This window comes from Leptolyngbya sp. AN02str (genome assembly GCF_050565595.1).
GTDB lineage: Bacteria > Cyanobacteriota > Cyanobacteriia > Elainellales > Elainellaceae > Kaiparowitsia.
The window spans coordinates 1-57,671 of record NZ_JBNXVR010000026.1; the positions used below are offsets into that span (position 1 = coordinate 1).

A 57,671-nucleotide genomic window follows, 5' to 3' on the forward strand; every position below is an offset into this window, starting at 1 on the left:
CAATAACACCCGCAATCAGTCCCAAGTGGTCCAAGTTCTCGATCTGCAAGGGGGCGATCCTAACTCGTCTCCCTCAGCTTATCCCCACTCCCTTTAATTCCCAGAGCAACCTGCGGAATGTCGGTTCCAGTAGTTGCAATGCCATCTTAGGGCCTCAAGTCTCGGTTGATAGTTCAGTTGAGTTGGCATCAGAATTCGTTCCCCATGAAAATCTCGGATTGGTTTCGTATCCGCTAGCGTCTCTTCATAAAATCGCTCGTCGGGTACCACAATTCTGTAGCTATCATCAATGCCAAACCAACCATGGTCAAATGCCCAATGGTGATTTTTACAAAGGGAAATGCCATTGTCAAAGCGATCGTCCCGAAATTCAGCAAACGGCTTGATGTGCGCTCCGTCTACAATATTCTGATTATCCTGACTAATTACTTTCAATTTACAAAAAACACAGCGCTGTTCATAGAGAGAAACAACCACTCTTCTAAACGCCGCATTTCTAATAAACATTTCTTCTTCATCCTTTAAATCTTCTACCTGATAAACTGCACCCCCTTGTTCAGAGAGCTGACGCTGAATATTCTCGAATTCATCGACTTCGTAGAGCTTTTGAAGCTGAATCTCTTGATGAGGAAACCAGGTTTGCATCAAGATGTTTGCAAATTGAAGTCGTGTAATAGGGGATTGCAGCAGCTCAAAGAGTTCAGGATCGGTATAGGCGTATCTTACGGCGTTTCGCAACACTGATAAGCCTGGTTTGATGGATGCAAGGTTTCCTTCATAGCTCATGATAGGAGCCAAGTGCCAAAATTTATCACCTGTCAGATGAAAGAATGGAAGTGCAATCTTGGCTTGGTGGTGGGTTATGACTAAATTGGACCAGTATTTCAAGAACGTAGCAATGAGCTCTGGAGAAAGGTAGATCTGATTGGTTTGAATCTTTTTCTGTTCAATTAGCTCCGTAACCGCTAGTAAGAGAACTGGCTTGTGTGGAGCGTTTATCCCCTTTTTTCTATTAACGTTGAGCTTTGCGAACTTTCTAGCGTAGTAATCCAGGTCTTTTTTCATTGCTTACGACCAAGCTCTTCACAGCCATTTCCAAAATACGCAGGAAATCTTGAAACCTATCAGCTTGTTAGATTTCTTCAACCAAGCGTTCACTGAAACATCTTCCTCATGAATCTAAGGGCCAAGACGACTGGATAGTCCGAAGGCACAAAGCGACCGATGGGCTTGTTGGAACGGTTTTGGAAGCTACAGACCAGGAAAACTTGGTGCAGTTACTTCGCAAGCTTTTGCTGTCATTTGAGGAGTGATTAGCCAAATCATGGCAAAATGTGCAAGATTTGGGGATGAGAAATAGAAACATCAACGCTGTTGATCATGTTAGACAAGAGCCAATATTTAGCCGTCAGTGAAGTGATTAACTGGAAGTATCCGGCTGTGCTAAGACAGGCTCGACACATTGCACAAGGACATGCAACAGATGTGGCGATCGCCCAAGCCTGTTTTGAGTGGGTGCGCGACACGATCTATCACAGCGTTGACTACCGTATGAACCCAGTCACATGTCGGGCATCCGACGTGCTGCGCTATGCAACCGGCTATTGCTATGCCAAAAGCCATTTGCTAGCGGCTCTACTGCGGGCCAACCACATTCCAGCAGGGTTTTGCTATCAACGCTTGAGTATCGATGATCGGGGTGCGCCCTATTGTCTGCATGGAATGAATGCAGTGTACCTGTCAGATTTTGGCTGGTATCGGGTCGATGCTCGCGGCAATCATAACAGGATCAACGCTCAATTCATGCCACCTGACGAGCAGTTGGCCTACTCAATTCGGCTACCAGAAGAGGCTGATTTTCCTGCAATCTTGGCAGAGCCGCTCTCGTGTGTGGTGCGAGCCCTGCAAACTCAAACAACATGGACTGCGATGCAGAACCATCTGCCTGATTTGTCACCCCACCAAGCCAAACAGCTTGGGCTCATGGCGGGTTGCTAGCGCATACTCTTGTGAAACAGACTGAACCAATCTAGATTGCAAGAGCCTGGCTTGTTTGATATAGAGTAACCCAAGTTTCAACATAAATTTTCTGGGTGAGGCTGCATGGGCAAATTACGAACCGCTGCTGCACCGGGTTGAATTCATCACAGCCTCTAGAATTCTAAGAATTCAACCAGTGTGTAGGAATCAAGATGATGACTTTTGCAAGCATGCTCGCCCTATTCAGTGCCATGGTGGTCTTGGCTGCACTTCCGAGTGTGAGTGTGCTTGTGGTATCTATGCGATCGGCAATGCTGGGGTTTCTGCATGGCGCCGTTACTACATTGGGCATTGTTGTGGGGGATGTGCTGTTTATTTTGGTGGCACTTTGGGGCTTATCGTTCCTGACGGAAGTTTTGGGAAGTTCAGCCTCGCTTATCTCCTACCTAGGTGGTGCCTATTTAATTGGCTTAGGAATTGGATTATGGAGATCTCAGTCTAAACAGGCAGATATAGAAGTTAGAGGGAAAGCTTCTTGGATGTCGAGCTTTTTGGCTGGATTATTGATCACCTTAGCCGATCAAAAGGCCATGTTGTTCTACTTGGGCTTCTTTCCAGCATTTCTAGATATTTCATCCGTATCCTATCAAGAGACAATCGTTCTGCTGGCGATCGCCATAGTCGCTGTAGGGGGCGTCAAGCTGATTTATGCGCTCTTAGCGAACCAGTCTAAGCTACTCATGCATTCTTCAATTCGCCACAGTCTCAACGTGCTCGCAGGTGGAGTCACGATAGGTGTTGGCGTCTTTTTAATCCTTAGGGCTGCGCTTACTTAACAGGGTTAATATCCCATTGTGAAAACGTTATAGTCGTCCACAAATCTTTACCAAACTGACCCTTGATAAAGGGCTGGTCTAGAGGGTTCCGCGATGCACAATCCCTAGACTAGCCTTTTTTATGGGCGCGACGCGCAGGCAAAATGGGTCTTGATTTATCTAACACCAATCTTTAGCAAAGTGTTTAGCAATTAGCCTTCAATCTAATTTAATCAAATTTTATTCATAGAAATTGCGGCTTACAAAGTTAAGTTTCTGGTGCAAGAAGTTAATGTTTCTGGTTTTGATGTCTAACATTTTTTCTTCGGAGCCGACTATTTTCCTTGAGCTTAATCGTTCTAATTTCGACCTGTTAGCGATCGCTTATTTTCCCAAATAGCCCCTGTTTCAATAATCATTTGATCCAAATAAAATACGCTCACCTCTCTGTTGAATTACGGATATTACTGGGTACGCTAGGTATGCATTAATACTTTATGTTTGCAGAACAACAGGGTGCCGTATTCTTAGATTCTTTTGTATCTATCAGTCTTTTAGAATCCAAATGCCACAACAACCCTTCAAAACTGCTCAGCAATGGATTGGTCGATTGGTCAGTGCTGGAATGATTGTAGGCTGGTCGGCGTTGCACGGACTGCCAGCATTATCTCAATCGCTGAGCGAAAAAATAGTTGCCATGGAGCAAGGGCTCGAGCAAGAGTTTGAATCATATTTTGGCGAAGACTTGGCTGATGTGACCCAAACACCCGAAGACATTGCTCAAACCCTGTCTCGTATTGCCGCAGAAACAGGAACCAAACCTGCGGTGCTGTGGGCCATACCGCGGGGCGATCATTTGCACTTAGTGTTGCTGACTCCTGGCGGTACCCCCATTGTGCGCGACCTGTACGATGTTCCCGATGATGAGTTGCAGCGGGTGGTCAATAATTTCATGCTGGAAGCAAGCAGTGTGGCCCCGTTGCGATCGCGCCCTGCTGCCGAAAAACTGCATCAGTGGATCATTGAACCGTTTGAATCTGAATTTTTGGTAGCTGAGGAGATCGATACCATCCTCTTTTGCTTAGGAAAAGGACTGAGAACCATTCCCATCTCGGCCCTGCATGATGGTTCTCAGTTTTTAATTGAGAAATACAGCCTGACTCGCATTCCAGCCTTTAACCTGATTCAAACCGACTATGCCCGAGTGCGCCAGGGCCGAATTTTAGCCATGGGTGCATCAGAGTTTCAGGAACAGAGCCCCTTGCCAGCGGTGCCCACCGAGCTGTCCAACATTTTGTGGGAACTGAGTTTTTCGAGACCCCGAGATGAACGCTGGGTTGGGCGATCGCTGCTAAATCAAGACTTTACACGGGCAAATCTGGAACAACACATCCGTCAGGACTCACCCAACATCGTCCATTTGGCAACTCACGCTTTTTTTCAAGCGGGTAATCCCGACAATTCCTATATTCAGTTCTGGGATGATCGACTTCAACTCAACGACATACAGCAGGTTGAATGGAATACACCATCGCTCGATTTGCTGGTGCTGAGCGCCTGTCGAACGGCGATCGGCAATGATGAAGCCGAGCTAGGATTTGCCGGATTAGCGTTGCAGTCGGGGGTGAGGTCGGTATTGGCCAGCCTATGGAACGTCAGCGATACAGGCACGCTAGCGCTGATGAGCGAATTCTACCGCCAGATAGATAGCGCACCAACCAAAGCCGAAGCGCTGAGGCAAGCCCAAATTAAAATGTTGCGGGGCGAAGTTCGCTATGAAAACGAGCAATTGCAACTCTCACGAGGCCGTCTTCCGCTACCCGACGAGCTAACTACCATTGCACCACATGATTTGTCTTCACCCTACTACTGGGCAGGATTCACGCTAATTAGTAGTCCGTGGTAAGAAATTTCGATTAGGAAAGGAAATTTCCCAGAGTTGCGCAGCTGGATAGATCGTTCATGGCAAATCATCCAGCGTTATGAAGACTGTGTAGGCAATGCATCGTGATTTATCCAACATGAGCTTATGACTCAAAGAACATGGTTCCATCGGTGACTCAGTGAATTTCACCTCGTCCGTTCAGTCATTTCCTCGGTCAAAATCATCATTTTGCTGATGTGCCACCTCCGTAAGTCCTGTAATTTAAATAACATCTCAACTTAATTCCATACGCAATCTCATGAGATACATGCCAAACCATAGATTTACTGCGTTAATGAGCTAAGCCAATTAGCCGAAATTTATCGAAACCAAACTGCCTATCGTAATTCCACGGTTATTTTCAGTATTGCTAGTTACTAACCTAGAACAGTAATGATATTTCTGCTCTGACAATGCAGACACGCTTGAATAGGTCGCTTCAATGTTTTGCCTGGTTTGATGCTGATCAGTGATAAGACAGCTCAAATATAAATCGGCATGAATTCGAGATGTATGTTTATCGGGATGAAATTTGACATGACGACGATACGGAAATTTCAGCGGTTGCTATTGCCGCTGGTGATTGGATGTAGTTTGATCCCCGCGTTGGGAACGCTGCCAGCGATCGCGCAGCAAAACCGCAATGATCGCAGCGAGTTTCCGGGACGCCGGGTAGGCGGCGGCACTCGAGGCAGTTGCCCAACTAATGGTTCTGCGCTAGTGGCACTGAACCCGGCTAGCAATTTGGGAAAAACGATGAGCGATCGCCCGTCGCTGTATTTTTTGGTACCGCCTCTAGAGGCAGGGTACGAGGTGGAGTTTTACCTGCGGGATGCTCACGAGAATCCGGTTTATGACACAAAACTAACCAGTCGTGGAACGGAGGAGATTGTCGAAATTCAGCTTCCTAGCAATACGGTCTCCACAGATCAGGACTATCATTGGTTTTTTGTGGTGGTGTGCGATCCGCTGGACCGTACACAAAACATGACGCTTGAGGGATGGCTGCGTCGCGTTGAGGCAGTAGAAACGCTGCGGGCGATCGCCCCTCCTTCCAGCATTGAAGAGACGGTGGCGCTGGCTCGGGCCTACTGGCAAGCCGAAATTTGGACGGATGCGATCGCCCTCATGGTGAATTTGCGTCAGGCCAATCCAGCCAATGCTGCATTGCAACAACAGTGGACTCAGCTCCTCCAAGCGCTAGAGCTAAGCCATACAGTTGAGCAAATTCAAGCTAACCAGCTTTAAACGTACGCGCTGGCAAACTTCATCTCAGGAAACGTGCTGTGTTGCTAGCTGCCTTGCCCTATCTCAAGCCTATGCGAGCGCTCTCCACATGGCTTCATCGGTGGAGCGATCGAGTTGGTTCGCCAGCGCGTATTGTTGGCGTGGCGGGTCGAGCCGTTGTGCTGGGTGGCAGCTTGTTTGCAGGCGTGTTGTGGGGCACGCACTCTTTTGGAGCGTTCGAGACCTTTGAGCTCAAAATTTTTGATCACTGGAAAAATTTGCGGCCTGATGCCAGCGTTGATGAGCGGATGCTCATTGTTGCAATTACCGAGACCGATTTACGTCGGTATGGCTGGCCCGTATCGGACCAAACCTTGGCTCAGGCCATCGCCCAACTGCAGGTTCATCAGCCTGCCGTAATCGGGTTGGACTTGTATCGAGATATTCCACGGCCTCCCGGCACGCTGGTTCTCAACACTCAACTACAAGCTGAAAATTTGATTGCCATCACCAATATTGTTGGTGAGATTCCAGCGCCGCTTGGCGTGCCAGCGTCTCGCACGGGGTTTAATGACCTAACGCTGGATACAGATGCCGTACTGCGTCGCAATCTCCTATTTGTGGCTGGGCAGACGGACTATTATTCCTTTGCCTTAAAAGTGAGCTTGGCATACTTGGCGAATCAAGGCATATCGTTTCGATACGATAGTGATTCGCTGTTTTTGGGTGATCATAAAATTCCGATTCTTGCCCCAGAAGATGGGGGTTACCAGATAGCCGATGCTCGTGGCTACCAAACGCTGTTGAACTATCGCAACCGCCAAGCCCCAGCCCCCACGATAACGCTGAGCCAATTGCTAAACGGCGGCATCAGTCCCGACCAAGTGCGCGATCGCATTGTGCTGATTGGCACAGTCGCCGCCAGCTTAAAAGACCATGTCTCAACTCCCTATAGCGTTTATCAAGCAAACCAGTTTCAAATGCCAGGGGTGGTGATTCATGCCCAAATGACAAGCCAACTGCTAGATGTCGCTTCAGGACAGTCGGGGTTGTTTCGGTTTTGGCCCCAGTGGAGCGAGGCGCTGTGGCTATGGGGGTGGGTAATCGCTGGCGGGGCGATCGCCTGGCGGTTGCATCATCCCATCGCGTTTGGGCTTGCTAGCCTTCTCGGAATTGGCATCATTGGGATCATTGGCTGGCTCCTGTTTTACAGCTTTGTGTGGATTCCGGTAGCACTGCCCATGGTTGGCTTTGTGGGAGCCATTGGGGTTGGCATAACACTTCGACTATTTTTTACGACCTATCGCGATCCACTCAGCGGACTGCTTAATCGAGCTGCATTTGTGCTGCGGGTGCAGCGATCGCTCTCCTTAACAGCCCTGTCATCGCATCAGCGCACCTATGGCGTGTTGGTTCTGGGCATTGATCGGTTTCACCTCATTCAGCACAGCTTGAGCAATAGTTTGAGCGATCGGCTGCTGCTGCAGATTGCCGCCCGCATTCAGTCCCGTCTGCCTCGAATTGCCCTGCTCGCCAGAATTACCGCCAACGAGTTTGCCATTGGTCTGGTGAGTTCGCATCCGCACGTCATTACAGCGCTGGCCGATCAGCTCCAGGCCGATTTGGCAAAACCATTTGCTGTGGGGCCGCACTCGTCAGTAGTGGTGCCCACGCGCATCGGCATTGCCCTCACCCGAGGCGAGCATATCTACACCTCCGAAACCCTACTGCGGGATGCCCGAATTGCCATGTATCGAGCAAAAACGCTGGGTCAAACTCGGTACAACGTGTTTTCGGCAGGCATGCGTCAGGATGAAATTTACCAGTTTACGTTAGAGGCGGATTTGCGTCGGGCGATCGCAGCTCAAGAATTTGTCCTGCATTATCAACCCATTATTTCCCTACAAACGGGTGAAGTCAGCGGATTCGAGGCATTAATTCGCTGGCCCCATGCCCAACAGGGATTTATCTCGCCGCAGCATTTCATTCCCTTAGCCGAAGAAACAGGGCTAATTTTGCCCTTGGGAGAATGGGTGTGCCAGGCGGCCTGCCAACAGGCCGTCGCATGGCGGCAGAGATATCCCACGCGATCGCTCACGCTCGGCATTAACCTATCAGCCCGCCAGTTTGAGCAGCCCAATTTCACTCAGCAGCTTGCAGCTATCATTCAGCTTTCCAATGTTCATCAGTTTACGCTGAAGTTTGAAATTACCGAAAGTATGGTGATGGGCGATGTGGAAGCCGCCATCGATACAATGCTACAACTCAAGGCCATGGGCTGTAAGCTGAGCCTGGACGACTTTGGCACGGGCTATTCTTCTCTCAGCCATTTGCAGCGTTTTCCCATTGATACGCTCAAAATTGATCGATCGTTTATCCATGCCATGAATGGCCGAGTTGAAGCTCGTGAGATTGTGCGAACAATCATTGCTTTGGGGCATAGCCTTGGCATGGATGTAGTCGCTGAAGGGGTAGAAACGCCAGAACAGGCGACGATTCTGCGATCGCTCAATTGTGAATGGGGCCAGGGCTACTTTTGGTCAAAGCCGCTGGCCGCTAGCGAAGCAACCCAACTCCTAAAATAGCGATCGCCATCGGTTTGCGAGTTTGTGCTATCGTTTGCTGACCCTTGCAGGGTGGACAGTCAGAGTGGACAGTCAATGAAGCATCCTACACAAGATGTATTTTGATGGTGAAGCAGACACGATATAAGGGACCAAGCAGGTTCGTGCCTCAGCAAAGCGGGAACCTTAATAGTTGGAATCAGTCCTATTCACCCGAATGGGTTACACCAGTGGAGGAAGCCGTTGGTTGTTCTGGCTGGTTACTGTAAACAAGGCTCAGAAGGTGCTGAGTATGCGACGACTAGCAGAAGCTGCATTACTAACCTTGATGTTGGCCTGTATTCCTGCGATCGCTCAAATGCAACCGTTGGTTGACCCGGTGCAGCAGGTGGTAAATGCAGGCTTGATGACGCCTGCAAAAGATGGGCAATTTCGGGAAGAAGCCCCGTTGTCGCGAGCAGAGCTGGCTCGAATCTTGGTGAAAACCTTTGAGTTAGAGCAACGATTTTCGGGTTCAGAGAGTCATTTTCAACCCGTTCAGCTGGCTGATGTGCCAGTGATGCATTGGGCCTATGCCGATATTCAGGCGGTACTGCAAACCGGGCTGATGACCAAGTTTCCGGGCGATCGCTTCCTGCCAGATCAGCCCGTTACTCGGGCCGAGGGCTTTGCCGTCATTGCCCAAGCCTCTCAGCTACCCAAGCCGCAAGGTAAGCAAATTGCCCAAGTGCTGTCTCGCTATGCCGATGCTAACCAAGTGCCAGCTTGGGCCAAAGATCCCCTGGCGGTTGCGCTATCCAACGGGTTGGTGAATTGGTTGGATGTGAACCAATCCAAGTACATCGCTCCACAACAGCCACTCACGCGAGGAGATGCCGCGCGATCGCTCAGCGTATACCTCAACCAGCGGCAAGCGCGTCGTCGTTTGTGGGATCGCTCAACAAATTCATCCCAGCTTCAGCCAAGGGCCAGCGTAATTGTTCCTTCCTTTAACCAAACCTTCTCCTAAGCTGGTTATCTTGAAGCTGAGCTCATTCATTCCATAGGCGATGGTACATCGCCGACAGGTGAGTCTATGAACAACATTTCTTCGCTCCATCAACCGCACAATACTTCTTCCGATCTCCTAAAACCCATTCGCAAGTGGCTCAATCACATCAACGTGTGCGATCGCACCAAAGCCCACACCATTGCAAAATTCATTCCCGCCCAATGTCCATTTGAACGAGATATCGTTTTGTTTGGGCGCACGGTGGCTCACATTCCCCCACTTTGCAAGCTCAACCCCTTCTATGACGAGTTTGTTAGTCTGCGCTTTCGCTCCTTGTGCTACCTCGCAGATGAATGTGGAGAAGATATCAGCTCTTACATCTAATAATCCAACGTTAGTTTCAGTCCAGTTTTTTTCTCAGGGTTTCGTGGCGTGAAATTCTCACAAAAACCTGTGTACGCAACACGCACTCAACCGCGAATGCTTCGGCTTATTCTTCACAACTAACGTTAATCCAACCCTCGCCGAGCGAGAGGCTTGTAGTCAGAAGCCTCTCGCTACAAGCTTCTCGCTCGGTTGCATTTCGCCGAAGTTTATCAACAGAGGGATTCATCGACCAGCCCCGTTGGTTGTTTAACCAGCATCAGTTAGTTGCCAGAATCCACCGAGGCGATCGCCAGTCGAGTCTTCAGCACCGAATCTGGATTCAGGCTAATAGAATCGATCCCCTGCTCCACCAACAACTCAGCAAATTCAGGATAGTCGCTAGGAGCCTGACCGCAAATACCAATCTTGCGGTGGTACTGCTTGGCTGTTGCAATCACCCGTCGCAGTTTGCGTTTTACGGCCTCATTCCGTTCGTCGAATAGATGGGACACCAAAGCAGAATCCCGATCCAACCCCAGCGTGAGTTGGGTTAAATCATTAGACCCAATCGAAAAACCATCAAACACCTCACTAAACTCGTCTGCCAGCTCTACATTACTGGGCAGTTCGCACATAACATAAACCTGAAGACCATTTTCGCCCTGCTTCAGGCCGTTCTTGGCCATTTCGGCAAGCACCTTGCGACCCTCCTCTGGCGTGCGACAAAACGGAATCATTGGGATCACATTGGTCAGGCCCATCTCATCACGCACTCGCTTAAACGCCTGACACTCCAACCCAAACGCCGCCTGGTAGCGAGGATCATAATAGCGAGAAGCACCACGCCAACCCATCATTGGGTTTTCTTCATGCGGTTCAAATTCTTGCCCACCAATTAAATTGGCGTACTCATTACTTTTCAGATCTGACATGCGCACCACCACAGGTTTGGGGTAAAACGCCGCCGCCAGCATGCCAATTCCCGAGGCCAACTTATCCACAAAGTAGGCTGAGCGATCGTCGTATTGCAAGGTGAGCTGGCTAATTTCCCACTTGGCTGCTTTATCCTTCAGCGTGTCAAAGTTCAGCAGCGCTAGTGGATGGACCTTGATGTGATTGGCAATAATAAACTCAGTGCGAGCCAGCCCCACGCCATCGTTAGGAATCATCGATAGGCGAAATGCTTCTTTAGGATTGCCTACGTTCATCATGATTTTGGTGCGCGTTTGGGGCAACGATCCAAGCTGCAACTCCTCAATCTCGAAGGGCAACAGTCCGTCGTATACATGGCCTTCTTCCCCCTCCGCGCAGGATACCGTCACTTCCTGTCCATCATGCAGCAGCTCCGTGGCATTGTCACAACCCACAATCGCCGGAATTCCTAGCTCTCGGGCAATAATGGCTGCATGGCACGTGCGGCCACCTTGATTAGTAATCACCGCACTGGCCTTTTTCATAATGGGTTCCCAATCGGGGTCAGTGCGGGTTGTTACCAGCACTTCTCCTTCCTGAAACTCATCTAGCTTGCGAATGTCAACAATAGTACGCACCTTGCCCTGGCCAATCATTTCGCCAACGGCCCGTCCGGCCACAACTGGACTAGGATGGGGTACCTGATCATCCGATACGAGATGATAAGTGCGCAGAATATTTTCGGTACGTTGAGAATGCACTGTTTCGGGCCGAGCCTGCACAATGAAGAGTTGTCCAGTTTCCCCATCTTTGGCCCACTCAATATCCATCGGGCTTTCGGTGCCGCGTACCAAGGCATAGTGGTCTTCAATAATGCAGGCCCATTCGGCTAGCTTGAGGACTTCGTCATCGCTAAGGGCAAACTTGGCCTGGTCAGCTTTGGGAACGGCTTCATTTTTCACAGAGCGGGTGCCGCCAAGGTCGTACACCATTTTGATTTCTTTGCTGCCCAAGCGTTTTTCCAAAATGGGTTTGAAGCCCTGCTTGAGTGTGGGTTTGAAGACGATGTATTCGTCGGGGTTGACGACACCTTGCACAACATTTTCCCCAAGACCATAGGCAGCAGTAACCAAGGCGGCATTTTTAAACCCGGTTTCGGTGTCAATGGAAAACATCACGCCAGAGGTTGCCATGTCGGAGCGCACCATTTTTTGCACCCCTACAGATAGAGCAATTTCGAAGTGGTCGAATCCTTTGGTAGTGCGGTAGGAAATGGCGCGATCGGTAAAGATGGAGGCGAAGCACATGTGGCAAGCGTTCAGCACATGGTTAATACCGTGGACGTTGAGGTAGGTTTCCTGCTGTCCGGCAAAGCTGGCATCGGGTAGGTCTTCGGCGGTGGCGCTAGAGCGTACGGCTACATCCACGCCACTGTGACGACTGAGGCAGGCTTCGCGATCGCTACCACTCAGGGTGTCACACATTTCGATGGAAGAACCATAGCGATCGCACAGTTGGATATACGCACGAACAATCGCATCTTCGAGTTCTGATGGGAATGGGGTATCTAAAAGGAGGGTGCGAGCTTGTCTACCACGTTCACGCAAATTGTTGACATCGGTTACGTCCAAGTCAGCGAAGAGCGATCGCAACCGGGCTTCCAATCCTGCTCGCTGGATAAAATAGCGAAACGCATAAGCAGTAGTGGCAAAGCCGGTAGGTACGTTCACGCCCTTGGGCGCTAGCTGCCGAATCATTTCTCCTAGGGATGCATTTTTGCCACCAACGAGGCCCACATCACTGATTCCGACCTGCTCAAACCAAAGGACAAATGCGTTTTCTTTGGAAGATGCATCGGAAGAAAAATTAATATTTTGAGCGGTAACCATGCGCTTGCGTCCTGTAACTAAGTGGATGGCTGAAGGGATGAAATCATGCCTCAATGCAACGTTAAAGGTGGAACGTCGAGAAACACTTGAACATCAAAAGCGGCGAGAGGCTCGATCTCACAATTTGCAGATTTGCAAAATGGAAAAATGGTGCAGTGATTATCGGATTGGTTTGAGGTTCATTGAAGGGAATTTAAGATGAAGTTCAACTTTTCCAATCTCAAAGAAAAACTCATGAAGAATTATGTTAACTTCAGACACTTTCGAACGATATTTCATCCAAATAGGGGATGAAAAAATAGGGCGATCGCGTGTTATCTCACGAACGAATTGAATAGAATAGAATTATGATTTCAGAAAGCGAGTGAACTGTAGATAGAACAACGAGTTGAGGCAAGATACCTCAATACTCAATCGCCTCTCTATTGGCTAGGGTAACAAACTTAAACTTGGAATGAATCAAAAATTAGAAGGAAGTTTCAGCTTATTCAAAAAATAATAAAAAACGCAAAGAATAGTCGTTATCAATCTAAGGCTTTAAAAGCGTTGCAATGCCTTTCGTTTCAGGCATGTAAGCCCATCAACATCAAACCGAAAAATCTTAAGTTTTGTACAAAATCAATTGTTACAGCAGTCGGACTTACGCTGTTCAGTGATGTGCATAAGACAAGCTACAACACACCATTGAACGGGTTAAGATTGATATAGAATATAGGCTGTGCGAGTCGTGAACACCCGATCACGAATGGGGAAAGCTAGGTCGTAATGGCAGGCTGATGCGAAAAGTAGTGCCTTTTCCTAACTGACTAGCTACTTTTATATCACCATGAAGAAGCTCAACAAATTCCTTAACAATGCTGAGCCCTAGGCCCGTACCAGGAATATTGCTAACATTTTTTCCGCGATGAAAGGGCTCAAACAGGTAGGGCAGATCTTCGGGAGGAATGCCAATACCGCGATCGCCAATGTGAAACACAACCATTTGCTTGTAGCGCCGCAATTTAAATTCGATGGGCGTTGCGTGAGGTGAATAGCGGATGGAATTGGAGAGCATATTCGTCAGAATCGATCGCAGTAGCCTCTCATCCATGTCTGCAATCAGCGTTTTGTTGCGAGTCACGAATTGAATGGTGTGATTGGGATGACTTAGCGATAATTCAGTCGTTAATTCACAACAAAACTGAACGAGGTCGATCGCATCCACTTGAATATCAATTCGGTTAGCCTCAACTCGTCCAATCACAAGAATGTCATCAATCATTTGAGTCATGCGCTCAACATTGGCTTGAATACCCTGTAAGAAGTTTTCTTTCTGTTCTGAACTGAGTTGGGTATCGTATCGTCCGAGGGATGAAATTGACAGTAAAATGTTATTCAACGGATTGCGAAATTCGTGACACACCATGGATACCATGCGCGATCGCACGTCGCTTAATTCCTTGAGTTGCTCATTGACTTGGCGCAACTTTGCAGTTCGTTCACGCACCTTTTGTTCCAACTCTTCGTTCGCACGGTGCAACACAGCTTCGGCCCATTTGCGTTTGGTAATATCGCGAAAGGCAACCACCGCTCCGATCAGCTTTCCCTGCTCATCATGCATGGGAGTGCTAATGTATTCCACTGGAAAGCTCGTGCCATCTTTTCGCCAAAACACTTCGTCTGAAACGCGATGAATAATACCATCGTGAAAGGCAGCATAGATGGGACATTCTGCAGTGGGATAGGGGCTACAATCAGCTTTGGAATGATGCAAAAGCGCGTGCATGGATTTGCCAATAATTTCATCCATTTCCCAGCCAATCATCTGCGCCCCTGCGGGATTAATGAACGTGGCATGTCCATGCAAATCAACTCCATAAACCCCTTCACCAACCGCATTTAAAATGAGCTGGTGCTGCCGTCGAAGCGATTCTAATTCGGCATGGGTGGTGGAGGATTGCTCTTGCTGGGCACGTCGAGCATAGGTGGCAAAGAGTTGGCCAACATCCAGCACGGCAAACTGGTTGGGTAAACTCACCACAATTGGCTCAGATGCGGTTGCACGGGGACGATCCAACAGTTGGGTAATCACCGTTTGAAGCGGTGTGCTGCTGTCAACAGCGTGATAGGCCAGGGCAGTTTGCCACCATGAACCCACAGCGAAGAGCGGTTGGGACTGCGCCATAGCCCACTGGGTTGAGTGCGATCGCCACTGCAACAGCTGCTGCCGAGACACCATACCCACCGCGGTCGGTCGGTTGGATGAGGTATCTGTAGCGGAAACCTGGGAGACGGGACTGACAATCAGGACACCCGGCAGATGGCTCTCACTGTCAAACAGGTGGGCCAAGTCTTGATAGGTGCTGTGGAGGGACAGTGTGCGATCGCTCAGGCTCAGTTCGCTCAGGATAACCTGTAGCGCTTGGCCGGATGCAGATTCACAAAAATCTGTTGGGCTGGCTGCACCAAGAGTCGCGTGCGATGGTTCAACCGCAACGGCAGATTCCAAGTTGGAGGAGCCAGAAGACAGCCAAAAATCGTGCTTCATGGTCTTTTGCATACGGAGTGCGATCGCCCTTGAAGATGGAAAAACCGTCAGGATGGTTCGCAAGATCTACGTAAGAGTAGAGTTTTTTTTCAGCCTGTGCAGAATCGCGTTAAATCAACAGAGCCAACTTGCAAACCCAAAAGCGTGACGAGGAAACGATAGGCTGCCGTGCAATCGATCCACTCACAGAATACAGGACTGTAGTGCATTACACATCGATACCCGCTAAAACCCATTAATAAAGAGAGTGTAATGTACCCTGTGCAAGCCGATGCCAACAATTCTTGTCATCGAAGATGAACAGCAAACGCGAGACATTTTTTTGCGATGTCTTGCGTTTGAGGGGTTTGATGCCTTGGGAGCGGCCAGTGGCTCAGAGGGAATTGCAATGGCGATCGCGCAGCCTCCCGACTTAGTCGTGTGCGATATTATGATGCCCGATCTAGATGGCTACCAAGTGTTATCGACCCTGCGCCAAGAGACCATGACAGCGGCCATTCCCTTCATCTTTTTAACGGCCAAGGTGACGATGATGGATTTGCGCCGAGGCATGGAACTAGGAGCCGACGACTACCTGACCAAGCCCTGTACAGTAGAGCAGTTTTTAACCGCGATTTCGACTCGGTTGCAGCGGCAGACTATGCTGAAGCACTGGTATACCGAGCAAAATGCCCGCGACATTGCGTCTACCGATTCTATCTTTCCTGATATTCCAAAGTTGGCTCCGGTGTTTCAGTTCATTGAGTGCTACTATCAGCAATCCATCACGCTGTCGGATGTGGCGCAGGCAGCGGGCTATTCTCCGGCGTATCTCACCAATGTGGCGCAGGATTTGACCGGGCGATCGATCAAGCAGTGGATTACTGAACGCCGCATGACTCAGGCACGAATGCTGCTTCAGCAGACGGATCAACCCATTGGCGAAGTGGCAGCGGCTTCAGGCTATGCCGATGTCAGCTATTTCATTCGCCTCTTTCGGCAACATCATGGCATGTCGCCTCAGGTGTGGCGCACGTCGCTGTCAACATCCCTGCATGCCAAGGCTGGCTAGTGTTTGCATCTACCATCCCAAACAACCCATGGCGAGCGCCCGGTGCGATCGCCATTTTTTTCGCCTGCTATGTCTCCTACCCGTTTCAGCCAAACCTTCAGCCGAATATGGAGAGTCACTGACCAAATCTAAAGAAAATCCTACTTTCCCTAAAAAACCTCCAATGGTTTTGCGCGATCGCCCTGGTAACTTACACACAAAGCATTTAGCCGTGCATTCATCCAGCTAACTCTTCGTCCTGATACGGAGTCCTTGTCATGTCATCCAGAGCGTCTCATCTGACCCGGAGTGGGCTATGTCCCTGTGGCGGCAACCATTTGCCGCAAGACCATTACGAATTTTGGGAAAGTATGCCGCAAACCCCAACAGACCTGATCGCCGATCTGGTCAAAATGGGGCTGTATAAACCTCAGGCATTGGAAATGGCTCAAGCCATGACCGAAGTAGAAATGCGAGAAGCTTTGCTGCTGCGCAACATTGGACAGGGCAACCCCGCTCGCGAGCAACTCTTGCGAGACCTGATGCGGGAAGCAGGTGGTCTGGATCAGGCCATGGCGGCAGCGTTTGGCGTTCACGCCACCGAGTTTTTCAGCAATACCATTCGCAATGGGGACTTTAGCCGTCGCGATTTTCTCAAGCGCATTGCGGTCGCCGGAACGTTGATTGCCATGGGAAGCTGCGCCCAAGCACCCGAAGCACCCACTACGGATGCCGCCGCTGGTGGTGCCGCCCCCACAAATCTCGAAAAAACGGATGTGCGGATTGGCTTTATTCCCATCACCTGCGCCACGCCCATTGTCATGTCAGAGCCACTGGGCTTTTACGAAAAGTATGGCCTGAATGCCTCCGTCGTCAAGATGCCAAACTGGGCGGCTGTCAGGGATTCGGCGATCGCCGGAGAACTGGATGCGTACCATATGCTGTCGCCGATGCCCATTGCCATCACGTTGGGACTGGGTTCCGCTGCTTTCCCCATCAAGCTGGCCAGCATCGAAAATATCAACGGTCAGGCCATTACCGTAGCGTTGAAGCACAAGGATACGGTGAAAGGACCCGCAGACTTCAAAGGCTTCAAAATTGGGGTGCCATTCCCCTACTCCATGCACAACTTCCTGATCCGCTACTACCTGGCGACGGGCGGCATCAATCCCGACACCGATGTACAAATCTTCCCCGTGCCGCCACCGGATAGTGTTGCCAAAATGACCGCTGGCGAAATTGACGCCATGCTCATGCCCGATCCGTTCAACCAGCGGGCCGTATTTGAAGGAGTGGGTTTCATCCACATGCTTACGAAGGATTTGTGGGAAGGACATCCCTGCTGTGCTTTTGCGGCCAGCCAAGAATGGATTGATACCAATCCCAATACCTTCAACGCAGTGAACAAGGCCATTATCGATGCAGCCGCCTATGCCAATGATTCGGCCAATCGCATCACGGTATCGGAAGCGCTGATCGAGCGGCAATACCTAAACCAGCCGCTACCTGTGGTACAGGCAGTATTAACCGGCGAATTTGAAGATGGCCTGGGCAATACGCAAAATGTGCCCGATCGCATTGGCTTTGATCCCTATCCCTGGAAGAGTTTTGCCAAGTGGATTTCCAGCCAGTTGGTGCGTTGGGATTTGATGCCTGCGGATAAGGCAAATTACGAACAAATTGCGCAAGATATCTTCTTAACCGATTTGGCGGCGGAACTGCAAACCGAGTTGGGTCAAACGCCACCGAAAGAAACGGAACGAGTCGAAACCCTGAAATTCGACACGTTTGATCCCAGCAATCCCGATGAGTACGTAAAACAACAAGTCGAAAAATTCAGCCTGTAGGAGGGTGGAACCATGGCCAATCCAGCCATACAGTCTGCAAAACCGATCGCAAAACCATTCACGCTCACACTCAATCAAAAAGCAACGCTGCTATTTTTGTTGATTTTGGGTGTGGTACTGCTGGTGTGGGAAGCGGGCGCTCGGCTCAATCTGTTTTCCCAGCTTATGCCACCCGCCAGCGAAACGCTCAAGGATTTTTGGTGGTGGGTATCCAATCCGTTTTTTGATTACGGTCCAAATGATAAGGGCATCGGCTGGATGCTGCTCACCAGCTTGCGTCGAGTTCTGTTGGGATTTGCCATTGGATCGGCGATCGCCATTCCCCTGGGCATTCTCATTGGCTTATCGGAAGTGACTTCACGAGCCGTCGATCCATTCATCCAAATCCTCAAACCCGTATCACCCCTAGCGTGGCTACCGTTGGGTTTGGGCTTACTCAAAAATTCGGAAAACACTGCATTGTTCGTGATTGCGATTACGAGTATTTGGCCAACATTGATTAATACCAAGTTTGGTGTAAGTCATGTGGATCAGTCGTACCTCGATGTATCCCGCACATTAGGCGCATCTCGTTGGCGCACGTTGACCAAAGTGATTCTCCCAGCTGCTGCTCCTTACATTGTTTCGGGCTTACGCATTAGCATTGGCATTGCCTGGCTGGTGATTGTTGCTGCTGAAATTCTAGTCGGCGGTTCCGGTGTGGGCTACTTCGTGTGGAACGAGTGGAACAACTTAAAGATCACCAGCATTATCACCGCCATTTTGGTGATTGGTCTGGTTGGCTTAGTGCTCGATCGCCTGTTTGGCTTACTACAAAACTGGGTTGCGTTTGGACGACGACTATGATCACATCCATTCATCCCCAAAATCTGTCATCCATGACTTCTAGTGCGCATCTTTCCATCCGCAATGTCTCCAAAGTCTATCCCGGCAAGCGTGACTGGTTCAGTCGCGTTACCAAAAAGGCATCGGCAGACTACGTTGCACTCGACGACATCAACCTGGAAATTGAACCGAACACGTTTGTTTCCATCATTGGACCGTCGGGTTGCGGCAAATCCACTCTGCTCAATATTTTGGCAGGCTTGTCGGCACCGACCTCGGGCGAAATTTTGATGGATGGCGTGCCCATTACGGGACCCGGTCCCGATCGCGGCGTGGTGTTTCAAAACTATGCGCTCATGCCGTGGATGACGGTGCTAGAAAACCTGTGTTTTGCCATTGAAACGGTGAATCCCAAACTCTCTGCTAGTCGGCAGCGGGCGATCGCCCAAGAGTACATCGATTTAGTGGGATTGACTGGCGCAGAACGCAAGCACCCCCATGAGCTATCGGGCGGGATGAAGCAGCGAGTGGGCATTGCCCGAGCGTTTGCGATTAATCCCCAAATTCTGCTGATGGATGAGCCATTTGGTGCTCTGGATGCGCTGACTCGCGGCTTTTTACAAGACGAGGTGGAGCGCATTTGGGAACAGCAGCGCAAAACTGTCATCCTCATTACCCACAGCATTGAAGAAGCGCTCCTGCTTTCCGACAAGATTGTGATGATGACCCGTGGCCCAGAGGCCAAGATCGCCCAAATTTTGGACGTGCCGTTTGCCCGCCCCCGCCATCGCGAAACGCTGGATGAACAGCCTGCGTATCATGCGCTGAAGGCGGAGATGGAGCTACACCTATCGCGTGAAACCCGTGCGGTGGAAGAGGCGCGAATTCGCAGGCCAGTGACGACGTGAAGCAATTCGGAAAGCAATTCGGAATTCGAAGTTCGTAATTCGTAATTCGTAGACCAGAAAACGACATAGACGAATTCGGAATTCAAAGCTCGTAATTCGAAAGACCATTCATTGACGCATTGAAGTAAGGAGATTGACGATGTCTACGACTGAACTACCCATCATTACTCAAAAGCTGTTGGCGGCGAAGGAAGCCAGTGGTGTAACGTTTGCTGAATTGGAAAAGCTGGTGGGGCGCGATGAGGTTTGGCTGGCGGCGGTGTTTTACCGTCAGGCCAGTGCTTCGATGGAAGAAGCGACGAAGATTGCTGAGGCGTTGGGTTTGGGGGCGGATGTTGCCGCTGAGCTGACGGAGTATCCGGTGAAAGGGCTGGGGCCAATTGTGCCAACCGATCCGCTGATCTACCGTTTCTACGAAATCATGCAGGTGTACGGGATGCCGATGAAGGCGGTGATTCACGAGAAGTTTGGCGATGGCATTATGAGTGCGATCGACTTCACGCTGGATATTGAGAAGGAAGAAGACCCCAAGGGCGATCGCGTCAAAGTCACGATGAATGGTAAGTTCCTGCCCTACAAGAAGTGGTAAGTGAGAAAAGCCCTATGAAACGCGCACGTGATCTCTCGACCGAATCATTGGTAACGGACTGGCTGCCGTTTGTCACCAAAGTGTTAGCCTTCATTGGCCTGTGGCAAGTACTAACGAACAGCGCCGCGTTCCTGCGTCATCTGTTCTAAATCTAGTTTGAGAACAAAAAGGGGGAAGGGGCGATCGCCCCTTCCCCCTTTTAATTATCGATATGCGTGCAGAATTACTGTGTGACAGGGCGCATGCCTAAGCGGCGCAGCCAGCCGTAGTGCGACACAATACCGCCCCAAACGGACTCATGTTCTACATATTGCACACCAAACTCTTCGCAGGTCGCTTTCACAATGGGTGCGATCGCCGGGTAGTTTGTATGGCAAATTTGGGGAAACAAATGGTGCTCAATCTGGAAGTTTAAACCTCCCAAAAACCAGCACACCAGCGGATTATTGCGAGCAAAGTTGACCGTGGTTTCCGCTTGGTGAACCGCCCAGGAATTCTCCAGTCGGCCCGACTCATTGGGCATGGGGAAGTCGGCCTCCTGCACCGCATGGGCTAGCTGAAACACAATGCTCAGCATCAATCCCAGCGCCATAGAAACCAGCAGGTAGCAGCCCAACACATTCCACACCGAGTGATAGAGCAGCGGAAGCACAAATGCCAGCGTAAAGAATGTGATTTTGCCAGCCACAAAAATCACCATATTCCAGCCCGTGGGGCGGGGACAGTGGTTTTCGGCCATGCGCTCCGTGATCACAGCTTCCACATCATCTACCAACTGCCACTTGATGGTCATAATTCCATACAAGAACCATAGGTAAATGTGCTGCCAGCGGTGAAACGAAAGCCACGGCTGATGGGGCGATAGCCGACCAAACATTCCAATTTCGAGGTCGCTATCATGGCCTGTAATATTCACATAGTTGTGATGAAACACGGCATGCTTCCAATGCCAGGTGTAGGAGCTACCCCCTAGCAAATCCATGGTCATGGCGGCCAATTTGTTCACCCAAGACCGATTGGAATAAGCTTGGTGTCCGCCATCGTGCTGAATGTTGAAGCCGATACCCGACATCACGACACCTAGCAGCAGCGACAGAGGAACAGCTTGCCACCAAGTTTGTGCCCAAAACACCAACGAAATGTAGACGGCTGCCAAACTGGCTAAAAGAATTGCAGACTTTAAATACATTTCTGGACAGTCGCGCTTTTGGCGTCCAGTTTGTTGAAAAAAATCATCGACGCGGCGTCGAAGCTCAACCTGAAATGTGTTGTTTTTATCGAATTTGAGCCGCTTGCCCGGTTCTGCTGTTGCACCAGAATCAAGTCGCTCTTGAAGCATTGGATCTTTGGACATGCATCTACTCAACAATGGACGGAAGCCATGCACGATTTTAGGCGATTTAGATTTGACACGAAAGATTACGATTGTAATCCCAGTGTTTCAATCTTGGGCGTGGCCTACATGATCTAGCATGACGGATGAGACTGCGAATTGACGAAAACCTGCGATCGCAGCTCTTAAAACCATATCTGTAACGTGTTCTAGCGGATGGTTTCAAGCACCACAATTGTGAGTTTTACTCATCCTCTAGACAGAGTTTGCCCAGTTTTGCCCCCTCACCTGTGCAATAGGCACAGTTCAATCGGGTCGATCGGGAACGTTTGCCAGGACTTTCAGGTCTTTTTCTAGGGTTTGGCGGCTCTTTTAGAGGAGAGTGGCGATCGCCTAACTTTTCGCTGAATGCAGCAGTATCATAAAGTTTAGTAACGTAATGTGGATAGACGCAGAATGAGGTTTACCAAAGGTTCAACGCCCATCGTTTTAGCGGGAATGGTGGCTTTGCTACCTGTGGGAATACTGGGCTGCACCAGTTCTACAGCCGAACGAACCAGCGCCAATGGTAATGTGGCCGAAATGGATCATGGGGCGATGGGGCATGGCTCTAGCGATGCAATGGGGCATGGTTCCATGGATTTAGGCCCCGCAGATGCCACATTTGATCTGCGCTTTTTGGATGCGATGGTGCTGCACCACGAGGGCGCGGTCATCATGGCAGAAGAAGCCTTGGCAAAATCTTCTCGCGATGAAATGAAAACATTGGCGAATGACATTATTGCTGCACAGCAAAAAGAAATCGCCCAAATGCAGCAGTGGCGGCAAGCTTGGTATCCCGATGCGGGCGCTGAACCCATCATGTATCACGCCGAGGGAAACCACGAAATGCCCATGACTCCCGAAATGAAATCCATGATGCGGATGGATATGGATTTGGGCGCAGCGGATGAGCAATTTGACTTGCGGTTTATCGATGCGATGATTCCTCACCATGAGGGCGCATTGTCCATGGCGCAAGAAGTGTTGGGAAAAAGCGATCGCCCTGAGCTACAGGCCCTAGCCCAAGAGATCTTGAATACGCAACAGGCCGAAATTGACCAAATGAATCAATGGCGTACTGCCTGGTACGGCGAGCAGTAAATGCTGTGGGGGCGCCTGCTGCTGAGCTGGCTTATACCCAGTTGACTGCTGCTGAGTTGACTGCTGCTGAGTTGACTAATCCAGAGCCAGGTTTCCGCAGCGCAGGGAATCTGGCTTTTGGCTTAAAGGAAACTGTGCGGGAAAGAGGAGTTAGGCGATCGCCCAGCCCCAAACCCTTTCAAATCACCAAGAGTTCTGCAAAACCTGGGCATTCCTGCTAGAACTGACGCAGTTGGGTTTGGGTGATGAATGTTGGTTACACGACCTCATGGCGACCTAATTCTCTATCGTCAGAGCCTTGCATGAATTCCATTTACCCTGGCGCTATGGGATGAACAGCAAGATGAGGAGCAAATTGTACAGATTTGCCAGTGAAGTCAGCCTATTTTGGAGAGTGAACCCTTCCTCTACTGCTTTGGTTGGGAAAGGATTGGCAAAGTATTGGTGTTGAGTTTTTTTTGCGTCTAAACTCTCTATGAAACGCGATCGCACGGATCAAGATCGCACGGACAAGATGATGGGTACAGCGCAGAGAATGTACCATTCGGGTTGATTCAGGTTGACTAGGGTTTACCGCTACGGTTATTGCCGCTAAAAGTATTGGATGGATAGTTCGTCGTCGTTACCTCAAACCTTTGCCGAAGCGATCGCCCATTTGCGAGTTGCTGTACTGCAACGATTTGACGCTGAAATTGAAAAAAAACATTTGCACTACCACAATCGATCGCACATTGCCTGTTTGCAACAGCGAGCGGATCGATTGTTTGATGCGGTTGCTCCCATCCTGTTTCCCAACGACGAGCAGCGCGATCGCCACAAGCAGCTACTCAATCTCAGTATTGCTGCCCACGACATGGTGCAAATTTTTTCCGAGCCAGTGCCAGCGTTCTCATCCCGACGACGTGAGGCAGGCGTCAGTGAACGGGCCACCATTGAGCGGTTGCGCCACCTAGTTTGGGTTCAAAATCAGCAAATTAGCACCCACCATCCCGGTAGTTCCGCCTTGCTCAGCCCGGTGGACGTGCAAATGCTAGAAGGGGCGATCGCCGCAACAGTATGCCACTATGATCCGGCTGATCAGGGTCTTTTTCAGCCAGCGCTGTACAGCACCACCCATGCCCCCAGTGTTGTGGCGCGGCTGTTGGCCCTAGCCGATTTGGGTGCGTTGGGCATGGATGGGATTGAGGTGTACCGTTGGGAAGACAGCCTGCTGTTTTTGGAAGAGAATTTGGATGTGGTGAAACTCCTGCAAATTTACCCCAGCGATCGCCTGGTGCAGGATAACCCCACCCGCGCCGAAAATTTGCGCCAGCGCTTGCTGCGTCGGGCACGGTTTCAGGTCACGTTTGCCCAATCACGGCTGGCACGGCTGCCCGCCGAGCTGAGTGGCCTACCTCCAGCCGCCCAGGCCGCGATCGCAACCGAGTTTCGCCATCTCACCCCAGAAACAGTCAGCACCATTGAGGCCACCACCCCTGTCGAAGATGACCTACCGCTGCTCAAGCTGATTCAGTTCTTTCGGCTTACAGACTACATTCAGTTAGCCGAGTAAAGCTCATCCAGTTTTATCAAGGTATGCAGCAATACGTTGGCTCCCTGAGTGCATTGCTCTGGCGAAGTGTACTCCTCTTCGGAATGGCTCACCCCAGCCTGACTGGGCACAAAAATCATGCCCATGTCGGTAATGCGGCCAATTTCGAGCGCATCGTGGCCTGCCCGACTGGGCATAGAACACTGGCTCAATCCCAAGTCGGTACACACGGACGCGATCGCATCTTGAACGGCATCTGCTGCCAGGGTAGGCTCTACACACAGCAGCGGTCGCGTTTCGATCTGGGTATCGGTTTGGGTGGCGATCGCCTGTAGCTCCACCTCAAGCTGCTGCACCATCGTATCCAGGCACTCTTTGGACAAATCGCGAATATCCACCGACAGCTCCACCCGACCAGGAACAATATTGACCGCATTGGGCTGAACCGTGAGGTATCCCACCGTTGCCACAGGCTGGGTGGGCATGCGCAGCGCCATTTGCTGCACCGCCAGCACCACATGCGCGGCGGCAACCATGGCATCCCGCCGCATATCCATGGGGGTGGTGCCTGCATGGTTAGCCTCGCCCACAATGGTGATGGCTTTGCGCCGAATGCCGACAACACCTTGGACTACGCCAATTTCCATTTTAGAGCGCTCCAGCACAGCCCCTTGTTCCACGTGCAGTTCTACAAATGCAGCCATATCCGCACGCGATCGCCGTGCAGTTAGGATGGTGTCCCAGTTGCCGCCAATCATATCCAGACAATCTTGAATGGATTGACCATTCACCGCTCGGTAACGCTCAGGTTGATCGGCCAGCACCGTGCCTGCCATCGCTTGGCAGCCAATCATCGTGTTTTCCTCATCAGTAAAGGCAATCACCTCAATGGGATGGTTGAGCCTCACATCATTGGCATGGAGCGATCGCGCCACCTCAATACCGGCCAGCACGCCCAACACCCCATCAAACCGTCCGCCCGAAGGCACCGTGTCAATGTGAGAGCCCGTCGCCAGTACCGGAGCCCCTTTCACCTTGCCCTCATAGGTGCCAATCAGGTTTCCTGCGGCATCGGTACGAGTCACCATGCCTGCTTCGTTCATCCATTGCTGAATCAGGTAGCGCGCCTGCAAAATTTCGGAAGTAAACGCCAGCCGACAAATGCTACCCGAGGGCTGGCGTCCAACCTTGGCCAAGCGGTCAATGTGTTCGTTAAGGCGATCGCCATTCACAGACAATTTGGGAAGAACAAACATGAGCACACCTAATTCATGTAATTGGGGGAAATAGACTAGACAGCGAACGAACGGAGAGCTTGGTTCAGCCGGGATGAGAAAAACGCAGCGCTGAAGGATGAGTGGGTAACAGGCGATCGCATCGGGTCAATCGCATTGGATCAATCGCATTGGGTCAATCGCATTGGATCAATCGCATCGAGCCAATGGATAGCTTAATTAGTGGGTTCAACCATTTCAGCGATTGGGAGCAAATTTCTTTAGGGTATTGGGTTCTTTCACTCGGTTCAGTCTCCCATAACGCAAATTGAAGCCAGAATTGCATGCAGCCTAGCCTATTCAATTGCCTCTGTGCTGCGTGCAAACGAGGCTACAGCAATTTCCTAACAGTGCAAGCTAAACCTGATTGTATACAACATACAGTATACAACTTGCCACCTGTAATGCTAGCCACGAGATTGTCACGAGTTCTCGCGATAGGATGACACCAGAAAGTTGATCAAGCCGCGTTTGCCAAGGGTAAAATCCCTGAGATTGCTTTGACAGTAGGACAACCAGCTGGAGTCTTGCCAGCTCTGGGCGATCGCCCAACATTTCGTTCCACATTCGATGTCCCCTTAAGCTTGCATGTTTATGACACCTCCTTGGTTTTGCATGTGGATAGATCGGATTAGAGCACTCGTATGGCGATCGCGGTTTTGGTGGGGTGGAGTATTGGTAGGAGTAGCGTTGGTAGTGAGCTTGGGAGCGCTTCGAGCCCATGCCGCTTCAACCGTGCTGCTGCAATACCGAGACGATCGCCAATCCCTGCCCATATCGGATCTGCAAGCCTTTGCCAACGAGGGAGCCCTCACCCCGGCACTTCAGCAATTTTTGGACGCTCATCAGGTTGCCCCAGCCAAAGTTCGGGATTCGCTCACGGCCAAGATCCCAGCTCGATTGGAGTCGGTGCTGCCAGAAGAGTTTATGCTGCTGCAAATTAACAAAACGGTGGGCGATTCCTTGCCGCTGCGCGAAGATGTAGACTCCCTCAAAACCGCATTGCAAACCGCAGTCAAACGCGACGGCACATTTTCGCTGATGGATGTGTTGGAGCACTATCCTCAACGCACGGTGCGGCTGTCGGTGAATAACTTGGAGCAAGCCTATCAGGATGTCAACCTGTTTGTGTCGCGGGTTGAGCCCATGCTGAATGTGGTGAGAAAGCTGCTGCCAGAGCTGGTGTGCAACTGCGATGCTGCCAATGCCGATCCCTCAGCCCCATCGGGAGGCGATAATTTAAGAATGGAGCCGGGAGATGAACCTGGGAATGAGTCGGCTGCACGGCGTGCTGTGTATGGCCAGTTACAGCAAGGGATTACGGCATTGTTGCTGCCTAAGGCCCAGGCTCAAACCGTTGAGCCGTTGAGGACAGGAACGGCGCAAACCACTTCTCAAGATCTAAAGCAAGAGAGGCCAGAGCGCGATCGCACCCCATCCACTCCTCAACCGATTGTTCCGCCGCTTGATCCCGAAATGTATGGCGATCGCCAGCTGGTGTTTACCTTTGGGCCATTGCGACCGTCCATTACCGTTGGCGAACTCACCACCTTTGCCGAGACAGGAGAGCTATCGCGCGGTTGGCGCAACTATTTGCGATTGGCCCGCATTAACCCCACAGAACTGCAAGAAGCGCTAACCCGACCGATTGCTGTGGATGTGGCGTTTTTAGATACAGCGTTGAATTCTTTGCTAGGCGAGTTTTTGCTGTTTGAAGTGGGGCAAATCATTCGCCCTACGGCGGGCCGTGCCGTCATTCAGGCCACCCGCTCAACGCTGGTGCTCTCCGCAGCGGATGATGGCCATTTTTCGATGCTGGAGCTGCTGCAACGCTATCCCACGCAACAAATACAGGTCAATGGAATGCGGTTGGCACGGTTGGGGCGTCGGGTAGGGCAACTGGAATCGGGTGGGGTCACGGCTGCCGCCTTGAGTTTGGAAGATTGGCTGTTGCGGCTGCAAACGTCGGCAGCCGCCAGTATTTGCGATTGCAATCAAGCTACGACCGAGGAGGCGGTTCATCTCTCGGCATCCCCCCTCCTATCCATTTCGCCCGAAGCGCGATCGCGCTTTTTGCCAGCGAATTGGCAACCGATCCCAGCCCATCGAGAAGATCGCGGCATTGTGAAAGTGGTGTGGCTTCAGGGAACGCCCTACGAAATGGGCTACCAGCATGGGCAACTGTTGCGGGACGAAATTGCCTCGTTGGGGCCAGATCCCATCCGCATTGCCCAGTTTGTGGGTCGAGGATTTGGCATGGGACGATTGGCCGCAAACCGCACCTATGCAGATGTGATGGAGGAGTGTCGCGGTTTGGTGGATGCGACCGAGGCTGATCTGGGCATTACCCTCGATGTGTGCGCCATGATGGCCTATGCCGATGTCTTCCAGGAGGTGTTGGGCTATGTAGTGCCGCATGAACTGTTTTGGGATGGGTGCAATCAGTTTGTCGCCACGAATGACGCAACGGTGGATGGTCACCTGTACCACGGCAACAGCGTTGACAACAGCAAACCGATTGATTATGTGATGAATCATCCGGTGATTTTTGTGCGGCAACCTAACGAGGGTTTGCCCCATGTGTTTGTGACCTATCCGGGTGTGGTGTGGCCCAACTCTGGCATGAACGTGGCGGGCCTGACGCTAGGACTAGATACGGCGCGTCCCAACAACACCAATGAACTTTCGCTGGTGGGCCGCAGCAATGTGCAAATCATGGCGAAAATTTTGGAGACAGCTACTAATTTTGAAGAAGCGCGATCGCTCATGGAATCGCAACCTCGCGTACGGGCCAACCTGATTATGATTAGCGATGGCAAATCGAAACAGGCGGGAGTCTTTGAGTTTACCGGGCGCAACATGGGCGTGCGATCGCTTCAGGATAATGGAGTGCTGTATGTAACCAACCACTTTGAGTTACCCGACATGTACCAGCGCCAAGAGTTGCCACCCCAGCCCTCTAGCTTGTCGCGGTTTGCGCGATTTCAACAACTGCTGGAGCCGGATCAACCCACGTCCTACTACGGAAAAATTGATCCAGCAGTCATGTCAACCATTCTGCGCGATCGCATCGATCCCTTTACCCTTCAGGCCAGCCCGCCGGATGTATTTGATGACGATGTCAGCATTGGAGGCAATGGAGCATTGCGACAGGCCATTTACGATCCGGAGCGGCTGTTGGTATGGGTCGCAGCGGGCAACGCTCCCGTGCCGCAAAACCCATTTTTGTGCTTTTCGGTTGGGGAACTGTTGGGCTTTCCCGATGCGGTGCCGTGTCCTTCGCCAGGTCTGTAGCGCGACTTGCCCCGGTTGGGGCCGCTCAATCAGCTGGCATATTCTTTAGAGCGATCGCCCCAGCCAAATGTCAGCATGGGCTTACAGAACCTCTTTGGGGAGATCTGATCACGCCCATTGCAGCACTTCGGGCACAAGTTCTTGTCATGAGCCGGAGATGGCGCATCGCTCCATTGTTTCAACCCAACCTATGACCAATCCCGATCCAGAATTTTTGCTTTTTGCCCAGCATGGATGGGCCGATGACAACAAGGCAATGGGGCGCTTGGCCGAGCAGCTCGTGCAGGATGAGGCCAAGCCCTTGGTGATTACGCCGTGCTTGGACTACATGCAAACCTGGATTCGCATGGCTCCCCTTATTGACCAGGTAGAAGCGATCGCCGCAATTTACATGGCCGACTATCCCAACGTGCCGCTGCGCATTGTAGGACACTCCATGGGTGGGCTAATTTGGCTTGAGGTGCTGAATCGGCACCCCCGCTGGCGCGATCGCGTCCATTCCTTTGTGCTGGTGGGTTCGCCCGTAGGTGGCGCCGATTTGGGTCGCCTGATTGATCCGCTCAAGCTGGGATTGGGCATCGCTTCCGATTTGGGCATTAACCGCAAACCCATTGCCGAATCGCTCGCAGCCGAGCTTCCCATGCTCATCATTGCAGGCGATTTGAACATTGGCACAGATGGCACCGTACCCGTGGAATGCACACGTTTTGCCAATGCGCGATTTGTGGCACTGGAGGGTATTTCCCATGCCGATTTACGCTTTCATCCTCGCGTGGCATCGACCATTCGCGACTTTTGGCAAGATTTTAATATTGGCGAATCGATCGAATTTGACGAGGTGGTGCGACGGCTGCACGCCGTTCCGGGCATTACCGATGGTCACTGGCGAGATTTTGAAAAGGCCCAGCCCAAAATTCAGCTCAAAAATGGCGGCACCATTCGCGTTTGGAAAAATTTGGCAGGGATTGATCATGTCTTTGTGGCATCGCCAGAGGGGCGATGTTTGTATGCGGGGTTTGTCGGCTGGCTGCATGCAGCCGATTTGGCCAATGCCCTGAATGAAATTGAGCACACATCTCTGGCAGAATCCCCTTGAGAGTAAACCTGCAACGACAACAAAACGTGAGTTATGGATAAGCTAAAGTGCCCATTTTTGCGTGCGCGTCGCGCACGCAAAAATGAGCTTTTCTGAGGTTTTCGCGGCGCGAAAACCTCAGAAAAGCCCTTAACCGAAACTGACGTTAACAAACTGGCAATAACCATTGGGGTGAACTGACTGCGATCGCGCTTGAACGTTTGCTGCATGGCCTGTCCCAATCTATCGGTGGGCAGATATTTCAGGCTCAACCGATGCGCTCCGTGATGTCTTCACAGGTTCCCCATATTCTGGCTCTACTGTAAAAGTAAGGCGCAAACGCTCGCGATTTGGGAGCAAGACCATGAGCACCATACTGCAACAGCGGGTTCAGGGGCTATTTCAACAAGAACGCGATCGCCATTCATCTCCCATTCATGAGGCAGATTTAGCAAATTTGCCTGCCCCCATTCAACGCTACTTGCGCTATGCCCAAGTGGTAAATAAGATTCCGGTACAAACCGTACGCCTCAAGCAAACCGGACAGTTCAAAATGCAGCCCGAGCAAGGCTGGCGGCGAATGACCGCAGAGCAGTATTACATCACAAATCCACCCGCCTTCTTGTGGTGCGGATCAATTTATCTGTTGCCGTGGGTGCCAATTCGTGTGGAAGATGCCTTTGTAGATGGGCACGGTAGCCTCAATGCAAAGCTGTGGTCGGTATTAACCCTGGTAAATGCCGGTGGCCCACAGTTTGATCAGGGTGAGTTGATGCGATACCTAGCGGAAATTGCCTGGTTTCCAACAGCGTGGCTTTCAGAGCAGATTACTTGGGAAGCGATGGATGAGTATTCTGCACGGGCAACCATCAAAGTTGGTGAAATTGCAGCATCGGCAGTGCTGCATATTAACGATCGCAACCAGTTGACCTGTGTGACGGCAGAGCGCGATCGCCTCGATCATGGCACAACAGTATCAACGCCCTGGACTGGCATATTCACCCAGTATCAAGAACTCAACGGGGTTATGGTGCCTACCGAAGCAGAAGTTATGTGGCACTTGAACTCAGGAAATTTTACTTATTTCCAAGGCTCAATTACAGACATTGAATACGATGCGATCGCTCCCTATTCATCCTAGTTAAAGCGTTCTAGCATCTGCAATACAAGTGTCGCCCCGTTTGCATTGACCCCGCAAATGGGGTTTTCTCACAAATGTCGAAAGAAATCATTTCATGTGTGCGGCTTAGATTCACATAAATTTCCACAATATGTTCAAGCTTCAATTCATGATGGCTTTATTCAGAGTTATTTTTAACGTACTAAAAAAATAACTATTGATGCTCAAGAAACTCCCTATCTTCTATTCGCACAAACAAGAGCGATCGCCTAACCAAAGTCATATCAATACGTTGCTTTTTATACCAGTTGCAACCGACGCATTGCATTGTGCAGGGTGCAACACATCCCTTCATCCGAGCTACGACAGATAAACCGTTCTGACAGTTGCAAGATGGCTCAATACATGAGACTTGCTGGCTGAATCCATTGTGCAACTCCCCTGCGCAAGAATCCATCCTCCAAATAAGCGATAGAGAATTGACCCATCAATACATCCAAATGATTTGGCTCGATGCCTATCTTGGGATGGATGCCATTTAGTATAATCTCCGCGAACTCCACCGTAGAAATACAGAACATTGGGGTAAACACTTAGTTCCACTTCCGTGGTTATACAGGTTAGGGCGATCTGCCAGGGGGAACCCTTTCTAATAATGAGTCCGACTTTCTCCTGGAGCTTTGTGTATGTCCCCCTCTGTGCAAGCTGGTGCGCTATCGATCGCGCAAGCCCATGATCTATCCAGTGCATCTCAAGCAATGATGCCCCAGCTTAGCGGAGCAGGCACCCTGGCCGGACCCGGCAAAGCCTCTACCCTGTTGTTTGTAGACTCGCGGGTTGAAGACTACCAAAGCCTGATTGCAGGGGTGGCGGCTGGCACCCAGGTTTATGTGCTAACGCCAGAAGAAGATGCGATCGCCCGCATCACCCAAACGCTACAGGGCCAATCGGGCATTGGCAGCGTGCATATTGTCTCCCACGGGGTGGATGGCGGTCTGCAAATTGGGCGCGACTGGCTCACGGGTAGCAACTTGGACGACTATGCACCCCAACTCCAGCAATGGGGCGGTGCACTAACGGAAGATGCCGACATTTTGCTCTACGGCTGTAACGTTGCCGCCACCGACCAGGGACAAACATTTGTTTCGGCCTTGAGCCAACTCACCGGAGCCGATGTTGCCGCCTCCAATGATCTGACAGGCAATGCTGCTCAAGGTGGCGACTGGACACTGGAATTTGCAACCGGGGCGATCGCAGCGAATCTTCCGTTTACACTCTCGGCTGCAACCGCCTACAGCTACACCCTCGCCACCTTTTCGGTGACCAACACCAACGACAGCGGGGCAGGCTCACTGCGACAGGCTATCCTTGATGCCAATGCCGCTGCTGGAGATGACATCATCACCTTCACCGGAGCGGCCTTTGCGGATGCCACTGCCGATACCATTACCCTCACTAGCGGCGAGCTAACCATTTCCAGCAACATCACCATCAACGGTACCGGAGCTGACCTACTCACCATCAGCGGCAACAACGCCTCTCGCGTCTTCGCCATCAGCAGCGGTACTGTCGTCTTCAACAACCTCACCATTGCTGACGGCGCAACGCCCTTTGGTGGAGGTTTGTTTAATGGCGGAACTACCACCATTAACAACAGCACTATCCGCAACAACACAGGTAATTCTGAAGGAGGTGGAATTTACAATGCCAGCTTTCTTACGATTACGAATAGCACCATCAGTGGCAACACAAGCCAAGTAGGCGGGGGTATTGTCAATGCTGCCAGCCTAGTCATCACAAATAGCACCATCAGTGGCAACACAGGTGCAGTAGGCGGGGGCATTCATATCTATGGCGGTCAAACTACCAACCTCACCAATGTCACGATTACCAACAACACAGCCACGGGCTCAGGTGGCGGTATCATCCACAATGGCGGTACTGCTAACCTCACCAATGTCACGATTACCAACAACACAGCCACGAACTCAGGTGGCGGTATCACCCGTGCCAGCGGTACCATCAACTTGAGGAACAGCATTGTTGCTGGCAACAACCATGCTTCTTCTCCTGATGTGGAAGGCTTCTTCAATAGCCCTAGCCACAACTTGATTGGCAAAAGTGATGGCAGCACGGGCTTTACCAATGGAGTGAATGGCAACATTGTCGGTACGATCGCCGCTCCTGTTGATCCAAGACTGGGTGCATTAGCCGACAACGGTGGCCCCACCCAAACTCATGCTCTCCTAGCCGATAGCCCTGCTGTCAACGCCGGCGACAACGCGGGCGTTGCTGCCACCGACCAGCGGGGCGAAGTGCGGATTTTGGGAGGCACCGTTGATATTGGTGCGTACGAATTTGATCCGATTCCCACAATCGCCCTTCCCACAGCAGGCAACGTCAGCTACACCGAAAATGCAGCAGCGATATCGCTCGATAGTGGCGCTACCCTTTCCAATCCCAACAATGCCGACTTTGATGGCGGCACATTAGAGATTGAGATTACGGCAGGAGGGCTAGACAGCGATCGCCTCACCATTACAACAGGGGGAAGCGTAACCCTCAATGGGCGAATTGTGCTGGTTGGCGGTGTGCAAATTGGAACCTACACCGGAGGCTATAGCGGCAATCCTCTCGTCATCGAATTCAACGCCAACGCCAACGCGACCAATGTGCAAACGTTGTTGAGGGCGATCGCCTACAGCAGCGTCGATGAACTTCTGCCCACCACTGCCACCAACCGGACCGTTTCCTTCACCCTCACGGTTGGTGGTGAGGCTAGCCCCACCGTCACCAAAACCGTGAGTGTAACTGGCGTAAACGATGCCCCCTTCATTGGTCGTCATACCGTTCTGTACAACGGAGCGCTGGGTACTGCTCCCGCTGCTCAGGGCTGGGCTGCCGTAACGCTAGGCTCCATTCAAACGGTGAGTGGTGGAGCCACAACCCTCAACTCCACAGCAAACCTGGGGCTTTATGCAGGTTACTCTCGGGTTGTCGATACCTTAGATGCCACAAATGGGTTCGTGTTGTCCTTCCAGGCTCGGGTTAACAACGAAGTCTTGCAAGCAGGCGTTGGCTCCGGTGCCGACAAAAATGGAGATGGCCTGCCCGATCGCGCTGGGTTTAGCCTTACCATCGTCAGCAACGATCCATCCAAAGCAATTGAACTCGGCTTCACCAAAACTGCCAACGGGCTGCGCATTTGGGCACAAGAAGATGGCACCAGCCAAGCTAACCCCAGCCAATTTGCCGGGGCCGATGGCGACACCAAACTGTTCTTTACCCAAGCCGAAGGCGTGGATATCGAGCCCGATCCGGGCATGGGCGATTACAGCATTGCAATCAAAGGCGACACCTACACCCTCTATTTGGATGGCAACGCCATTTTGAGTGGCAAGTTGCGAAACTACCAGGCATCTCCACAGCCCGCCGTATTGCCGTTCAACCCTTACACAACAGCAAACCTGGTTGCCTTTAGCGATAACACAACTTCCGCCAGCGGCAACTTTAGCTTGGCCTCTGTCAGCGTTACCTTTACGGGCCAAATCGCCAACCAAACCACTAACGAAGATACCGCCACCAATGCCATCTCGGTTGGGGTCTTCGATTTTGAAACCGCCGCCAGCAGCCTAACTCCCAGCGCAACCTCGGCCACCACAACCGTTGTTCCAGACGCAAACCTCTCTTTTGGCGGCAGTGGGGCCGTGCGCACCCTAACCCTCACTCCCACGGCCAACGCGTTTGGAACCAGTCAAATTGACCCATCCGTCAGCGATGGTGAGGATAGTTCCCCAACAGGCAGCAGTATCTTCAACCTCACGGTTAACCCCGTCAATGACGCTCCTACCTTTACGAAAGGCACCGACCAAACTGTCATCGTTGGCGCGGGTGCTCAAACCGTGGCCAATTGGGCAACGAACTTTGATCCTGGTCCCGATAACGAAAGCGACCAAACGCTGGTGGAATATGTCATTGTTGGCAATTCCAATCCCAGTTTGTTTACAGTGGCACCCAGTATTGATGCCAACGGCGTGCTGACCTATACCCCTGGTAACATCACCGGAACTGCCACCATTCAAGTGCGTGTGCGGGATAGCGGCGGTACCGAAAATGGCGGTGTAGATCTCTCAACGATTCAAACCTTCACCATTACGGTGAATCCGCAAACCGTCAACATTACTGCGTTTGATGCTACTGCAACCGAAGGTGGGGTCAATAATGGCACTTACCGTATCGCGCGTGGAACTGGAGCCACCACTGGAAATTTGGTCGTTACGCTAGAAATTGATGGAGTTAGCACCGCAGCGGCAGCAGACTACACCCTCAAGATTGGGAATACAGAAGTCACCGTAACCAACAACACCTTTACGGTCACAATTCCCAACGGGCAAGAGTTTGTGGATTTAACCCTAGAGGCGATCGCCGAGGCTCTTGGGTTTGCTGAAGCCACCGAAACATTGCGGCTCAACATTGACGATGGAAGTAACTACGATGTCGGCGCAAGTGCCAATGCCACCGTTAGCATTACGCAAAACGGCTTTGTCGTCATCAACACCAACGACAGCGGCCAAGGCTCTCTGCGGCAGGCGATCCTAAATGCAAATGACCTGGCCGGAACCGATACCATCACCTTTGCCGGGGCCACATTCACGAACAGTACTGCCGACACCATTACCCTCACCAGCGGTCAGCTCACCATCTCCAGTGATCTCACCATTGAGGGAACGGGGGCTAGCCTCCTCACCATCAGCGGCAACAATGCCTCCCGCATCTTCAACATCAGCAGCGGCACCATTGTCTTAAACGACATTACGATTGCGAATGGCAATAACACAGTAGATGGAGGAGGAGGGGTTTATAACGCTGGCACCCTCACCATCAACAACAGCATTCTTCGAGACAACACTGCAAGCAATCCGGCAAACTCGATTGGAGGCGCTGTATTCAACGTAGGGAACTTAACCGTATCGAACACCACAATACAAAACAACAGTGCTGTATTCGGTGCTGGTATTTTGAATACTGGAACTGTAACAATTAGCGACAGCACAATCATCTCCAATACAGGGGGCGGTGGAGCTGGAATGCGCAACCAAGGTGGAACCGTAACAATTACTGACACCACCATTGCCAATAATCAGACCTCGGGTAACGCAGGTGGCATTCACAGCTTGGGTGGCAGCTTAACAATTTCTGGAAGCACGATTAGCAACAATCAATCCGGTAATTTTGGCGGCGGTATTTTTAACGAAGGAAATACTATTGCTACCATTGCCAACAGTACCATCAGCGGGAATACAGGCAACAATGGCGGTGGAATCCACAATTCTGGTACGGCGACGCTAAACCTAACGAATGTCACGATCGCCAACAACACCTCCAATACTAATGGTGGTGGCATTGCGGTAACGGGCGGTACGGTCAACATTAAGAACAGCATCGTGGCCAACAACAACAATGCCTCTGCTCCTGATGTATCAGGAGCATTTGTCGACCAAGGCAATAACTTGATTGGCAAGAGCAATGGCAGTACTGGATTTACCAACAGCACTAGCATTGTGGGCACGATCGCCAATCCGATTGATCCCAAACTGGGCGCATTAGCGGATAACGGCGGCCCTACCCAAACCCACGCACTGCTGAATGGTAGCTTTGCCATCAACGCAGGTAACAACACCGGAGTTGCTACCACCGATCAGCGAGGCAACACTCGCATTGTCAACGGTTTGGTGGATATCGGTGCTGTAGAGTCCAGCTTGGATCGCGTCCAAGTCATTGCCCAGGATGCCACCGCCACCGAACTTCCTGGCAACACCGCCACATTCCGCATTCAGCGAGATAACACGCAAGGCAACCTAGCCGTTAGCCTCACATTGGGCGGCACTGCTTCTGCCAGCGACTACACCTTTGGCAATAACGTCACCGTTTCGGGTAACACCATCACCGTCACCATCCCCAATGGTCAAGCGTTTGTCGATATCGTTGCCACCCCTACGCTCGATACAAACGTTGAAAATACCGAAACCCTGGTACTGACCCTAGCGAATGGCAATTACGGCATCAATGTCTCTCAGCCAAGCGCCACAGCAGACATTTTAGATGCCCCTGTCGTATCCATCACCGCACCAGATCCAACCGCCACCGAACTGCCTGGAAATCCTGGCGTCTTCCGCATTACCCGCGCTGGTAGCGATACCAGCCAAGCGCTCACCGTGAACTACACCATTGGTGGCACGGCGACCAACGGCATCGACTATACGGCCCTGACGGGGACTGCCACAATTGCTGCTAATGAGAACTTTGTCGATATTGACATCACTGCCATTCTGGATGCCAACGGCCTAGAGGGAAGCGAAACCGTTATTCTCACCCTAGATGACGGGGCCTACGCCATCAACTCTGCACAACAGAGCGCAACTGTCACCATTCAAGATGCGCCTGTCCTAACAGTGGGTGCCGTGGATGCGATCGCCACCGAACAGCCTGGAAATCCTGGCGTCTTCCGCATTACCCGCACTGGCAACACCAGCCAAGCGCTCACTGTGAACTATACCTTAGCAGGCAACGCCACCAACGGCACCGACTACACCACCCTTCCCCAAACCGCCATCATTGCCGCAGGCCAATCCTTTGTCGATGTGACCGTCAACCCCATCTTAGATTCACTGATTGAAGGAAACGAGACCGTTCGGCTCGTGCTGAGTCAGGGTGAGTATGTCATTAGCACTCAAAACGCCAGCACCGTTAGCCTGGTGGATGCCCCTATCGTATCCATCACCGCACCAGACCCCACCGCCACCGAACTGCCTGGAAATCCCGGTGTCTTCCGCATTCGCCGCGCTAGCAGCAACCTGAGCCAAGCCCTCACCGTAAGGTATACCCTAAGCGGCACAGCTACCAATGGCACAGCTACCAATGGCACAGACTATCCGGCTCTGAACGGAACTGCCATCATTGCCGCCGGCCAAGCCTTTGTGGATGTGGTGATCAGACCCAAACTCGACAGCCAGGTTGAAGGTCTAGAAACTCTAGTGATGACCCTCGTGGGTAACCAATACGCCATCAACAGCGCTCAAAAGGCCGCAACGATGAACATTATCGACGCTCCTGTGGTGTCGCTGGGTCTTCCCGATGGCATCGTCAACGAGCACATTCCAAACTCTGGCAAGTTCCGCATTCGCCGCGCGGGCAATCTCTCGCAACCCCTCAGCGTCAAGTACCTCATCGGCGGAACCGCCACCAACGGCATCGACTATACTCCCCTCTCTGGCGTCGCCACGATCGCCGCTGGTCAATCCTTTGTCGATGTGGTCATCAACCCCATCAACGATACCCTGAGTGAACTGGGCGAAACCATTCGCATTACGCTGGTGCCTGGCAGCTATGCGCTCAACCCAATTGCCAAGGCTGCCAACCTGACGATTGCAGCCAATGACCCCATCATTTCCCTCACTCCCATTCAAAATTCCGTTGCGGAGGGCAATTCGGGAACTCGGTTGGTGAGCTACCGGGTTTCACTCTCCCATGCCAGCGACCAGGCGGTGACGGTGAACTACGCCACGGTGGATGGCACCGCGACGGTGGGCAATGGCGACTACCGCCGAGTGGCACCCACCCGGCTGACCTTTACTCCTGGCATGACTCAGCAGACGGTGACGGTGGCCGTCAATGGGGATGTTCGCTATGAGGGGAATGAGACCTTCTTTGTGCAGTTAGCCAATCCGGTGAATGGCGCTATCAACCCCAGTGCATGGCGACGGGTAGCTCAGGTTGTGAATGATGATGCGATGACGGCCTACAACTTTGGGGCATCCAGCTTCCGGGTGCCGGAGGGCAATCAGCAAAACACGGTGCTGATTCCGGTGGTGCGGACGGGCAATGTGGCGTTTGCCAGTGCGGTGCAGGTGCGGTTGACGGGGGGCACGGCGATCGCCGGGGTGGACTATGTGGGCCAGTTAGTGACGGTTGGGTTTGCGGCGGGGCAAACGACGGCCTGGGTGCCGCTGACGCTGTTGGGCAATACGACGAACAACCTGGAGCGATCGCTCTCGTTGTCTATCATCGGCTTTAGCCATTTGGGAGCCTATACCGATGTGCCGGTTGCCGTGGTAACTGTTGTGGATGATGACGTGCTCTTCCAGCGCGGCACTGGCTACAGTGGAGCCAACTAAGCAAGTCACAGGTTGACTGCAGGACAGGTTGTGTACCAGGTTGCACAACCTTGTCACTTTCACAAAGCCATAGGATGGAAACCCAATAAACCCCAACCATCGACCCCGAAGGGAAGGGAGTAGGCGATCGCCTGCTGCCTTCCCTTCGGGGTTAATTGCATCCAGCCCTGTTGCAGAAATTTGGATGAACGTTGCGTAAAACCAGAGTCTGATGCATCGCCGCTGCATTTGTCGCAGTGAGACCACTAGCCCTCCGACATGAATCCTTCAACGCGCCATTTGGGCAGGAGGACTCATGAGTAGTATACCAACAGAGCGATTTCAGCGACCCCAAAATGAGTCACGATCAAGCCAGGAAGTCAACACAGGGGCTTAGCGTGCGCCAAGCTTTTGCGGATGAAGCCATTTGATTATTCACTCAACTTTAAGACCATTAACTTTCGACAGCATCCAGAACTGTATCGCATTGGTCGCGGTGAGCAGGGCGTTTTGTTAGTGGAGCCCTACAAAAGTGAAATCTTGCCCCACTGGAAGTTCAAAACTCCAGACGTTGCCCGCCAATCAGCGGATGCGATCTATGAACTGTTTCTGCAGTACAAAGAAGAAGAAGACTTTGTTGGAATGGATATGGCACGCAAGTTTTTGCAAATGGGGTACACGCGATCGCGTCGTTATGCCAACCACAAGTCAGGGCGCAAATACGCAACAGATACCAAGACTGTTTTGCCCCGCGAAGAAGATCCCGTGAAAGCCGAATCCGCCAAGATTTTTTATGAGAAATGGCAATTAGCAAAAGCAGATTCGGAATATATTCGGCTGGGCGATCGCCATCGCAAGCAGTATGAAAATTCCGAAGCTATTGCTGTCCAGACATCCAATTCTTCACGGCGGGCAGAGAAATGAAATTTTCAGACATGCGAGGTATCTTCGCTCAGGAACAAACCAGCCAAGGGCTATTGGTGATTGGTTTGGATTCCGAAGGGCGACGAATTGAGGTTCTCTTTCATGCAACAAGTGAACCCAAAGACCATTGGGAAGCTGTGACAATCAAATATTTGTGATTCGTTTAAGGCTCTAGTTTCACTAGATAGAGGTGAATTCTGGAGTTCGCCCTCTAGACGTTGTAGCCAACGTTGCGTTATTCTAACGTAAGAATCTTCAATCTACACCACAACAATGAAGTAGTATTTCAAAGCTAGGAACTTGTGCAAAAGTTAGTTAGCTGTGCTGTGAACTGCAAGCTGAGCTCTTTGCATACGTTGCATACAGAAACGTCTCAGAAAGGTTCTGTGTCCTGGCTTCTCAAGCTTTTGCCAAATGAATATCTCTGCCCTGTGCAGTAGTTTTGCAGTTTTATTGTGTAAGGAGGTCGTGGATGTTACACGATCGGCATCCCTGCTTGATAGCTGAAAACTTGAGCTATCAGGTTAGTTCTACGCGTCTTCTATTTCAAAACATTCATCTCAGTGTTTCACCAGGTGACCAAATCGCGTTAGTTGGTTCCAACGGAGTGGGTAAATCAACGTTGCTCAAAATTCTTGCTGGTGAGATTCAGCCCAAGCAAGGAACCGTTTCTCGTATGGGTTTAACGTACTATTTACCCCAAATCAGCACTATTCAAGAGTCAATTCAATCAAACTCAATTTTCACATTTCTGAATGCCATTTCAAATGAATGGTGGGAAATTGAGCAGATGCTTGAAACAACGTTTGGCATGACTCTCGATGTATCATTGCCCATGCAAAGTTTAAGCGGCGGAGAATTGTCTAAATTGATGCTGGCGATAGGGTTAGTGCGATCGCCCGATCTATTACTGCTGGATGAACCGACCAATCATTTAGACTATTTGGCTGTTGAAGAATTACGTCAGTTTCTTTGCCAGTTTCACGGAGCATTTATTGTTGTTTCACACAAACCGCTTTTTCTCGATCAAGTAACTCGCACAACGTGGGAACTCACCCCTCATGGATTGCAAACATATGGCGGAAATTATTCTTTTTACCAAGAGCAGAAGCAGCTTGAACAGGCTGCACGAGTCCGATCGCATGAAACGGCTCGCAAAGAATTAAAACGCGCCAAACTATCTGCTTTGCGAGAACAAGAGCGAGCAGCGCAATCTAGTCGTAATGGCCGCAGTCGCCAACTGAACGGAGATATGCCACGCATTTTGGCCGGAGGGCTCAAGCGACAAGCCGAAGTCACAGCAGCAACTTTGAAGGTAAAGCATGATCGGGCGATCGCGGCTGCAACCCAGAAAGTGACTGAAACCAAAGTGAAAACCACCAAGGCAACGAGAGTTCATTTGGAGGAAAACCATCAGAAACCCCAAAATTTAATTGATATTGACCATGCGAGCCTTTGGGTTGATCATCGCCTGCTACTCAAAGACATTCAGCTTCATGTTCAAAGTGGCGATCGCATTTCAATTGTGGGTGCAAATGGTGCGGGTAAATCATCCTTCGTGCAGTCGATGTTGGGGATTGGCTCTGCTTCAGCACGCCTTCAGGGTAGTGCCCGACTTGCCCAAATGCAGGTCGTTTATCTTGATCAACAGTATGCCCTTGTGGATCGAACGCAAACCGTCCTGGAGAATATCCAGCGGGCCAATTCTGCGATTGACTACCAACTCCTACGACAACAGCTAGGTCACTTTCTATTTTTTGGCAATGATGTACACAAACTGGCGTCAACGCTAAGCGGTGGAGAATTGGCAAGATTGGCGATCGCCATGATTACAATTTCAGAACTCGACCTACTCATTCTTGATGAGCCAACGAATAATTTGGATATCGAAACAGTTGATCAAATCGTTGAAGCGTTAGATGAATTTCACGGGGCACTGTTAGTGATTTCTCATGATCTCGATTTTGTAAGTCGAATTCATATCAATCGTTCATATCGCGTGAAACACCAAACATTGCAGCAAACCGTATTTCTGCCAAGTGAGCGATCGCAGTATTACCACGAGTTACTAGATACTCGTGGTTAATGCTCAGGCTGTATCTATCTCGCCTGTCTTGGGCATCCTGACCGTGTTCCAAATATCTGGTTCTTTCCTTTTTCATAACCACCGTTCCCACAGCTGGAAAAGCCCCAATCTTCTCCCATTGAAAACCATGGATGGCACAGCTGAGCTGTGCCATCCATCAAGGCATGCAGAACCTATGTATGCAGAACCTATGTATGCAGGACTTAATGTATACAGAACCTATGCTGCCAAATGATTGGTTCCACCGTCTCTGGATATGATCAATTATTAAAAATTACAACACTGGATATCGTTTTCTTTGGTTATGTTTCTCTTTACCGATATTCCTCTCCAATTTTTCCAAAAATTGCCAATGTGTTATTTATTCGCGGTGTTTACCGCACATCAAAAAAACCATATCACAACACTTAATAGGAGCGACTATGAGCAGCGAAGGCGGATGCCCGTTTACCGGCGGAGGTCAGAGAAAGGCACGTCAGGTAACGGGAAATCGGGACTGGTGGCCGAATTATTTGAATCTGAGCATCCTCCACCAGCACTCATCCAAATCCAATCCCATGGGTGAAGAGTTCAACTACGCTGAGGAGTTCAAGAGCCTCGATTTAGCAGCGTTAAGGGCAGATATTTATGAGCTGATGACCACCTCTCAAAACTGGTGGCCAGCAGACTATGGTCATTACGGCCCGCTCTTTATTCGAATGGCGTGGCACAGTGCTGGTACCTATCGAATTGGCGACGGTCGCGGCGGTGCGGGTTCTGGCAGCCAGCGGTTTGAGCCACTCAACAGTTGGCCGGATAATGCCAACCTGGACAAGGCACGCATGTTGCTGTGGCCAATCAAGCAAAAATACGGCAGAAAAATTTCCTGGGCCGACCTCATGATTTTTGCTGGCAACTGTGCCCTAGAGTCAATGGGCTTTAAGACGCTGGGCTTTGCAGGCGGGCGCGTGGATGTGTGGGAGCCAGAAGAAGACATTTACTGGGGGTCTGAGAAAACCTGGCTTGGCAATGAGCGGTATGAAGAAGATCGAGTTCTGCTGAACCCCCTTGCTGCCGTTCAAATGGGCCTGATCTACGTAAACCCAGAAGGGCCAGACGGTGAGCCTGATCCGCTCGGCTCAGGGCGCGATATTCGCGAAACCTTTGGCCGAATGGCGATGAACGATGCCGAAACAGTCGCGCTCACGGCTGGCGGTCACACCTTTGGTAAATGCCACGGTGCGGCTGAAGCAACCCATGTTGGCCCTGATCCGGGAGGAGCAACCATTGTGGATCAGGGTCTTGGCTGGAAGAGCACCTACAACACAGGAGTTGGTGTTGATGCAATTACCAGCGGCATTGAAGGCGCATGGACTCCTACACCAACACAATGGGACAATACCTATCTCGAAAACCTGTTTAACTATGACTGGGAGCTGACCAAGAGCCCGGCTGGCGCATGGCAGTGGAAGCCCAAAGGGGATGCAGGAGCAGGTACGGTACCCGATGCCCACGATCCATCCAAACGGCATGCTCCTATGATGACCACGGCGGATATGGCGATGAAGATGGACCCCATCTACAACCCGATCGCGCGGCATTACCTCGAACATCCCGACGAGTTTGCTGAAGCGTTTGCGAAGGCGTGGTTTAAGCTGACCCATCGCGATATGGGACCGCGATCGCGCTACCTTGGCCCCGAAGTGCCTCAAGAAGAGTTTCTGTGGCAAGATCCCATTCCCGCTGTCGATCACGAGTTAATTGATGAGCAGGACATCGCCGCTCTCAAAACCAAGATTCTGGCTTCGGGCCTATCGGTTTCACAATTAGTTTCGACGGCTTGGGCCTCGGCCTCCACCTTCCGCTGCTCCGATATGCGCGGCGGCGCGAACGGAGGGCGCATTCGTCTTGCACCGCAAAAGGATTGGGAAGTCAACCAGCCAGAGCAGTTGGCCACAGTGCTACAAACCCTGGAGGGCATTCAGCAGGAATTTAACAACTCGCAGTCAGGCGGCAAGCGAGTTTCGATGGCTGACTTGATTGTGTTGGGTGGATGCGCAGCCATCGAACAAGCGGCAAAAAATGCTGGTCACGAGGTCACGGTTCCCTTCACGCCAGGACGCACCGATGCATCGCAGGAAAAAACCGATGTTGAGTCTTTTGCGGTGCTAGAACCGACTGCCGACGGATTCCGCAACTACACCAGCGGCAAACACAGTGAATCGCTAGAGGAAATGTTGGTGGATCGGGCGCAGTTGCTGTCCCTATCTGCTCCTCAAATGACGGCTCTGTTAGGTGGTTTGCGCATTTTGGGAGCCAATGTTGGAGGCTCCAAGCATGGAGTGTTTACCCATCGGCCCGAAACGCTGACGAATGACTTCTTTGTCAATCTGCTTGACTTGGGCACAACGTGGAAAGCAACCTCGGAAGAGGAGTATGAGTTTGAGGGGAGCGATCGCAAAACGGGCGAACACAAGTGGACGGCCACGCGAGTTGACCTCATCTTTGGCTCAAACGCTCAGCTCCGAGCCCTCGCAGAAGTCTATGGCTGTGTAGACTCACAGCAAAAGTTTGTGAATGATTTTGTGTCGGCATGGGATAAAGTGATGAACCTTGATCGCTATGATCTGCGCGCCGTCCAAGCATCAAGCGCTGCAAGGGGCTTCTAAGCCTAAGGTCGACATTTGCGAGAACTTAGCACACAAATCAGCAAGCAGTCATCGCTAAACATAAAACTCTAAAACTCTGTGCCGCCCGCTATGCGGGCGGCACAGAGTTTTAGAGTCCGTTTTTTCATAGCGCTATAGACTGGGAAAGAACCTGATGCCCGTCTTCCATGTCACTGTCTTTGACGTTTAGCGATCTTCAACTTCAAGCCCAGATCATCGGCGGCTTTATCATGCTCATTTGGGGATTGGAAGTCCTTGATCAACTATTGCTGCGGCACCGCTTAAATCGTTTCGGCATTATTCCCCGAACTTTAAATGGTTTACGGGGGATTGTGTTTGCCCCTTTGCTACATGGCACATGGAAGCATTTGGTTGCAAACACACTACCTCTGGCCGTTTTGGGCTGGTTTACACTTTTGAATGGCGTCATAGAATTTGCGATCGCCACAGCAGCGATCTGGCTCCTCAGCGGCCTTGGGGTCTGGCTCTTTGCCCCTTCTAGAAGCCTTCACATCGGTGCTAGCGGCATCATCTTTGGCTATTTTGGCTTCTTGCTATCTCGGAGTTACTTCGAGCAGGACTTACTCTCTGCCCTTGTTTCAGTCATGGTTGCCCTGCTCTACGGACCCCTGATTTGGGGAATTTTGCCCGCCAGAAAACAGGGCATCTCGTGGCAGGGACACCTGTTTGGCTTTTTGGGTGGTATTGCCACAGCCCGCTACTTACCAGAGTTAACGCAATGGTTGAATATGCTTTGAAACGTGAGTTATGGATAAGCTGAAGTGCCCATTTTTGCGTGCGCGACGCGCACGCAAAAATGGGCTTTTCTGAGGTTTTCGCGCCGCGAAAACCTCAGAAAAGCCCTTAACCGAAACTGGCGTTTTGAACAATTTTTCTCAACTGTGAGGGGATTGCTATAGTTCGCAAACCAAGCCAAACACGTTAGCAGAATTTTAGGCAACAATACGCTTAGAACTTACGCACGTCATCCGAAAAACCAGGGGATTGAACGATGTTTGGAACGCTTAGCGTTCCAAACATCATTCAACAGCGTAAGTCCTGACGCGACTAACTTTACTCAAGCTGCAATATCCGGCGTAGGATTGTCTGATATTTGGGCGTGGGTTGAAAACGTCCTCGCTCCACATCGCGCACCCAACTTTGACTTTTACCAATGCGGTCAGCTAAAGCGCGTTGACTCAACTTAAGCTTCTTTCGTGCATCGGCAATTTCTTGACCAGAGAGTGTGAAATAGGAGGGAAGTAATCTCTGGCGATTTGTTTTGCGAGGATGTTTTTGTTTCGAGTTGGTAGAAGAGGGTTGCTGCCAATTTTCTGGCAACTCAAAGCGAAGCAGGCGAGCGTTCATGAGCCGATTCCACTTACCTCTTGGAGCCGCATCTGTCAGCCGAGACGCACGATGCCCGTCATTCGTCCAAAACTCCAACGCTGCTTCTGCATCATCTGGTAATTCGGAGAGCTTGGCCCATAACGGTTGAATTTCTGTGGGGTAAGTAATGGGATCAAAAACAGGTTTGATATGGTAGTGATTCAATACTTCCAAGTCACTTTCAAAAGTACGAAGTAATCGCTTTCGTCCTTCGAGTTGAGATGCGGCTTGAGCCAGTCTTGTTTCGCCATAGGCTACCCGCATTAAGGTTGGTACAGTAACTCGTTGCTCTTGCCCCATCCTGGTTTTAAACAATAGCCACAACATGATTCGGGCTGCCCCTTCATGCTGCTGCCAAATACTCATCACTGTTGTGAGCAGGGACTTTGGCAGCGTTCCATATTGATAAAAAGCAGTGTGATTTTTATAGCCATTTCGGTTTAGGAAGTAACTTGCCCAAGCTCCAGCTTTGACTCTGAATGTTAGCCCAGTGATATGCTTGCAACCTAATTCATCTTCTTGGAAATGATGCTGAATTTCTAGCAAATGCCAAAGTTGGCTTGTTTCTAACGAAAATCCTTTTACTTTTCCCTTTGGTTTCCAGTCCATACTGATTGCCAGTTTGCAAGGTTGCTGGGCCAACTCTTTTATCAAGGCTAACTTTGCAGGTTTGGTCAAATCTTTTCGCTTATCTAATCCCAAATACTCTTCAATCTGGCGATCGCTAATTACAAACTCTTGCTGCCAAGGCTGTTCCAAAGAGGCTGCATAAGCTGCATATATTAAATGCAAACAGGCCGCTCGAACATCAAATGTATCAATTGCCGCCAAGGCTTCTGCTGTACCTAAAGCGACAGGAGACTGGGTATTCAGAGTATCTATTACATGAAACGTGACTAAGCTACGTCCCTGGTTAACTGGGCGTTGGTAGTACAGCTTTCCATCAGCATCCGTTTGCCAAGGAAGAGAGCGGCGTTGTGCTAGAACATTGCATAGTTCCCAAACTGTGATTGCCGAAGCAAACAAATTCGTTTTGCCATTGGGAAATAAATCAGGATTGGTAATCGATCTGTCGCCCGCTTTGCATCTGCCCTTCTTAGCCTGAAACGGAATTGGAGAGTCAACCGGACAAGCCAGAACACATTGCGGCTCTGGAGCATGGCCGTCACAGTTATTACACAGGGTTGGGTCGATCCAAAACTCTTTGCCTTCTAAAATTGCGATCGCACCAGTAGGACAAACGGGCAGACAAATATCACACTGAATACAACGACCAGTAATAGCGTAAGGCATATGTAATTTAACCTTGAGGAATTGACTCAGGACATCGTTACTCTCGGTTCTTAACTGCCACTATCCAGAGAACTGGATGAATTTATAGTCATACTTCAAAGACAAGATTAATTTTTGTTCAAGTTGAGCGAATTTATATTGTTTTAACTTAGTTGATTCAAATATGGCTCTTGGTGAACTTTTTGAATCCCCAATAATGAAGCTTTCAGTTAACTGAAAGCTTCATCAGTCATCAGCCGTAATTCAGCCTAAAACCCTAAAACCCTGTGCCGAGTACATTGCCATCGGCACAGGGTTTTAGGGCCTGGTTTTTAATAGTATCGAGGGACTTAAAGATGATAGTTTGAACACTCATTTGTGAAAATGTTGCTAGATTACTGCTCTAGCAACATTAGCCGCATCGGATCGAGATGCACACGCCAAGGGAAAGGCTGATCTTTCAGCAGCGCCCATTTTTCTTTAAACACTTCTGCTTGCAGATGGTAATCACTTAGGCTGGTTGGAGGTCGATGCAATTTCAAGAACAGCGTCATGCGGTGTGGTGTTTCACTAACTGTCGTTAACCAACAGGGAAAGGTGTTCTCGGCTAAGCCATACGAGAAGGGTTTTTCCTGCTGCTTTTGGCTGCTGTTTGTTTCTAAAAAAATCAGTTGATGGGCACGCAGGCCAATTTGGGTTAGCTGGGCGGGAATGGGTTCAACGCAGGTTAACGTACACTCCCAATCGATAGCTTCTACCTGGCTGGGGCCACTCGCAACGGCACGAGAAAAGTTTTTACAGCCTGTTAATTGAGCAATGCTAGTGGTTTGAGGATGCTCAAAAATATGATGTTTTGAGCTATGGGCGATCGCCCTTCCCTGTTCTAGAACTAGTAGGTTCGTGCAGACTCGAAACGCTTCTTCTAAGTTGTGCGTGACGAATAGTGAAACGCCCGAATAAGTAAGCAAACTAGCACTCATTTGCTGTTCCATTTGACTGCGTAGATGAGTATCTAAAGCCGAGAAGGGTTCATCCAGCAATAACACTTCTGGTTGACTCGTAAGCGCCCGTGCCAGGGCAACCCGTTGTTGCTGTCCGCCCGAAAGTTGATGTGGATATCGATGTTCCAGACCCTGTAGCTGCACCATCGCAAGCTGAGCCTCAATCTGCTGCCGAGCTTGTGCCTTCGGAGTGCCTTTGGGTAAACCAAAGGCAATATTTTGGGCAACCGTAAGGTGGGGAAAGAGAGCGTAATTTTGAAATAAGAAACCAATGCGGCGATCACGACTGGGTAAATTAATTCCTTTGTCAGAATCAAACAGCACCCTTCCATTTAGGATGATTCGTCCAGCGTCAGGAGTTTCAATTCCAGCAATGCAGCGTAGGATTAAACTTTTTCCTGCTCCCGATGCACCGAGTAAGCCCAAAGGCTGATCATCAACCGTAAAGGATATGTTGAGGTCAAATCCGGGTAACTGTTTTTGGATCTGAACGATTAAGTGGGCAGGTGCGATCGCCTGGCTGTCCGCAGAGGGAAGAGTGTAGTGCATAGAAGAGAGAATGCGCTCCCGATATCGTCCTTTCTTTTTCCACTTCTTTTGACGCTGTATGTCATACCCATAGTTCACTCCTGCGATCGCAGAAAGTGAAACTACCAGAATGATCAACGACCAAAACCAGGCTTTGTGGCGGTCTCCTCCCTCAACGGCAAAATAGATCGCCATCGGAATGGTTTGCGTTTGACCAGGAATATTACCTGCCAGCATTAAGGTGGCGCCAAACTCACCCAGTGCCCGGGTAAATGCTAGGGTTGTTCCAGCCAAAATGCCAGGAAGAGCCAATGGAAAAGTAATTCGCCAGAAAACAGTTGTCTCAGAGGCTCCTAGCGTTCTCGCAGCCCGTTGTAGGTTCGCATCAATTTGCTCAAACGCGCCAATCGTCGTTTTGTACATCAATGGAAAAGCAACGATCGCGCCTGTGATGACCGCTGCATACCAGGTAAACACCACATTAATTCCCAAGGAGAACAAAATTTTGCCGATGGGCCCATTTTTGCCAAACACCAACAGCAGCAGAAATCCTAAAACGGTAGGGGGTAAAACGAGGGGCGCGATGAAAATTCCTTCAATTAACGATTTAAACTTCCCCCGATAATCTAGCATCCACCGAGCCGCCGCAATCCCCAAAAAAAAGGTGATAGCCACGGCGATCGCTGCAACTTTAAGCGAGATCCAGAGCGGAGAGAAATCCATTGTTATTGTGCTCCAGGCCTACCAAACCCAAATTGTTGAAAAATATTCTGGGCCTGACTATCGAATAAAAACTCAGTATACGTTTGCGCCGCTGTTGCATTTGAACTGCTGCTCAGTACTGCCATAGGATACACAATGGGCTGATGCAGGTTCTCTTCTGCGATCGCCACAACCTTGACGCGATCGGATTGCTTGGCATCGGTTGCATAAACAATCCCCGCCTCTGCATTACCACTTTCAACAGCAGCCAACACCCCCCGCACATTATTGGCAAACACAAACTTAGGTTGCAGGGGTTCTGCTAACTTCAAGTTTTTGAGGACTTCCTCAGCATACTGTCCGGCAGGAACACTGCTCGGTTCTCCTACAGCAATTTTGCTGACCCCTGTGTCCGTAAGCTGGCGAAAATCGGTGAGATTTAAGGTAGAGTTTTGAGGCACAATGAGCGCCAGTCGGTTGGCCAGTAAATTGCGCCGAGTATCCGCCAAAAGTAAGTTTTTTGCTTGCAGCGCGTCCATCTGTTTTGCTGCCGCAGAAATAAATACATCGGCTGGTGCACCCTGTTCAATCTGCTGCTGCAATGCCCCAGAAGATCCAAAGTTATAACTGACTTGAACCGTAGGATTGGATTGCTCAAATAGAGGATCGATCGCTTCTAACGCATCTTGCAAACTTGCCGCCGCAGAGACCGTTAACGTGACAGAGGGTGAACTTTCAGAATTTTGGGAAATAGATGACGTTGGGCTACATGCAATTAGAAGCGTAAAGGTGAGGACAAATAACCCAAACCAAGTCAGGAATCGTTTAGTGCTCATTTGTTTTTGTGGAGACAGGGTTTCCATGAAGCAATAGGAACAGGCGACTTCAGCACAGATAGGCTTAGCCATGCACCTAGAAAATGAGGTGATGTTCTAGACGTGTGGTTATTGGTTGTGGAAGGGGTGCGATGCACCCTTCCACAACCAATAACCACACATTTGAAACACGACCAAAAATGAGGCTCCATCTCTCGTTCATGAGTCTTGGGTTGAGAAGACTGGAGTATAAGAATGGATGCAAATCAATCGAAATCCTGATGTCGCTAATGCCGCTAAAATTGTATTTGATGTCATTTTACTAACTTTATACCAACTTATTTGGTATTCTAAGATGCCAAGAAAAGAACAGGGCTGGATTACTTTTCAATCCTCAAGCGAAGAGCGACAAATTTTGGAAGAGATTTGCCAACAAACCCAACGCACCAAAACAGAAGTCTTGAGAGAAATGATTCGACAATTGGGGCTGTCAAACTCCTCTGCGTCTGTGGATACGAACTCAATTGCATTGTCGGAAGATTTAGAGGAAGAAGAGCTACTGCCGACAACACATATGACAGACGAACTCATCAAGACGGCACCACTACAGGCTTTACAAATCAGCGCCCGTAACATTTTAAAGGCAAAAATAAAACGGATTGTAAAAGGAAATGTCAATGCAGAAGTCACCCTGGCGATCGCCCCCGGAGTAGAATTAGTTTCGGTTGTGACTCGAACCTCTGCCGACAAACTAGGGTTAAAAAAGGGAAAAGAAGTTTTCGCGGTAATTAAATCCAGCAGCGTGATGATTGCAGCGGAATAAAATTACCCAATTTTACGCGCAACAAGATGGAATAGATGCCAGTGTTTCTCGACACCAAGAGCCGTTTTCCCAGGATGCTCTTCTTCCTCAAACCACTCAAGTTCAAACGGGGCCAGTAACTCCATTACCTGTTCGCGGGTATGGTGGCTCATATGAGCATAAGCTGCCCACGAGTCGCAATCGCCAATGAGCTGACCACAAAGTCGTCCCCCCACTCGAATTGCCGTCACAAGCTTCTGCCAAAACGCCGGAAAGTCAGCAGGTGAGCAAAATTGTAGACAAAAGCTGGCATTGATCAAATCCACCTGTTCTGGCAGAGTTAAATCTTCAAACCGCTCTACGCGAGTTTCCAACTGCTGAGGAGAAATATCAGGTCGTTGACAAAGACGGGCGATCGCTGCCGCTTCTCCATCAATTGCCAAAACTCGCCAACCACGATGCAGTAACTCTACCGTGTCCCGTCCATCCCCACACCCCAAGTCCACAGCAAATCGAGACGCAGCAGGTTCAGCATCACAGTTTGTGAGAGCCTTGAGGAGGGTCTCACGCGGTGGTCGCCCCTCGATAGCTCGGTAGTAGTCAATCCACTGATGTCCATCAGGTGGATGGGGCGTTGAACGATTGGGTGGCGTTTGCATAACACTCAGTAAGCTATCCCTGCAATCATACTCAACCGCCAGATTGAAATTGACGACAATGCAGAGTTTTGTCATCACTTCATACATGCGCACGGGGCTGGGTTGCTTTCACGATGGGAGTTCCTCCCTAATTGACTGACAAATTTCTGCAAGATCAAATTGGGTAAATTTATAATCGGCTCTAATCGGCTTACCGTCAGTCTTTCGAAGAACATTGAACCGATCATGAGGTGCGCATTCTGGTACTTTTGCCAACCAATAGGGGTTTCTCCGTAAGGTTGCATGACAAAAAAGTTGACGCAAGTTGATGCAAATTATCCTCAAAGACCCTCAATGTGTTTTGGATCGCAGGTTGTGCCTTTAGCCCACCTCTAGCGGGCTATGGGTATAGCAGTTCTTCGGGCAAACCCGCGAACATGCCTGACACCCCACACAGTTCTCTGAGTTAAAAATGGTCATAACTTTTCGTTCAATTTCCTCGTCTTCTTCATCCTCAACAAATTCTCCTTCTTCGTTCATGGCCTTGAGCAACAGCACATTCTGTCCACATGCTTTGAAACATCTACCACAGCCAATACACTTGGTTTGGTTGATTGCCCGAACAAATTGAGGTGTCCAAGTTTTTCCACTGAGGGTTAAGCCTGTTAGATATGCCATATTTCTTCCTTGGGTTGATGAATAGGGTTGCTACAACGGATGTGTATTTTCATCGACTGCAACTATCACATCAGAAGCTTTAATCACAGCATAGGCATCTTTTCCTTCTGCTAAACCAAGTCGTTCAGCGGACGATTTGGTAATAATGGCAACGATTTCAAGACCAGGCGCAATTTCTATCGCCACCTCTGTATTGACGGCACCCACAGAAACCGTTTTTACCGTTCCTTTAAACGTATTCCTTGCACTAATTTTCATTACTTTCCCCGAATTCCGTAACTTCCAATTTTGCTGCTGACTTTGACGTAGACAGCACGAATCATTTCTTCACTAAGGGCAATCCGTCCGCTTCCCACTTTCACCATAAAACGAGGCGATCGCTGTTCTAAGGTGATGGATATTCCTGGGGTAATTCCTAATGCGTTTAGTTTTTGAATGATGCGATCGTCAATTTTGCCAAATTTAGCAACAACGCCCCGTTCTCCTACCCTAAGTAGCCTCAATGAAGAACCAGACACCACAAAGCCTTGCTTGAACATCTTGCCCATCCTTCAGTGAATAACTGTAGTAAATACCTGAACCGAGACCAGTTAAACCAAATAGGCTTCTTGATGAGTTCGAATCGTACAGTCAGAGCGGGGATACGTAACGCAAAGTAGAATAAATCCCTTCGCAACCTGCTCATCATCAAGAAAAACTTGCTCAGACTGATCGATTTCACCTTCTACAAGCTTGCCGACGCAGCTAGAACACGAGCCAGCTTGGCAGGAAAACGGCAAATCTAAATCACTTGTTTCTGCCGCATCTAGAATCGTGACATCATCTTCGACTGGAATTGTAATATCCAGATTGCGTTTCTTGTTAATCAAATGAACTTGATAGGTAGTCATTTTAATTCCCTCGATTGGTTACAAACTGAGTCAGTTAGCGACACGCAACTCCAGCAGGTGAACAGTCTCCAGCTTGGAAAGATTGGCCACAACCACAGGTATCCGTCGCATTAGGGTTGGTAAACTTGAAGCCGCTTTGGGTCAATCCTTCCACATAGTCAACCACAACTCCATCTAGCAGGGATGCGCTCTGGGCCGCAATGTAAACGTTTACTCGCCCCTGCTGCACGAGTAAATCATCTGGCTTAAGGGTATGAATTAAATTGAGTGCATACTGGTAACCGCTGCATCCACCATCTTCCACAGAAATCCGTATCCCTTGGGCTGGTTTCTCGCTTTTGCTGCTGGCTTGCAGGAATGCTCGTAACCGGAGTTCTGCGACTTCAGTTAATACTAGAAACATAAGCTCTCCTCAGCTTTCGATTGGTTTACTTGAAATAATGAGCATCAGGCATAGGGCGATCGCACCCATTAGACCAACGAAGATGACAGCAAGTGTGCAACCCCTTTAGGAAGCTCTGCACCATTGCCGCATACCGAACAATTTGGATCGTGATAGGGGCGACGTTTAGCAAACTCCAGTCTGCTTAAATCCATAGTTAGTAATTGAGATAACAAGGGCTCCCCCAATCCTGTAACGAGCTTGATCGCTTCTAGAGCCGCCAAACAGGCCAACGTTCCAGATACAGCGCCCAGTACCCCAAAACTGCGCCGATCCCAGTCTGGTTTTTCAGGAAAGATACAAGATAAACACGGCGTTTGGCCCGGAACAATGGTTGTAAGATAAGCTTCCATATCATTCATAGCTGCTTCTACCATGGGGGTGTTCCACCGAACGCAAGCGGCATTCAATAAATCGCGTTCAGTAAAGTTATGGGCACAGTCCAAAGCTATATCCACTTGACGCACCAGCTGGTTCACATTGTCTGGGGTAATGTATTCACAAATTGCATCCACCTGAACGTCTGGATTAATGGCCTCCAAGGTTTCCTTAGCCTTAAAGACACGCGGTTGATTTACCCAGTCATCGGTCATGAGAACTTGGCGATTCATATCATCCAACCGGAGATTGCCACCCCGTACAAGGATGAGTCGCCCCACCCCAGCCACTGCCAAATACAGGGCCGCTGTACCGCCTAATCCACCGACACCCGTAACCAATACCGTCGATGATTTGAGCCGCTGTTGAGCCTTTTCCCCAAAACCAGGAAGCGTGATTTGGCGGCGATAGCGTTCTAGCTCAGTAGAGGTTAAGTTCAACATGTCCATTCTCTTTTGTGGTGGTGTCATGGGGACGATGCAAAAATGTCGTGTCAATGGCGATCGCCCAAGCCAATTAATCAGACCCAATTTCTGTGAGCAAAACCAAGTTTTGAGGTTTCTCGTTGAATACTTTGAAAAGCTTTTGCTCCAAAGAGTTAGAAGATTGGAAGAGCGCATATGCTTGCTGAAGGGCTAAGCAATATTGGTTAAGACTTTCTGCTTCATCGAACCCATTCGTATCAAGCTGCTGCATCAATCGAGAGAACTTCTGTAAAATATGCAGACGATTTACGTTCACGATCGTGGGATCATAGGTCAGATCAAAGAAGTCAAAAAACTGTTCTGCATCGGTGAGTTGATTGAATTCAGCCAGTGTTTTGCTCATCATTCCTACCCCAGTTGCTTTAGCCGTTTTTTGAGTTCATTCAGTTGGTGATAAATCTCGTAGGTTTCTGTTGCCAAAGCCATGAGATTTTCAAAGTCCGTAGGCAACCCTTCTGCAAGATCATGCAAATCCATTTTGAGCTGACCTGCTTTGCTGTTTAAGCGTTTGATTTGCGTTTTTAGTTCGTCTTTGTCGAGAGTCGTTTCGCCCGGTTGAGGTCTACAGAATTGCATCAGATTCTCCAGCACACTCACTATAATTTGCAAATTTCAGCATGACGTGTTGCCAGGTCTATCCCAGCATTGGCAAGCTTTTCACCCTCAGCAATTAGATTGTCGAGTGAATCAAATCCAAAGCGTTGAGCATCTCGCAATGTACGAACCACAATCAGCAACCGACCAGAAAAAATCAATGCCCAACCAAATCCTTCATGGCTGAGATCAATCACAACTTGGGAGAGTTGCCCGGTTTGTTGCTCAATTCGGGCGGCGATCGCCCGATAGAAGGCCATAATTCGCCCTTTTGTAATTGGATCAACATCTCCTTCTACTGAGATGTCTCGCTTCTGGGCTTTGCTCACCACAAAGGGCTTAAGCAGCAATTCATCCGCCCAGTTGCGGAGGGTGCCATAGGGATCATTGGCGCGAATTTGCTGTATTAGCGCCTTGGCAAAAGGAGTGTCCAAAATGTCAGAAGACATAACAAGCGTCGTGCGTTCAGGAGTATTCATAAATCGCTGCTTTAGTTGCTGAGTAGGGTATCTTCTAATGAGTGAATCGCAGGGGATTGCTGTTGCAACACTTTTCGTAACCAGGGAGGCGGATTTCCATTCAACGTTAAGACTAATTTGTTGAGGACATCATCAATTTCTTCATCCTCAGACCTAGCTTTAATGGGAGTTACCTTTTTGCGAATTAGACGTGCGGCTGCGCTTCCGCCGATCGCTGACACATAAACGAGCGTACAATCTGCCAGGGCTTCAATTTTGGGTACAAGTTTGTCTTCGTTGCCGTCTTCTTTCAAGTCACCAGAGAATTCAATCGTTTCTACAAACTGATATCCATCCAGGGTGACATCGTAAACAGCTATCTTTCTTGCCCAACCAAAGTGAGCATCGATGTGAACTAAATCATTCGTAGCGAAGGCAATTTTCATGATGGTTCTCCTTTTCCATATCTAGAAATACATTGCCAATCTCAAACAGAAGCTGCGTGGTGCCGCGATAGCCAATCGTGCAGCGTTGCCCATTGCCCAGGCGGTCGAACACCGGAAAGCCCAATCTATAAAGGGGAACACCAAGACGTTGGGCGATCGCAGCACCATTGGAATTGGTCATGATCAAGTCAGAACCAGCGGCCTGTTGTTCAAAATCATCCAAATCACCAATCGTTACCATTTCAACGGGAAGATGTTCCAGTAACGGCGACTTTGTGGTGGTCACAGCCGTATGAATTTTGGCTCCCATGTGGTGTAGCCACCAGGCCATAACATAGAGCAAATCGGGTTCTAATGCCAGAGAGATGCGCTTTCCACCAAAGTAAAAGTGGGTGTCAAGCATCGCATCTTGAAGCTGACAACGCTGACGACGATAGAATTCAGGAACTTCAATTCCACTTAAATCTGCCAAAGCTTGCAAGAATTGATCGACCGCACCCAGCCCAGTCAGTTGCGGAAAGACCTCATAGGGAATGCCACACCGACGTTCCAGAATATCAGCAGCTTCTCGCATACTCTCGCCGATCGCAAAAGTATAGGCTGAGCGTCCAATTTCCTGTAGCTGTGCAACTGTCGTTCCTCCAGCCGTTACAGCGCTGTAATCATCTTCCAAGTGGCCATCCAACGAACGAGACAGATCAGGAATAACAATGGGTGTAAATCCAAAGGCAGTTACCATCTCTTTTAGTTCCTGGACATCTCCCGGTGTAAGGGCAGAGCCTGCCAAAATGGTAATTTGATTAGGGATTGCGTCATCGATCTTCGTCAGCTCCTTGACTAGGCTCTCAACGGCAGCCGCAAAGCCATCCTGAAGGGAGCCCTTAAAATCGGCTGTGGAAACCAGGACAATGGGAAGATCACTCAACTGAGGTTGACGCTTCCGAAACTCGCGCAATATACCTTCCATGTCATCTCCGCGAGTTTCGGTTAGCCCCGTGGTGCAGAGTCCTATGATTTCTGGTTTAAATTTCTCAACGATGGTGAGAATGGCTTGTTCAACGTTCTCTTCCCCTCCTAAGATGGTGCTAACCTCTGTCATCGCTGTTGTCGAGAGAGGAATTGCTTCCCGAAAGTGCCGCACCAACATGACTTTGGCAAAGGCGGTACACCCTTGAGAG

Annotated in this window: 45 protein-coding genes (1 of these 45 running past the window's edge); 25 read left to right on the forward strand and 20 right to left on the reverse strand. The window is 50.2% G+C overall.

Features of this window, described 5'->3' with window-relative positions:
• Positions 1–93: 93 nt before the first annotated feature.
• Positions 94–1,065 (reverse strand): HNH endonuclease, encoded by a 972-nt coding sequence (locus ACQ4M4_RS18370; RefSeq protein ID WP_430685904.1) that lies wholly within the window; start codon positions 1,063–1,065, stop codon positions 94–96.
• Between the two features lie 315 nt (positions 1,066–1,380).
• Between ACQ4M4_RS18370 and ACQ4M4_RS18375 the strand changes: the two genes are divergently transcribed.
• The 7 genes from ACQ4M4_RS18375 (at position 1,381) to ACQ4M4_RS18405 (ending at position 9,885) form a co-directional block, all read left to right on the forward strand.
• The gene (locus tag ACQ4M4_RS18375; protein ID WP_430685905.1) at positions 1,381–1,998 is read left to right on the forward strand and encodes a transglutaminase domain-containing protein; all 618 of its coding nucleotides are present in this window, start codon (positions 1,381–1,383) and stop codon (positions 1,996–1,998) included.
• Between the two features lie 194 nt (positions 1,999–2,192).
• Positions 2,193–2,816: a LysE family translocator gene (locus ACQ4M4_RS18380; RefSeq protein WP_430685906.1), complete on the forward strand. Its 624-nt coding sequence runs from the start codon at positions 2,193–2,195 to the stop codon at positions 2,814–2,816.
• Between the two features lie 544 nt (positions 2,817–3,360).
• Positions 3,361–4,701: a CHAT domain-containing protein gene (locus ACQ4M4_RS18385; protein ID WP_430685907.1), complete on the forward strand. Its 1,341-nt coding sequence runs from the start codon at positions 3,361–3,363 to the stop codon at positions 4,699–4,701.
• Between the two features lie 555 nt (positions 4,702–5,256).
• On the forward strand, positions 5,257–5,967 hold the full coding sequence (locus ACQ4M4_RS18390) for a DUF928 domain-containing protein (RefSeq protein ID WP_430685908.1): 711 nt from the start codon (positions 5,257–5,259) through the stop codon (positions 5,965–5,967).
• Between the two features lie 38 nt (positions 5,968–6,005).
• Entirely contained in the window at positions 6,006–8,531 is a 2,526-nt protein-coding gene (locus ACQ4M4_RS18395) for a putative bifunctional diguanylate cyclase/phosphodiesterase (RefSeq protein WP_430685909.1), read from the forward strand.
• A 271-nt stretch (positions 8,532–8,802) separates the two neighbouring features.
• Complete coding sequence (locus ACQ4M4_RS18400; RefSeq protein ID WP_430685910.1) at positions 8,803–9,519, forward strand: S-layer homology domain-containing protein; 717 nt, start codon at positions 8,803–8,805, stop codon at positions 9,517–9,519.
• A gap of 66 nt (positions 9,520–9,585) precedes the next feature.
• The gene (locus ACQ4M4_RS18405; protein WP_430685911.1) at positions 9,586–9,885 is read left to right on the forward strand and encodes a Mo-dependent nitrogenase C-terminal domain-containing protein; all 300 of its coding nucleotides are present in this window, start codon (positions 9,586–9,588) and stop codon (positions 9,883–9,885) included.
• A gap of 263 nt (positions 9,886–10,148) precedes the next feature.
• Here the strand turns inward: ACQ4M4_RS18405 and ppsA are convergent, their stop codons facing one another.
• A complete protein-coding gene (ppsA, locus tag ACQ4M4_RS18410) occupies positions 10,149–12,668 on the reverse strand; it encodes a phosphoenolpyruvate synthase (RefSeq protein ID WP_430685912.1) in 2,520 nt (839 codons plus the stop codon).
• 739 nt (positions 12,669–13,407) lie between these two features.
• Positions 13,408–15,195 carry a PAS domain-containing sensor histidine kinase gene (locus ACQ4M4_RS18415; RefSeq protein ID WP_430685913.1) on the reverse strand — a complete coding sequence of 596 codons (1,788 nt, stop codon included), beginning with the start codon at positions 15,193–15,195 and terminating at the stop codon, positions 13,408–13,410.
• A 271-nt stretch (positions 15,196–15,466) separates the two neighbouring features.
• Between ACQ4M4_RS18415 and ACQ4M4_RS18420 the strand changes: the two genes are divergently transcribed.
• The 6 genes from ACQ4M4_RS18420 (at position 15,467) to ACQ4M4_RS18445 (ending at position 20,543) form a co-directional block, all read left to right on the forward strand.
• A complete protein-coding gene (locus ACQ4M4_RS18420) occupies positions 15,467–16,246 on the forward strand; it encodes a response regulator transcription factor (protein WP_430685914.1) in 780 nt (259 codons plus the stop codon).
• Positions 16,247–16,503: 257 nt separating this feature from the next.
• A complete protein-coding gene (locus ACQ4M4_RS18425; protein WP_430685915.1) occupies positions 16,504–18,072 on the forward strand; it encodes an ABC transporter substrate-binding protein in 1,569 nt (522 codons plus the stop codon).
• 12 nt (positions 18,073–18,084) lie between these two features.
• The gene (gene ntrB, locus ACQ4M4_RS18430) at positions 18,085–18,918 is read left to right on the forward strand and encodes a nitrate ABC transporter permease (protein ID WP_430685916.1); all 834 of its coding nucleotides are present in this window, start codon (positions 18,085–18,087) and stop codon (positions 18,916–18,918) included.
• Entirely contained in the window at positions 18,915–19,805 is an 891-nt protein-coding gene (locus tag ACQ4M4_RS18435) for an ABC transporter ATP-binding protein (RefSeq protein WP_430685917.1), read from the forward strand. Before ntrB ends, ACQ4M4_RS18435 begins: the two co-directional genes overlap by 4 nt.
• A 139-nt stretch (positions 19,806–19,944) precedes the next feature.
• Complete coding sequence (gene cynS / locus ACQ4M4_RS18440) at positions 19,945–20,394, forward strand: cyanase (protein ID WP_430685918.1); 450 nt, start codon at positions 19,945–19,947, stop codon at positions 20,392–20,394.
• A gap of 14 nt (positions 20,395–20,408) precedes the next feature.
• Positions 20,409–20,543 (forward strand): hypothetical protein, encoded by a 135-nt coding sequence (locus tag ACQ4M4_RS18445; protein ID WP_430685919.1) that lies wholly within the window; start codon positions 20,409–20,411, stop codon positions 20,541–20,543.
• Between the two features lie 74 nt (positions 20,544–20,617).
• On the opposite strand, the gene ACQ4M4_RS18450 is transcribed toward ACQ4M4_RS18445, so the two are convergent.
• Positions 20,618–21,748: a fatty acid desaturase family protein gene (locus tag ACQ4M4_RS18450; protein ID WP_430685920.1), complete on the reverse strand. Its 1,131-nt coding sequence runs from the start codon at positions 21,746–21,748 to the stop codon at positions 20,618–20,620.
• Between the two features lie 435 nt (positions 21,749–22,183).
• Between ACQ4M4_RS18450 and ACQ4M4_RS18455 the strand changes: the two genes are divergently transcribed.
• The 3 genes from ACQ4M4_RS18455 to ACQ4M4_RS18465 all read left to right on the forward strand — a co-directional run bounded on the left by ACQ4M4_RS18455 (position 22,184) and on the right by ACQ4M4_RS18465 (position 24,422).
• The gene (locus ACQ4M4_RS18455) at positions 22,184–22,870 is read left to right on the forward strand and encodes a DUF305 domain-containing protein (RefSeq protein ID WP_430685921.1); all 687 of its coding nucleotides are present in this window, start codon (positions 22,184–22,186) and stop codon (positions 22,868–22,870) included.
• A 5-nt stretch (positions 22,871–22,875) separates the two neighbouring features.
• Positions 22,876–23,091, forward strand: a complete 216-nt coding sequence (locus tag ACQ4M4_RS18460; protein WP_430685922.1) for a hypothetical protein — start codon at positions 22,876–22,878, stop codon at positions 23,089–23,091.
• Between the two features lie 383 nt (positions 23,092–23,474).
• A complete protein-coding gene (locus ACQ4M4_RS18465; RefSeq protein WP_430685923.1) occupies positions 23,475–24,422 on the forward strand; it encodes a hypothetical protein in 948 nt (315 codons plus the stop codon).
• On the opposite strand, the gene ACQ4M4_RS18470 is transcribed toward ACQ4M4_RS18465, so the two are convergent.
• Positions 24,407–25,657: a Zn-dependent hydrolase gene (locus ACQ4M4_RS18470; protein WP_430685924.1), complete on the reverse strand. Its 1,251-nt coding sequence runs from the start codon at positions 25,655–25,657 to the stop codon at positions 24,407–24,409. The two genes, ACQ4M4_RS18465 and ACQ4M4_RS18470, sit on opposite strands and share 16 nt — an antisense overlap.
• Positions 25,658–26,290: 633 nt before the next feature.
• Here ACQ4M4_RS18470 and ACQ4M4_RS18475 point away from each other — a divergent pair.
• From ACQ4M4_RS18475 to ACQ4M4_RS18510, 8 genes are all read left to right on the forward strand, one after another.
• Positions 26,291–28,969, forward strand: a complete 2,679-nt coding sequence (locus ACQ4M4_RS18475; RefSeq protein WP_430685925.1) for a C45 family autoproteolytic acyltransferase/hydolase — start codon at positions 26,291–26,293, stop codon at positions 28,967–28,969.
• Positions 28,970–29,159: 190 nt separating this feature from the next.
• Positions 29,160–30,065, forward strand: coding sequence for an alpha/beta fold hydrolase (locus ACQ4M4_RS18480; RefSeq protein ID WP_430685926.1), 906 nt, complete (start codon positions 29,160–29,162; stop codon positions 30,063–30,065).
• A gap of 343 nt (positions 30,066–30,408) precedes the next feature.
• Positions 30,409–31,185, forward strand: coding sequence for a DUF6920 family protein (locus ACQ4M4_RS18485; protein WP_430685927.1), 777 nt, complete (start codon positions 30,409–30,411; stop codon positions 31,183–31,185).
• A gap of 665 nt (positions 31,186–31,850) precedes the next feature.
• Positions 31,851–39,338 carry a DUF4347 domain-containing protein gene (locus ACQ4M4_RS18490; protein WP_430685928.1) on the forward strand — a complete coding sequence of 2,496 codons (7,488 nt, stop codon included), beginning with the start codon at positions 31,851–31,853 and terminating at the stop codon, positions 39,336–39,338.
• A 396-nt stretch (positions 39,339–39,734) separates the two neighbouring features.
• On the forward strand, positions 39,735–40,241 hold the full coding sequence (locus tag ACQ4M4_RS18495) for a DUF4385 domain-containing protein (protein WP_430685929.1): 507 nt from the start codon (positions 39,735–39,737) through the stop codon (positions 40,239–40,241).
• 472 nt (positions 40,242–40,713) lie between these two features.
• Entirely contained in the window at positions 40,714–42,327 is a 1,614-nt protein-coding gene (gene abc-f, locus ACQ4M4_RS18500; protein ID WP_430685930.1) for a ribosomal protection-like ABC-F family protein, read from the forward strand.
• Positions 42,328–42,749: 422 nt separating this feature from the next.
• Complete coding sequence (katG, locus tag ACQ4M4_RS18505) at positions 42,750–44,975, forward strand: catalase/peroxidase HPI (RefSeq protein WP_430685931.1); 2,226 nt, start codon at positions 42,750–42,752, stop codon at positions 44,973–44,975.
• 167 nt (positions 44,976–45,142) lie between these two features.
• Positions 45,143–45,733 carry a rhomboid family intramembrane serine protease gene (locus ACQ4M4_RS18510; RefSeq protein ID WP_430685932.1) on the forward strand — a complete coding sequence of 197 codons (591 nt, stop codon included), beginning with the start codon at positions 45,143–45,145 and terminating at the stop codon, positions 45,731–45,733.
• 316 nt (positions 45,734–46,049) lie between these two features.
• On the opposite strand, the gene ACQ4M4_RS18515 is transcribed toward ACQ4M4_RS18510, so the two are convergent.
• From ACQ4M4_RS18515 to modA, 3 genes are all read right to left on the reverse strand, one after another.
• Positions 46,050–47,657: a helix-turn-helix domain-containing protein gene (locus ACQ4M4_RS18515; RefSeq protein ID WP_430685933.1), complete on the reverse strand. Its 1,608-nt coding sequence runs from the start codon at positions 47,655–47,657 to the stop codon at positions 46,050–46,052.
• Between the two features lie 374 nt (positions 47,658–48,031).
• Complete coding sequence (gene modB / locus ACQ4M4_RS18520; protein ID WP_430685934.1) at positions 48,032–49,888, reverse strand: molybdate ABC transporter permease subunit; 1,857 nt, start codon at positions 49,886–49,888, stop codon at positions 48,032–48,034.
• A gap of 2 nt (positions 49,889–49,890) precedes the next feature.
• A complete protein-coding gene (gene modA, locus ACQ4M4_RS18525) occupies positions 49,891–50,703 on the reverse strand; it encodes a molybdate ABC transporter substrate-binding protein (protein ID WP_430685935.1) in 813 nt (270 codons plus the stop codon).
• Between the two features lie 238 nt (positions 50,704–50,941).
• Between modA and ACQ4M4_RS18530 the strand changes: the two genes are divergently transcribed.
• The gene (locus tag ACQ4M4_RS18530) at positions 50,942–51,505 is read left to right on the forward strand and encodes a TOBE domain-containing protein (protein ID WP_430685936.1); all 564 of its coding nucleotides are present in this window, start codon (positions 50,942–50,944) and stop codon (positions 51,503–51,505) included.
• Positions 51,506–51,507: 2 nt separating this feature from the next.
• Here ACQ4M4_RS18530 and ACQ4M4_RS18535 read toward each other — a convergent pair whose 3' ends face one another.
• The 12 genes from ACQ4M4_RS18535 to ACQ4M4_RS18590 form a co-directional block, all read right to left on the reverse strand.
• Complete coding sequence (locus ACQ4M4_RS18535) at positions 51,508–52,143, reverse strand: class I SAM-dependent methyltransferase (protein ID WP_430685937.1); 636 nt, start codon at positions 52,141–52,143, stop codon at positions 51,508–51,510.
• Between the two features lie 360 nt (positions 52,144–52,503).
• On the reverse strand, positions 52,504–52,800 hold the full coding sequence (gene fdxB, locus ACQ4M4_RS18540; RefSeq protein WP_430685938.1) for a ferredoxin III, nif-specific: 297 nt from the start codon (positions 52,798–52,800) through the stop codon (positions 52,504–52,506).
• A 30-nt stretch (positions 52,801–52,830) separates the two neighbouring features.
• On the reverse strand, positions 52,831–53,058 hold the full coding sequence (locus ACQ4M4_RS18545) for a TOBE domain-containing protein (RefSeq protein ID WP_430685939.1): 228 nt from the start codon (positions 53,056–53,058) through the stop codon (positions 52,831–52,833).
• Complete coding sequence (locus ACQ4M4_RS18550; RefSeq protein ID WP_430685940.1) at positions 53,058–53,339, reverse strand: FeoA family protein; 282 nt, start codon at positions 53,337–53,339, stop codon at positions 53,058–53,060. Before ACQ4M4_RS18550 ends, ACQ4M4_RS18545 begins: the two co-directional genes overlap by 1 nt.
• Before the next feature lie 51 nt (positions 53,340–53,390).
• Positions 53,391–53,690, reverse strand: coding sequence for a 2Fe-2S iron-sulfur cluster-binding protein (locus tag ACQ4M4_RS18555; protein ID WP_430685941.1), 300 nt, complete (start codon positions 53,688–53,690; stop codon positions 53,391–53,393).
• Positions 53,691–53,724: 34 nt separating this feature from the next.
• Positions 53,725–54,093 (reverse strand): HesB/IscA family protein, encoded by a 369-nt coding sequence (locus tag ACQ4M4_RS18560; RefSeq protein ID WP_430685942.1) that lies wholly within the window; start codon positions 54,091–54,093, stop codon positions 53,725–53,727.
• 68 nt (positions 54,094–54,161) lie between these two features.
• Positions 54,162–54,953: a HesA/MoeB/ThiF family protein gene (locus tag ACQ4M4_RS18565; protein ID WP_430685943.1), complete on the reverse strand. Its 792-nt coding sequence runs from the start codon at positions 54,951–54,953 to the stop codon at positions 54,162–54,164.
• A 73-nt stretch (positions 54,954–55,026) separates the two neighbouring features.
• Complete coding sequence (nifW, locus tag ACQ4M4_RS18570) at positions 55,027–55,341, reverse strand: nitrogenase-stabilizing/protective protein NifW (RefSeq protein WP_430685944.1); 315 nt, start codon at positions 55,339–55,341, stop codon at positions 55,027–55,029.
• A 2-nt stretch (positions 55,342–55,343) separates the two neighbouring features.
• A complete protein-coding gene (locus ACQ4M4_RS18575) occupies positions 55,344–55,571 on the reverse strand; it encodes a CCE_0567 family metalloprotein (protein ID WP_430685945.1) in 228 nt (75 codons plus the stop codon).
• Positions 55,572–55,591: 20 nt separating this feature from the next.
• Positions 55,592–56,068 carry a NifX-associated nitrogen fixation protein gene (locus tag ACQ4M4_RS18580; protein ID WP_430685946.1) on the reverse strand — a complete coding sequence of 159 codons (477 nt, stop codon included), beginning with the start codon at positions 56,066–56,068 and terminating at the stop codon, positions 55,592–55,594.
• Between the two features lie 11 nt (positions 56,069–56,079).
• Positions 56,080–56,493: a nitrogen fixation protein NifX gene (gene nifX, locus ACQ4M4_RS18585; protein ID WP_430685947.1), complete on the reverse strand. Its 414-nt coding sequence runs from the start codon at positions 56,491–56,493 to the stop codon at positions 56,080–56,082.
• On the reverse strand, positions 56,468–57,671 hold the 3' end of the coding sequence (locus ACQ4M4_RS18590; protein ID WP_430685948.1) for a bifunctional nitrogenase iron-molybdenum cofactor biosynthesis protein NifEN. 1,547 nt of this gene lie beyond the right edge of the window; the window shows 1,204 of its 2,751 coding nt (coding positions 1,548–2,751); its start codon lies beyond the right edge, outside the window; its stop codon occupies positions 56,468–56,470. Before ACQ4M4_RS18590 ends, nifX begins: the two co-directional genes overlap by 26 nt.

What these genes read in the sequence shown, in the direction of transcription:
- ACQ4M4_RS18370 (WP_430685904.1), bottom strand. Translation starts at nt 1,065, where the DNA reads ATGAAAAAAGACCTGGATTACTACGCTAGAAAGTTCGCAAAGCTCAAC.
- ACQ4M4_RS18375 (WP_430685905.1), top strand. Translation starts at nt 1,381, where the DNA reads ATGTTAGACAAGAGCCAATATTTAGCCGTCAGTGAAGTGATTAACTGG.
- ACQ4M4_RS18380 (WP_430685906.1), top strand. Translation starts at nt 2,193, where the DNA reads ATGATGACTTTTGCAAGCATGCTCGCCCTATTCAGTGCCATGGTGGTC.
- ACQ4M4_RS18385 (WP_430685907.1), top strand. Translation starts at nt 3,361, where the DNA reads ATGCCACAACAACCCTTCAAAACTGCTCAGCAATGGATTGGTCGATTG.
- ACQ4M4_RS18390 (WP_430685908.1), top strand. Translation starts at nt 5,257, where the DNA reads ATGACGACGATACGGAAATTTCAGCGGTTGCTATTGCCGCTGGTGATT.
- ACQ4M4_RS18400 (WP_430685910.1), top strand. Translation starts at nt 8,803, where the DNA reads ATGCGACGACTAGCAGAAGCTGCATTACTAACCTTGATGTTGGCCTGT.
- ACQ4M4_RS18405 (WP_430685911.1), top strand. Translation starts at nt 9,586, where the DNA reads ATGAACAACATTTCTTCGCTCCATCAACCGCACAATACTTCTTCCGAT.
- ppsA (WP_430685912.1), bottom strand. Translation starts at nt 12,668, where the DNA reads ATGGTTACCGCTCAAAATATTAATTTTTCTTCCGATGCATCTTCCAAA.
- ACQ4M4_RS18415 (WP_430685913.1), bottom strand. Translation starts at nt 15,195, where the DNA reads ATGAAGCACGATTTTTGGCTGTCTTCTGGCTCCTCCAACTTGGAATCT.
- ACQ4M4_RS18420 (WP_430685914.1), top strand. Translation starts at nt 15,467, where the DNA reads ATGCCAACAATTCTTGTCATCGAAGATGAACAGCAAACGCGAGACATT.
- ACQ4M4_RS18425 (WP_430685915.1), top strand. Translation starts at nt 16,504, where the DNA reads ATGTCATCCAGAGCGTCTCATCTGACCCGGAGTGGGCTATGTCCCTGT.
- ntrB (WP_430685916.1), top strand. Translation starts at nt 18,085, where the DNA reads ATGGCCAATCCAGCCATACAGTCTGCAAAACCGATCGCAAAACCATTC.
- ACQ4M4_RS18435 (WP_430685917.1), top strand. Translation starts at nt 18,915, where the DNA reads ATGATCACATCCATTCATCCCCAAAATCTGTCATCCATGACTTCTAGT.
- cynS (WP_430685918.1), top strand. Translation starts at nt 19,945, where the DNA reads ATGTCTACGACTGAACTACCCATCATTACTCAAAAGCTGTTGGCGGCG.
- ACQ4M4_RS18445 (WP_430685919.1), top strand. Translation starts at nt 20,409, where the DNA reads ATGAAACGCGCACGTGATCTCTCGACCGAATCATTGGTAACGGACTGG.
- ACQ4M4_RS18450 (WP_430685920.1), bottom strand. Translation starts at nt 21,748, where the DNA reads ATGTCCAAAGATCCAATGCTTCAAGAGCGACTTGATTCTGGTGCAACA.
- ACQ4M4_RS18455 (WP_430685921.1), top strand. Translation starts at nt 22,184, where the DNA reads ATGAGGTTTACCAAAGGTTCAACGCCCATCGTTTTAGCGGGAATGGTG.
- ACQ4M4_RS18465 (WP_430685923.1), top strand. Translation starts at nt 23,475, where the DNA reads ATGGATAGTTCGTCGTCGTTACCTCAAACCTTTGCCGAAGCGATCGCC.
- ACQ4M4_RS18470 (WP_430685924.1), bottom strand. Translation starts at nt 25,657, where the DNA reads ATGTTTGTTCTTCCCAAATTGTCTGTGAATGGCGATCGCCTTAACGAA.
- ACQ4M4_RS18475 (WP_430685925.1), top strand. Translation starts at nt 26,291, where the DNA reads ATGTGGATAGATCGGATTAGAGCACTCGTATGGCGATCGCGGTTTTGG.
- ACQ4M4_RS18480 (WP_430685926.1), top strand. Translation starts at nt 29,160, where the DNA reads ATGACCAATCCCGATCCAGAATTTTTGCTTTTTGCCCAGCATGGATGG.
- ACQ4M4_RS18485 (WP_430685927.1), top strand. Translation starts at nt 30,409, where the DNA reads ATGAGCACCATACTGCAACAGCGGGTTCAGGGGCTATTTCAACAAGAA.
- ACQ4M4_RS18490 (WP_430685928.1), top strand. Translation starts at nt 31,851, where the DNA reads ATGTCCCCCTCTGTGCAAGCTGGTGCGCTATCGATCGCGCAAGCCCAT.
- ACQ4M4_RS18495 (WP_430685929.1), top strand. Translation starts at nt 39,735, where the DNA reads ATGAAGCCATTTGATTATTCACTCAACTTTAAGACCATTAACTTTCGA.
- abc-f (WP_430685930.1), top strand. Translation starts at nt 40,714, where the DNA reads ATGTTACACGATCGGCATCCCTGCTTGATAGCTGAAAACTTGAGCTAT.
- katG (WP_430685931.1), top strand. Translation starts at nt 42,750, where the DNA reads ATGAGCAGCGAAGGCGGATGCCCGTTTACCGGCGGAGGTCAGAGAAAG.
- ACQ4M4_RS18510 (WP_430685932.1), top strand. Translation starts at nt 45,143, where the DNA reads ATGTCACTGTCTTTGACGTTTAGCGATCTTCAACTTCAAGCCCAGATC.
- ACQ4M4_RS18515 (WP_430685933.1), bottom strand. Translation starts at nt 47,657, where the DNA reads ATGCCTTACGCTATTACTGGTCGTTGTATTCAGTGTGATATTTGTCTG.
- modB (WP_430685934.1), bottom strand. Translation starts at nt 49,888, where the DNA reads ATGGATTTCTCTCCGCTCTGGATCTCGCTTAAAGTTGCAGCGATCGCC.
- modA (WP_430685935.1), bottom strand. Translation starts at nt 50,703, where the DNA reads ATGAGCACTAAACGATTCCTGACTTGGTTTGGGTTATTTGTCCTCACC.
- ACQ4M4_RS18530 (WP_430685936.1), top strand. Translation starts at nt 50,942, where the DNA reads ATGCAAATCAATCGAAATCCTGATGTCGCTAATGCCGCTAAAATTGTA.
- ACQ4M4_RS18535 (WP_430685937.1), bottom strand. Translation starts at nt 52,143, where the DNA reads ATGCAAACGCCACCCAATCGTTCAACGCCCCATCCACCTGATGGACAT.
- fdxB (WP_430685938.1), bottom strand. Translation starts at nt 52,800, where the DNA reads ATGGCATATCTAACAGGCTTAACCCTCAGTGGAAAAACTTGGACACCT.
- ACQ4M4_RS18545 (WP_430685939.1), bottom strand. Translation starts at nt 53,058, where the DNA reads ATGAAAATTAGTGCAAGGAATACGTTTAAAGGAACGGTAAAAACGGTT.
- ACQ4M4_RS18550 (WP_430685940.1), bottom strand. Translation starts at nt 53,339, where the DNA reads ATGTTCAAGCAAGGCTTTGTGGTGTCTGGTTCTTCATTGAGGCTACTT.
- ACQ4M4_RS18555 (WP_430685941.1), bottom strand. Translation starts at nt 53,690, where the DNA reads ATGACTACCTATCAAGTTCATTTGATTAACAAGAAACGCAATCTGGAT.
- ACQ4M4_RS18560 (WP_430685942.1), bottom strand. Translation starts at nt 54,093, where the DNA reads ATGTTTCTAGTATTAACTGAAGTCGCAGAACTCCGGTTACGAGCATTC.
- ACQ4M4_RS18565 (WP_430685943.1), bottom strand. Translation starts at nt 54,953, where the DNA reads ATGTTGAACTTAACCTCTACTGAGCTAGAACGCTATCGCCGCCAAATC.
- nifW (WP_430685944.1), bottom strand. Translation starts at nt 55,341, where the DNA reads ATGATGAGCAAAACACTGGCTGAATTCAATCAACTCACCGATGCAGAA.
- ACQ4M4_RS18575 (WP_430685945.1), bottom strand. Translation starts at nt 55,571, where the DNA reads ATGCAATTCTGTAGACCTCAACCGGGCGAAACGACTCTCGACAAAGAC.
- ACQ4M4_RS18580 (WP_430685946.1), bottom strand. Translation starts at nt 56,068, where the DNA reads ATGAATACTCCTGAACGCACGACGCTTGTTATGTCTTCTGACATTTTG.
- nifX (WP_430685947.1), bottom strand. Translation starts at nt 56,493, where the DNA reads ATGAAAATTGCCTTCGCTACGAATGATTTAGTTCACATCGATGCTCAC.